At 72.7% G+C, this 55,730-nt stretch carries 49 protein-coding genes, 1 pseudogene and 1 riboswitch (1 of these 51 only partly in view); of the genes and pseudogenes, 20 read left to right on the forward strand and 30 right to left on the reverse strand.

Features of this window, described 5'->3' with window-relative positions; translation table 11 throughout:
• A protein-coding gene (locus ACFYYR_RS30175; RefSeq protein ID WP_388860580.1) for a TetR/AcrR family transcriptional regulator crosses the window boundary here: on the forward strand, window positions 1-277 show its 3' end. It extends 368 nt beyond the left edge of the window; only the last 277 of its 645 coding nucleotides appear in the window; its start codon lies off the left edge, out of view; the stop codon is at window positions 275-277.
• A gap of 107 nt (window positions 278-384) precedes the next feature.
• On the opposite strand, the gene ACFYYR_RS30180 is transcribed toward ACFYYR_RS30175, so the two are convergent.
• From ACFYYR_RS30180 to ACFYYR_RS30195, 4 genes are all read right to left on the reverse strand, one after another.
• Entirely contained in the window at window positions 385-708 is a 324-nt protein-coding gene (locus ACFYYR_RS30180) for a multidrug efflux SMR transporter (protein ID WP_351514601.1), read from the reverse strand.
• A gap of 298 nt (window positions 709-1,006) precedes the next feature.
• Window positions 1,007-2,032: a ribosome small subunit-dependent GTPase A gene (gene rsgA, locus ACFYYR_RS30185; RefSeq protein ID WP_388860583.1), complete on the reverse strand. Its 1,026-nt coding sequence runs from the start codon at window positions 2,030-2,032 to the stop codon at window positions 1,007-1,009.
• 12 nt (window positions 2,033-2,044) lie between these two features.
• Complete coding sequence (gene aroA, locus ACFYYR_RS30190) at window positions 2,045-3,400, reverse strand: 3-phosphoshikimate 1-carboxyvinyltransferase (protein ID WP_388860586.1); 1,356 nt, start codon at window positions 3,398-3,400, stop codon at window positions 2,045-2,047.
• A gap of 116 nt (window positions 3,401-3,516) precedes the next feature.
• The gene (locus ACFYYR_RS30195) at window positions 3,517-4,230 is read right to left on the reverse strand and encodes a M50 family metallopeptidase (RefSeq protein WP_388860589.1); all 714 of its coding nucleotides are present in this window, start codon (window positions 4,228-4,230) and stop codon (window positions 3,517-3,519) included.
• Window positions 4,231-4,283: 53 nt separating this feature from the next.
• Here ACFYYR_RS30195 and ACFYYR_RS30200 point away from each other — a divergent pair, with 53 nt between their 5' ends.
• From ACFYYR_RS30200 to def, 8 genes are all read left to right on the forward strand, one after another.
• Complete coding sequence (locus ACFYYR_RS30200; protein ID WP_388860592.1) at window positions 4,284-5,099, forward strand: SOS response-associated peptidase; 816 nt, start codon at window positions 4,284-4,286, stop codon at window positions 5,097-5,099.
• Between the two features lie 52 nt (window positions 5,100-5,151).
• Complete coding sequence (locus ACFYYR_RS30205; RefSeq protein ID WP_388860595.1) at window positions 5,152-5,781, forward strand: alpha/beta family hydrolase; 630 nt, start codon at window positions 5,152-5,154, stop codon at window positions 5,779-5,781.
• A gap of 366 nt (window positions 5,782-6,147) precedes the next feature.
• Window positions 6,148-6,816, forward strand: coding sequence for a sigma-70 family RNA polymerase sigma factor (locus ACFYYR_RS30210; RefSeq protein ID WP_351514567.1), 669 nt, complete (start codon window positions 6,148-6,150; stop codon window positions 6,814-6,816).
• The gene (rsrA, locus tag ACFYYR_RS30215) at window positions 6,813-7,178 is read left to right on the forward strand and encodes a mycothiol system anti-sigma-R factor (protein ID WP_388860598.1); all 366 of its coding nucleotides are present in this window, start codon (window positions 6,813-6,815) and stop codon (window positions 7,176-7,178) included. Before ACFYYR_RS30210 ends, rsrA begins: the two co-directional genes overlap by 4 nt.
• A 477-nt stretch (window positions 7,179-7,655) precedes the next feature.
• Window positions 7,656-9,194 carry an HD-GYP domain-containing protein gene (locus ACFYYR_RS30220; protein ID WP_388860601.1) on the forward strand — a complete coding sequence of 513 codons (1,539 nt, stop codon included), beginning with the start codon at window positions 7,656-7,658 and terminating at the stop codon, window positions 9,192-9,194.
• A 557-nt stretch (window positions 9,195-9,751) separates the two neighbouring features.
• Window positions 9,752-10,966, forward strand: a complete 1,215-nt coding sequence (locus tag ACFYYR_RS30225; RefSeq protein WP_388860604.1) for an HD-GYP domain-containing protein — start codon at window positions 9,752-9,754, stop codon at window positions 10,964-10,966.
• 456 nt (window positions 10,967-11,422) lie between these two features.
• Window positions 11,423-12,406, forward strand: a complete 984-nt coding sequence (locus ACFYYR_RS30230; protein ID WP_388860607.1) for a tetratricopeptide repeat protein — start codon at window positions 11,423-11,425, stop codon at window positions 12,404-12,406.
• Between the two features lie 96 nt (window positions 12,407-12,502).
• Window positions 12,503-13,150: a peptide deformylase gene (gene def / locus ACFYYR_RS30235; protein WP_388860610.1), complete on the forward strand. Its 648-nt coding sequence runs from the start codon at window positions 12,503-12,505 to the stop codon at window positions 13,148-13,150.
• Window positions 13,151-13,228: 78 nt separating this feature from the next.
• Here def and ACFYYR_RS30240 read toward each other — a convergent pair whose 3' ends face one another.
• From ACFYYR_RS30240 to ACFYYR_RS30250, 3 genes are all read right to left on the reverse strand, one after another.
• Window positions 13,229-15,127: a transglycosylase domain-containing protein gene (locus ACFYYR_RS30240; protein ID WP_388860613.1), complete on the reverse strand. Its 1,899-nt coding sequence runs from the start codon at window positions 15,125-15,127 to the stop codon at window positions 13,229-13,231.
• A 138-nt stretch (window positions 15,128-15,265) separates the two neighbouring features.
• On the reverse strand, window positions 15,266-16,309 hold the full coding sequence (locus ACFYYR_RS30245) for a ribonucleotide-diphosphate reductase subunit beta (RefSeq protein WP_388860616.1): 1,044 nt from the start codon (window positions 16,307-16,309) through the stop codon (window positions 15,266-15,268).
• A complete protein-coding gene (locus ACFYYR_RS30250; protein WP_388860619.1) occupies window positions 16,309-18,702 on the reverse strand; it encodes a ribonucleoside-diphosphate reductase subunit alpha in 2,394 nt (797 codons plus the stop codon). The genes ACFYYR_RS30245 and ACFYYR_RS30250 overlap by 1 nt, the downstream gene beginning before the upstream one ends.
• A 148-nt stretch (window positions 18,703-18,850) precedes the next feature.
• Window positions 18,851-18,982, reverse strand: a riboswitch (cobalamin riboswitch).
• 198 nt (window positions 18,983-19,180) lie between these two features.
• Here ACFYYR_RS30250 and ACFYYR_RS30255 point away from each other — a divergent pair.
• Window positions 19,181-19,558 carry a thioesterase family protein gene (locus ACFYYR_RS30255; protein ID WP_388860622.1) on the forward strand — a complete coding sequence of 126 codons (378 nt, stop codon included), beginning with the start codon at window positions 19,181-19,183 and terminating at the stop codon, window positions 19,556-19,558.
• Window positions 19,559-19,683: 125 nt separating this feature from the next.
• Here ACFYYR_RS30255 and mctP read toward each other — a convergent pair whose 3' ends face one another.
• The 3 genes from mctP to ACFYYR_RS30270 form a co-directional block, all read right to left on the reverse strand.
• The gene (gene mctP / locus ACFYYR_RS30260) at window positions 19,684-21,327 is read right to left on the reverse strand and encodes a monocarboxylate uptake permease MctP (RefSeq protein WP_388860625.1); all 1,644 of its coding nucleotides are present in this window, start codon (window positions 21,325-21,327) and stop codon (window positions 19,684-19,686) included.
• A complete protein-coding gene (locus ACFYYR_RS30265) occupies window positions 21,324-21,587 on the reverse strand; it encodes a DUF3311 domain-containing protein (protein ID WP_351514548.1) in 264 nt (87 codons plus the stop codon). The genes mctP and ACFYYR_RS30265 overlap by 4 nt, the downstream gene beginning before the upstream one ends.
• Before the next feature lie 233 nt (window positions 21,588-21,820).
• Window positions 21,821-22,582 carry a GntR family transcriptional regulator gene (locus ACFYYR_RS30270; RefSeq protein ID WP_388860731.1) on the reverse strand — a complete coding sequence of 254 codons (762 nt, stop codon included), beginning with the start codon at window positions 22,580-22,582 and terminating at the stop codon, window positions 21,821-21,823.
• A gap of 262 nt (window positions 22,583-22,844) precedes the next feature.
• Between ACFYYR_RS30270 and ACFYYR_RS30275 the strand changes: the two genes are divergently transcribed.
• From ACFYYR_RS30275 to ACFYYR_RS30285, 3 genes are all read left to right on the forward strand, one after another.
• Window positions 22,845-24,374 (forward strand): glycoside hydrolase family 3 protein, encoded by a 1,530-nt coding sequence (locus tag ACFYYR_RS30275; RefSeq protein WP_388860629.1) that lies wholly within the window; start codon window positions 22,845-22,847, stop codon window positions 24,372-24,374.
• 44 nt (window positions 24,375-24,418) lie between these two features.
• Window positions 24,419-25,489 (forward strand): SIS domain-containing protein, encoded by a 1,071-nt coding sequence (locus ACFYYR_RS30280; RefSeq protein WP_388860632.1) that lies wholly within the window; start codon window positions 24,419-24,421, stop codon window positions 25,487-25,489.
• A 378-nt stretch (window positions 25,490-25,867) separates the two neighbouring features.
• Complete coding sequence (locus ACFYYR_RS30285; RefSeq protein WP_388860635.1) at window positions 25,868-27,352, forward strand: sensor histidine kinase; 1,485 nt, start codon at window positions 25,868-25,870, stop codon at window positions 27,350-27,352.
• A gap of 221 nt (window positions 27,353-27,573) precedes the next feature.
• On the opposite strand, the gene ACFYYR_RS30290 is transcribed toward ACFYYR_RS30285, so the two are convergent.
• A complete protein-coding gene (locus ACFYYR_RS30290; RefSeq protein ID WP_003983230.1) occupies window positions 27,574-27,831 on the reverse strand; it encodes a WhiB family transcriptional regulator in 258 nt (85 codons plus the stop codon).
• A gap of 317 nt (window positions 27,832-28,148) precedes the next feature.
• Window positions 28,149-29,117 (reverse strand): diacylglycerol/lipid kinase family protein, encoded by a 969-nt coding sequence (locus ACFYYR_RS30295; protein WP_388860639.1) that lies wholly within the window; start codon window positions 29,115-29,117, stop codon window positions 28,149-28,151.
• A gap of 138 nt (window positions 29,118-29,255) precedes the next feature.
• On the opposite strand from ACFYYR_RS30295, the gene ACFYYR_RS30300 reads away from it, so the two are divergent.
• Entirely contained in the window at window positions 29,256-29,690 is a 435-nt protein-coding gene (locus ACFYYR_RS30300) for a hypothetical protein (RefSeq protein WP_388860642.1), read from the forward strand.
• 172 nt (window positions 29,691-29,862) lie between these two features.
• On the opposite strand, the gene ACFYYR_RS30305 is transcribed toward ACFYYR_RS30300, so the two are convergent.
• From ACFYYR_RS30305 to ACFYYR_RS30315, 3 genes are all read right to left on the reverse strand, one after another.
• Window positions 29,863-30,738: an RNA polymerase sigma factor SigF gene (locus ACFYYR_RS30305; RefSeq protein ID WP_388860734.1), complete on the reverse strand. Its 876-nt coding sequence runs from the start codon at window positions 30,736-30,738 to the stop codon at window positions 29,863-29,865.
• A gap of 101 nt (window positions 30,739-30,839) precedes the next feature.
• The gene (locus tag ACFYYR_RS30310; protein WP_351515369.1) at window positions 30,840-31,253 is read right to left on the reverse strand and encodes an anti-sigma regulatory factor; all 414 of its coding nucleotides are present in this window, start codon (window positions 31,251-31,253) and stop codon (window positions 30,840-30,842) included.
• 231 nt (window positions 31,254-31,484) lie between these two features.
• The gene (locus tag ACFYYR_RS30315; protein WP_388860645.1) at window positions 31,485-31,745 is read right to left on the reverse strand and encodes a UBP-type zinc finger domain-containing protein; all 261 of its coding nucleotides are present in this window, start codon (window positions 31,743-31,745) and stop codon (window positions 31,485-31,487) included.
• A 73-nt stretch (window positions 31,746-31,818) separates the two neighbouring features.
• On the opposite strand from ACFYYR_RS30315, the gene ACFYYR_RS30320 reads away from it, so the two are divergent.
• The gene (locus tag ACFYYR_RS30320; protein WP_388860648.1) at window positions 31,819-33,405 is read left to right on the forward strand and encodes a Na+/H+ antiporter; all 1,587 of its coding nucleotides are present in this window, start codon (window positions 31,819-31,821) and stop codon (window positions 33,403-33,405) included.
• Between the two features lie 70 nt (window positions 33,406-33,475).
• Here ACFYYR_RS30320 and ACFYYR_RS30325 read toward each other — a convergent pair whose 3' ends face one another.
• Window positions 33,476-34,393 (reverse strand): 1-aminocyclopropane-1-carboxylate deaminase/D-cysteine desulfhydrase, encoded by a 918-nt coding sequence (locus tag ACFYYR_RS30325; protein ID WP_388860652.1) that lies wholly within the window; start codon window positions 34,391-34,393, stop codon window positions 33,476-33,478.
• A gap of 133 nt (window positions 34,394-34,526) precedes the next feature.
• The gene (locus ACFYYR_RS30330) at window positions 34,527-34,760 is read right to left on the reverse strand and encodes a hypothetical protein (RefSeq protein ID WP_388860655.1); all 234 of its coding nucleotides are present in this window, start codon (window positions 34,758-34,760) and stop codon (window positions 34,527-34,529) included.
• A gap of 333 nt (window positions 34,761-35,093) precedes the next feature.
• On the opposite strand from ACFYYR_RS30330, the gene ACFYYR_RS30335 reads away from it, so the two are divergent.
• Complete coding sequence (locus ACFYYR_RS30335) at window positions 35,094-36,134, forward strand: family 2 encapsulin nanocompartment cargo protein polyprenyl transferase (protein WP_388860658.1); 1,041 nt, start codon at window positions 35,094-35,096, stop codon at window positions 36,132-36,134.
• A 211-nt stretch (window positions 36,135-36,345) separates the two neighbouring features.
• On the opposite strand, the gene ACFYYR_RS30340 is transcribed toward ACFYYR_RS30335, so the two are convergent.
• Together ACFYYR_RS30340 and sodN are read right to left on the reverse strand one after the other, a co-directional pair.
• The gene (locus tag ACFYYR_RS30340; RefSeq protein ID WP_388860661.1) at window positions 36,346-37,287 is read right to left on the reverse strand and encodes a beta-ketoacyl-ACP synthase III; all 942 of its coding nucleotides are present in this window, start codon (window positions 37,285-37,287) and stop codon (window positions 36,346-36,348) included.
• 305 nt (window positions 37,288-37,592) lie between these two features.
• Entirely contained in the window at window positions 37,593-37,988 is a 396-nt protein-coding gene (gene sodN, locus ACFYYR_RS30345) for a superoxide dismutase, Ni (protein ID WP_351515376.1), read from the reverse strand.
• A gap of 142 nt (window positions 37,989-38,130) precedes the next feature.
• Here sodN and sodX point away from each other — a divergent pair.
• A pseudogene (gene sodX / locus ACFYYR_RS30350) lies at window positions 38,131-38,457 on the forward strand (nickel-type superoxide dismutase maturation protease); the annotation flags it as partial.
• A 44-nt stretch (window positions 38,458-38,501) separates the two neighbouring features.
• Here sodX and ACFYYR_RS30355 read toward each other — a convergent pair.
• Window positions 38,502-39,179 (reverse strand): CGNR zinc finger domain-containing protein, encoded by a 678-nt coding sequence (locus tag ACFYYR_RS30355; RefSeq protein ID WP_388860665.1) that lies wholly within the window; start codon window positions 39,177-39,179, stop codon window positions 38,502-38,504.
• Window positions 39,180-39,279: 100 nt separating this feature from the next.
• On the opposite strand from ACFYYR_RS30355, the gene ACFYYR_RS30360 reads away from it, so the two are divergent.
• Window positions 39,280-40,059 (forward strand): class I SAM-dependent methyltransferase, encoded by a 780-nt coding sequence (locus tag ACFYYR_RS30360; protein WP_388860668.1) that lies wholly within the window; start codon window positions 39,280-39,282, stop codon window positions 40,057-40,059.
• 164 nt (window positions 40,060-40,223) lie between these two features.
• Here ACFYYR_RS30360 and ACFYYR_RS30365 read toward each other — a convergent pair whose 3' ends face one another.
• From ACFYYR_RS30365 to ACFYYR_RS30375, 3 genes are read right to left on the reverse strand one after another with little or no spacing between them, the layout of a single operon-like run.
• Entirely contained in the window at window positions 40,224-40,985 is a 762-nt protein-coding gene (locus tag ACFYYR_RS30365) for an amino acid ABC transporter ATP-binding protein (protein ID WP_388860671.1), read from the reverse strand.
• Window positions 40,982-41,947 (reverse strand): amino acid ABC transporter permease, encoded by a 966-nt coding sequence (locus tag ACFYYR_RS30370; RefSeq protein ID WP_388860674.1) that lies wholly within the window; start codon window positions 41,945-41,947, stop codon window positions 40,982-40,984. Before ACFYYR_RS30370 ends, ACFYYR_RS30365 begins: the two co-directional genes overlap by 4 nt.
• Window positions 41,948-41,978: 31 nt before the next feature.
• Complete coding sequence (locus ACFYYR_RS30375; RefSeq protein WP_388860677.1) at window positions 41,979-42,935, reverse strand: ABC transporter substrate-binding protein; 957 nt, start codon at window positions 42,933-42,935, stop codon at window positions 41,979-41,981.
• Window positions 42,936-43,446: 511 nt separating this feature from the next.
• Between ACFYYR_RS30375 and ACFYYR_RS30380 the strand changes: the two genes are divergently transcribed.
• Both ACFYYR_RS30380 and ACFYYR_RS30385 read left to right on the forward strand, forming a co-directional pair.
• Window positions 43,447-44,652: an NADP-dependent malic enzyme gene (locus tag ACFYYR_RS30380; protein WP_351515382.1), complete on the forward strand. Its 1,206-nt coding sequence runs from the start codon at window positions 43,447-43,449 to the stop codon at window positions 44,650-44,652.
• A gap of 323 nt (window positions 44,653-44,975) precedes the next feature.
• On the forward strand, window positions 44,976-45,938 hold the full coding sequence (locus ACFYYR_RS30385; RefSeq protein ID WP_388860680.1) for a zinc-binding dehydrogenase: 963 nt from the start codon (window positions 44,976-44,978) through the stop codon (window positions 45,936-45,938).
• A gap of 135 nt (window positions 45,939-46,073) precedes the next feature.
• Here the strand turns inward: ACFYYR_RS30385 and ACFYYR_RS30390 are convergent, their stop codons facing one another.
• From ACFYYR_RS30390 to ACFYYR_RS30420, 7 genes are all read right to left on the reverse strand, one after another.
• Entirely contained in the window at window positions 46,074-47,054 is a 981-nt protein-coding gene (locus ACFYYR_RS30390; protein WP_388860683.1) for a helix-turn-helix transcriptional regulator, read from the reverse strand.
• Between the two features lies 1 nt (window position 47,055).
• A complete protein-coding gene (locus ACFYYR_RS30395) occupies window positions 47,056-48,009 on the reverse strand; it encodes a DUF4097 domain-containing protein (protein ID WP_388860686.1) in 954 nt (317 codons plus the stop codon).
• A gap of 183 nt (window positions 48,010-48,192) precedes the next feature.
• Window positions 48,193-48,372 carry a DUF6104 family protein gene (locus tag ACFYYR_RS30400; protein ID WP_351515783.1) on the reverse strand — a complete coding sequence of 60 codons (180 nt, stop codon included), beginning with the start codon at window positions 48,370-48,372 and terminating at the stop codon, window positions 48,193-48,195.
• A 240-nt stretch (window positions 48,373-48,612) separates the two neighbouring features.
• Window positions 48,613-52,413 carry a multifunctional oxoglutarate decarboxylase/oxoglutarate dehydrogenase thiamine pyrophosphate-binding subunit/dihydrolipoyllysine-residue succinyltransferase subunit gene (locus ACFYYR_RS30405; RefSeq protein WP_388860690.1) on the reverse strand — a complete coding sequence of 1,267 codons (3,801 nt, stop codon included), beginning with the start codon at window positions 52,411-52,413 and terminating at the stop codon, window positions 48,613-48,615.
• A 344-nt stretch (window positions 52,414-52,757) separates the two neighbouring features.
• On the reverse strand, window positions 52,758-53,870 hold the full coding sequence (locus ACFYYR_RS30410) for an ATP-binding protein (protein WP_388860693.1): 1,113 nt from the start codon (window positions 53,868-53,870) through the stop codon (window positions 52,758-52,760).
• A complete protein-coding gene (locus ACFYYR_RS30415; protein WP_388860698.1) occupies window positions 53,867-54,616 on the reverse strand; it encodes a response regulator transcription factor in 750 nt (249 codons plus the stop codon). Before ACFYYR_RS30415 ends, ACFYYR_RS30410 begins: the two co-directional genes overlap by 4 nt.
• 85 nt (window positions 54,617-54,701) lie before the next feature.
• Complete coding sequence (locus ACFYYR_RS30420; protein ID WP_388860701.1) at window positions 54,702-55,415, reverse strand: spermidine synthase; 714 nt, start codon at window positions 55,413-55,415, stop codon at window positions 54,702-54,704.
• Between the last annotated feature and the right edge of the window lie 315 nt (window positions 55,416-55,730).

A 55,730-nucleotide genomic window follows, 5' to 3' on the forward strand; every position in this document is an offset into this window, starting at 1 on the left:
TGCCGGATCGCCCGCGTCGTACCTCCCGGCGCAGTGCCGCGCCGACGCCGGGCCGCCCACCCCGGTCGAGCTGCTGGCCCAGGTGCGCGACCGGGCGCTGGCCGTCCTGGAGGCGGGGCGGCCGAAGGAGGAGGCGGAGGAGCTGGCCCGGGAGTGCGAGGTCGCCGTCCGGCTGGCGCTGTCCTACGTGGTGGTTCCGGCGGGGGCGGAGGACCCCTCGCGGCTGGTCCGGGGGTGCTGCGCGGCGGGGGCCGCCGCCGCGCCGCGGACCGGCTGAGCCCGGGGCTCGTCGCCGGCCGGTCCCGGGCCGCTCGCCGCCGACCGGCGTCCGGGTGTCGCGGCCGTGCTGCCGGGAGCCGGGGGTCGGGCCGGCGGCGGGAGCCGTCAGTGCGCGGAGCCGGAGAGCTGGAGGCCGATCACGCCCACGATCACCAGCGAGATGGAGACGATCTTCAGCGTGGAGACCAGATCGCCGAGGAAGATCATGCCGTAGAGGGCCGTCCCGGCGGCGCCGATGCCCGTCCAGACCGCGTACGCCGGTCCGACGTCCAGCTTCTTGAGCGCCAGGGTCAGCAGGCCGAAGCTGCCGAGGGCGAAGGCGCAGAAGGCCACGGTCGGCCAGAGGCGGGTGAAGCCGTGCGAGAGCTTCAGGCACACCGCGAAGCCCGTCTCCAGCAACCCGGCCACCACGACCAGCAGCCACGCCATGTGTGTGCCTCCCGCGTCGGTGACCGCTTCGTCCGCCTCGGTGTGCTTGGTGCGATTATGCACGTACCCGGGGTGGTAACCGCCGAACGTCGGAGCGTCGAACGCCGCACGGAACCCGCCCCGGGCACCGGTGCCGGAGCCCGGGGCGCAAGGGCGGCGCGCCCGCACCGGACGAGCGGGCGCGGGCCGGGCGAGCGCGCCCGGATCGGACGAGCGGGTGCGGGCCGGACGTCGCGGACCGCGCCGGGGGCGCCGGGAGCCGGTTCACCGGACGTGCCGCGGGCCGTGTGCCGGGAGGTCAGTCCCCCTCGCGCCGCTCCCGGGTGGCCAGGAGCCGCCGCAGGGAGTGCAGCCGTGCCGGGTCCGCGTGCCCCTCGGCGGCCCACCCGTCCAGCGCGCAGTCCTTCTCGTCGTGACTGCAGGCGCGCGGACAGCCCTCGGTGCCCGGCACCAGGTCCGGGAACGCGTGGATCACGCGGGACGGATCGATGTGGTTCAGCCCGAAGGACCGCACGCCGGGAGTGTCGATCACCCAGCCGCCCTTCCCGCCGGTGGCCGCGTCCGCGGTCAGCGGCAGCGCGAGCGCCGAGGTGGTGGTGTGCCGGCCGCGGCCGGTCACCGCGTTGACCACGCCGGTGGCCCGCTGCCGGTCCGGCACCAGGGCGTTGACGAGGGTGGTCTTCCCGACCCCGGAGTGGCCGACGAAGGCCGTGATCCGGTCGGCCAGCCGCCCCCGGACCAGCTCCGCGGCGCCGCCGTCGGCCAGTTGCGCCCGGTTGGTCACCACGTAGGGCACGCCCAGCGTCTCGTACGTCTCCAGCAGCGGTCCGGCCGGCGAGAGGTCGGACTTGGTGAGCACCAGCAGCGGGTCCAGCCCCGCGTCAAAGGCCGCGACCAGGCAGCGGTCGATCAGCCGGGGCCGCGGCTCCGGGTCGGCCAGCGCCGTGACGATGGCGAGCTGGTCGGCGTTGGCCACCACCACCCGCTCGTACGGGTCGTCGTCGTCCGCCGTGCGCCGGAGCACCGAGGAGCGCTCCTCGACGCGCACGATCCGCGCGAGGGTGTCCTTGGCGCCGGACAGGTCACCGACGATCCCCACCCGGTCGCCCACGACCACGCCCTTGCGGCCCAGTTCGCGGGCCTTCATCGCGGTGATCGTGCGGCCCTCGACCAGGCAGGTCAGCCGTCCGCGGTCGACGGTCAGGACGAAGCCCTCGGCGGCGTCCTCGTGTTTGGGCCGGATATTGGTACGGGGGCGGTTGCCCTTGCGGTTCGGCCGGACCCGTACGTCGTCCTCGTCGGTGTGTTTGCCGTAGCGGCGCATCGCGGGGTGCTCTCACGCTCTCCGTGCGGGGGCCACGGCGGAGGTGCCGAGCATGCCCGACCACAGGTCCGGGAAGTCGGGGAGCGTCTTCGCGGTGGTCGCGACGTTCTCCACCCGGACCCCCTCGACGGCGAGTCCGATGATCGCGGCGGCGGTGGCCAGCCGGTGGTCGTCGTAGGTGTGGAAGACCCCGCCGTGCAGCGGGCGCGGGCGGATGCGCAGACCGTCCTCGGTCTCCGTGACGTCGCCGCCCAGGCCGTTGATCTCCTTGGTGAGCGCGGCCAGCCGGTCGGTCTCGTGGAGCCGCAGGTGCGCGACGCCGCGCAGCACGGACTCGGAGTCGGCCAGCGCCGCGACCGCGGCGATGCCGGGGGTGAGTTCGCCGACGTCGCCCAGGTCCACGTCGATGCCGTGGATACGGCCCGATCCGGTGAACGTCAGCCCCGCGTCGGTGAGTTCGCAGGAACCGCCCATCTCGGTGAAGATCTGCCGCAGCGCGTCACCGGGCTGGGTGGTGCGCTCCGGCCAGTCCGGGACGGTGACCCGGCCGCCGGTGACCAGGGCCGCGGCCAGGAACGGCTGGGCGTTGGACAGATCGGGCTCGACCACCAGGTCCCGGCCGAGCAGCGCGCTCGGCGCCACCCGCCAGACGTTCGGCTCGCCGCCGGCCTCGGGGGTGTCCACCCGGGCACCGGCGGACCGCAGCATGTCCACGGTCATCCGGATGTGGGGCAGGGACGGCAGGGCCGCGCCCACGTGCCGCACCTCCACGCCCTGGTTGAAGCGGGGCGCCGACAGCAGCAGCGCGCTGACGAACTGTGAGGACGAGGAGGCGTCGATCTCGACCGAGCCGCCGTCCAGTGCCCCGCCGCCGTGCACGGTCAGCGGCAGGGCGCCGCGCCCGTCGTCGTCGATCCGGGCGCCGAGGGCGCGCAGGGCGTCGATCACCCCGTGCAGCGGGCGCTCGTAGGAGCGGGGGTCACCGTCGAACCGGACGGGGCCGTCGGCGAGCGCCGCGACCGGCGGCAGGAAACGCATCACCGTTCCGGCGTTGCCGACGTCCACGGTGGCCGGGCCGTGCAGCCCGGCCGGGATGATCCGCCAGGCCTCGCCGCCGTCTCCGCCCGCGGTGGCGCTGGACACGGTCTCCTCGATGCCGACGCCCATGGCCCGCAGCGCCTCGGCCATCAGCAGGGTGTCGCGCGACCGCAGCGGGCGGCGCAGCCAGCCCGGTTCCGCGGCGAGCGCGGCCAGCACCAGGCCGCGGTTGGTGACCGATTTCGATCCGGGCACGGTGACGGTCGCGTCGACGGGGCCGGACGCGGACGGGGCGGGCCAGAGGGCGGTGTGCTCGGGGTTACCGGTCATGGGCCTCACTTTAGTGGTTCGGCTCGGGCACCGATCTTGATCAAAAGCGGAGAAACCCAGCCGAAAGTCAGCAGGGGTGGAGGGTAGTCGATGTCACGCCGCACAACCGCCGCCGCTCACATGCCGAGCAGCCAGCGTCCGCCGCCGATCAGCGAGCTCAGCGAGACCACGTGGAAGAGGAGGAGCCAGAGCACCGGCGGGACGTTCGTCAGCCGCGCCAGCTGGTCCGCGTCGGAGTCCGGGGCCCCGCCCCGCCGCCGCTTGCCCTGGAGCTCGAAGACCGGGCGCACGCCGCCGAGGAGCAGGAACCACACCACGCCGTAGGCGAACGCGGCCTGCACGGCGGGGCCGGTCAGCCAGGAGACGAGGAAGAAGGCGGCGCCGGCCACCAGGACCGTCAGCACGCCGTAGGCGTTGCGGATCATGACGAGCATGGCGGTCAGCAGCACGACCGCGCCCCAGAGCAGGGCGGTGATGTGTCCGGCGGCCAGCAGCCAGGCGCCGCCGAGGCCGATCAGGGACGGAGCGGTGTAGCCGGCCGCCGCGGTGAGGATCATGCCGATCCCGGTGGGCTTGCCGCGCGAGACGGTCAGTCCGGAGGTGTCCGAGTGCAGCCGTATGCCGTCCAGCCGGCGACCGCTGAGCAGCGCCACCAGACCGTGCCCGCCCTCGTGCGCGATGGTCACGGCGTTCCGGGAGAGCCGCCAGGCGGCGTGCGGCAGCACGGCCGCGAGGGCGACCGCCGCGGTCGCGGCCACCAGCCAGAGAGAGGGGTCCGGTTGGGAGCCCGTGACGCGATCCCAGAGATCGCCTATCGCTGTGCTGTTCATGAACGGGCGGCTCCCTTGCCGGAAGGTACGGACGTCGTGGCAGTGTGGCACTTATGTGCGGTCGATATTCAGCCAGCCGGAAGCCCGAGGACCTCGTCGGGGTGTTCGGCGTCGCGAAGTGGGATCCCGAAGAGACCCTCGCCCCCGACTGGAATGTCGCGCCCACGAAGGACGTCTACGCGGTGCTGGAGCGGCCGGACAAGGAGACCGGGGACCCGGCGCCGGTGCGGCAGTTGAGGATGCTGCGCTGGGGGCTCGTCCCGTCCTGGGCCCGGAACCCCGACGGGGGCGCGAAGATGATCAATGCCCGGGCGGAGACGGTGCACGAGAAGCCGTCCTTCCGCCGGGCCTTCACCTCGCGCCGCTGCCTGCTCCCCGCGGACGGCTACTACGAGTGGGTCACCGCGGCCGCCGAGCGCCGGCTGGAGGAGGAGGGGAAGAAGAAGCGCCCGCGCAAGCAGCCGTACTTCGTGACGCCCGCCGACGGTTCGGTGATGGCGATGGCCGGGCTGTACGAGTTCTGGCGGGACGGCACCCTGCCCCCCGAGCACCCGCGGGCCTGGTGGGTGACGTGCTCGGTGGTCACCACCGAGGCGGAGACCACACCCCTGGCCGGGGCCGCCGGCGACGGTCCGGGGTCGCTCGCCGAGATCCACCCCCGGATGCCGCTGGTGCTCCCCGAGGACCGCTGGTCCGCCTGGCTCGACCCGGCGCGCACGGACCCGGACGACCTGCGCTCCCTGCTGGCCCCGCCGCCGGCCGGCACCGTCCGGGCGTACCCGGTCTCCACCGATGTCAGCAATGTGCGCAACAACGGCCCGGAACTGCTGAAGGAGCTGGAGGCCCCCGAGGAGGAAACGCTCTTCTGAGCCCCCGGGGGTCTCCGGTTTCCCGGGGCGCACGGGCCAGGATGGACGGGTGATGGAGACCGAGACCGTACCCACTCCCGCGGGCGACGCCCGCATCACCTGGCACCGGGCGGCGCGGAAGGCGCGGCTGGTGCTGGCCCTCGGCCATGGCGCCGGCGGCGGGATCGAGGCCCGGGACCTGCGGGCGCTGGCCGCCGGGCTGCCCGCCCGCGGCGTCACCGTCGCGCTGGTCGAGCAGCCCTGGCGGGTCGCCGGCAAGCGGCTCGCCCCGGCGCCGAAGACCCTCGACACCGCCTGGACGGCCCTCTGGCCCGCGCTGGAGAAGCCGGGGCTGCCCGTGGTGGCGGGCGGCCGGAGCGCGGGGGCGCGGGTCGCCTGCCGCACGGCGCGCGGCCTCGGCGCGCGGGCCGTGCTGGCGCTGTCCTTCCCGCTGCACCCGCCCGGCCGGCCGGAGAAGTCCCGGGCGGAGGAGCTGACGGGCGCCGGGGTGCCCACCCTCGTCGTCCAGGGCGGACGGGACCCGTTCGGGCGCCCGGAGGAGTTTCCGGCGGGCACGGACATCGTCGAGGTGCCGTACGCCGATCACGGCTTCGCCGTACCGAAGAAGGCGGGGCCCGGCCAGGAGGAGACCCTGGAGGTCATCACCGGTGGGGCCGCCGCCTGGCTGGACCGGATCGCCTGACCGGCCGGGCCGTCCGCCGCGTCCCCGGACCGCCCGGGTCGGAGCCGGGGCGCGTCCCCGGACCGCCCCGGTGCTGACCCGGTTCCGTCCCGGGGCTGTGGCGTACCGCATGCCGGAACGCGGGAATGCGGCGGCGCCCGCCTGCGTTGTGGCGGGTGTCCGTTGATGCAGGCCTTCGTATGAGGAGAGGGAGTCCGCCGCATGGGTTCGATCCATTGCCCGGCCCGTCCGCAGAGCGCCGACACCGAGTGGTCGCGGGCGTTGCTGCCGCAGCCTGCTTCCCGTGGAGCGGCGGGTGACGCGGATCGTCGTCTATTCTCCGATTCGAGCGGGTCCGCATTCGGTTCCGCCGCGGCGTTGGAGGAGGTGGGTCCGGTCACTGGGACCGACGCAGGGACCGACGACGGCCAGGCACGGGAGACCCCGGCCGAGCGCAACGCGCGCTTCGAGCGGGACGCCCTCGGCTTCCTCGACCAGATGTACTCCGCCGCGCTGCGGATGACCCGCAATCCGGCGGATGCCGAGGACCTCGTGCAGGAGACGTATGCGAAGGCGTACGGCTCCTTCCACCAGTTCCGCGAGGGCACCAATCTCAAGGCCTGGCTGTACCGGATCCTCACGAACACCTTCATCAACTCCTACCGCAAGAAGCAGCGCGAGCCCCAGCGCAGTGCCGCCGAGGAAATCGAGGACTGGCAGCTCGCGCGCGCCGAGTCCCATATGTCCACGGGGCTGCGCTCCGCCGAGTCCCAGGCGCTCGACCACCTGCCGGACTCGGATGTGAAGGCGGCGCTCCAGGCCATCCCCGAGGAGTTCCGCATCGCGGTCTATCTCGCGGATGTCGAGGGGTTTGCGTACAAGGAGATCGCGGACATCATGGCTACACCCATCGGCACGGTGATGTCGCGGCTGCACCGCGGCCGTCGTCAGCTGCGCGGTCTGCTGGAGGACTACGCCCGTGAGCGCGGGCTGGTCCCCGCCGGCGCGGGCGCTGCGTCGACCGAGTCGCACGATCGGAAAGGCTCGGGATCATGAGCTGCGGAGATCCGCACGAGACGGACTGCTCCGAGGTACTCGACCACCTCTACGAGTTCCTCGACCGTGAGATGCCGGACGGCGAGTGCGCCAAGTTCGAGGTGCACATCGACGAATGCTCACCGTGCCTGGAGAAGTACGGCCTCGAGCAGGCCGTGAAGAAGCTCGTGAAGCGCTGCTGCGGCCATGACGACGTGCCGACCGACCTGCGCTCCAAGGTCATGGGCCGGATCGAGCTCATCCGGGCCGGCGAGGCCGTGCCCGAGCAGACCGTGCTGGAGCAGGCGGTCGCCGACCAGCAGGCAGCGCAGGCCGAGGCGGAGTCCTCCGCCGGGCCGGAGCGCACCTCCGAATCCGCCTGAGGTCCCGGCCGGACCGAGGCCCCGGCGGCCCGGGACCGGAGCCGCCGGTACGCGAGGCCAACCGAGTGCCCGAGCCCGCATCCCTCCGGGCCCGCTTCCGCGCGGCCCGTACGTGTGCGCGGGTGCGGGCGTACGGATTCCGACGGGGCCGGTTCGACGGGACCGGCTGTCGGCGGGACTGGTTTCGACGGGACTGCTTCGGCGTGGCCGGCCTCCCCGGGGGCCTGCCCGGCTCGCGGCAGGTGTCCACGGCCCGTGCGGAGCGGGTCCGCCGAGTGGCGGGCGCCCGTCCCCGCCACAGCCCCCGGACGAGGGGCCCTTCTGTCACCCGAAGGTGCGAATCCGCGCCCCCCGCACGGCCTAATACGTCGATGCGCCTGTCCTCGGCCCGGCGCGGGCTTATTCTCCCCATCCTGACGCAGCTTCGAAGACGCAGCGATCACGTCGAGCGCACGGGAACCATGGGAGAGGAGCACCATGCGAGCTGTGCCGCGCGGGGCGCGCGTGTACGTCCTGTGCGCCGTGCTCGCCGCGGTGGTGTGCGCCGCGCCCGCGTTACGCCCGGGCGCCGCTACGCCGTGGGACGCCGCCGCCCTGCTGGCCCTGCTCTGCGCCGCGTCCGAGCGGCTCGGCCGCCCGCGGACCGCGCCCCGGGGCGCCCCCGCCCGGGGACACGCCGCCCCGGCCGGCGCCGGGCCCTTCGTCCCGGTGCTCCTCGCCGGGGCCTTCCTGCTGCCGCCCGCGGCCGCCGCCCTGGTCGGCGTGCCCGGGGCGCTGCTGGGCCGGGTCGAGCAGCAGCCCGTCCGGCTCCGCCGGGTCTGGCACGCCGCCCGCGTCGCCCTCGCGACCTTCGCCGCCGGGCAGGTCTTCGGCGCCGGGCGGCTCACCGGCGACGGCCGGGAAGCGGTCGCCACCGCCGACTTCCCCGGTGTCCTGCTGCCCGCGGCCCTCGCCGTCCTCACGTTCTGCGCGCTGGCCGCCGCCCTCGACGGGGGAGTCCTGGTCGCCGCCGAGCGCTGTCCGCCCCGCACCGCCTGGCGCGGGCTGCTGCCGCGCTCGCTCGCCCCGCATCTGGTCCACGGGTCGGCCGGGCTGATGATGGCCGTCCTCTGGTGCAGTCCGTTCGGGCCGGTCACGTCGCTGCTGGTGCTGCTGCCGATGTACATCTCCTGCTGGGTCTTCGCCCAGTACCACCGGGAGCGCGCCGCCCACCACGCCACCATCCGCGCCCTGGTCCAGGCGGTCGACATCAAGGACCGCTACACCCGCGGCCACAGCGAGCGCGTCGGCCGCGCCTCGGCGATGATCGCCCGGGAGCTGGGCATGGACGGGGGCCGGGTCGAGACCCTGCGCATCGCGGGCATCCTGCACGACGTCGGCAAGCTCGGTGTCCCCACCCGGCTGCTCCGCAAGGACGGCCCGCTCACCCCCGAGGAGCGCCGCGTCATCGAACTCCATCCCGAGTACGGGCACGAGATGGTCCGCGGCATCGGCTTCCTCGGGGAGGCCCGGGTGGCGATCCTGCACCACCACGAGCGGCTGGACGGGCGCGGCTACCCCTACGGGCTGTCCGGCCGGCAGATCCCGGAGTTCGCCCGGGTGGTGGCGGTCGCCGACGCCTTCGACGCGATGACCTCCACCCGCTCCTACCGGCGGGCCCGGCCGGTGGCGGCGGCGGTGGCCGAACTCCGCCGGTGCGCGGGCTCGCACTTCGACCCCCGGATGGTCCGGGCGCTGGTCCGGGCGCTCGACCGGCACGGCTGGCACCCGAACGTCACCGCGGACAGCGAGCACCATGCGGACCTCAGCGGAAACGTCCCCGCACCGGCCCCGGACACCGCCAGGGACACCGCCCCGGAGACGGCAACGGAGACGGCAGCGGGCACGGCGGTCGAGGAGCGGCCGGCCCGGAAGCCCGGTCCGCACTCCCGGGAGTCCGGGCCGGTGCCGGTCCCGGACGACCGGCCCGCGGCCGGCACCGCCGGGCACCGCCGCCCCCGCGGCGGCCGGCGATGAGCGGCCGTCCGGGGGCGGGGGACGACTCCCGGCACGGCGCTCGGGGCGCCGCGCGGCCCGCCGGCGGCGGGTCCGCAGCGGGTGGGGACCCGGCCGCTGCGGAGCCCGGGGAGCGGACCGAGGCACCGGACCGGCAGGACCACCCGCCGTCACCCTCCGGAGCCATACCCCGGCCCGGTACGGAGCCGGACACGGAGCCCGGCACAGAGCTCCGTGCAGCGAGCGGCACGGAGCCCGGGGCCTCGGGCGGCACGGAGCGCGGCGCAGGGGGCGGCGCGGAGCGCGGTACGGGGCCCGGCGCCCCGGGTGGCGTGGAGCGCGGTACAGAGCCGCGCAGGGAGCGCGGCGCGGAGCCCGGCGCACCAGGCGCCACGGAACCCGTCACGGAGTCCGAAACGGAGCCCGGCGCAGCGTACGGGCGCCCGGAGTGGGCCGAAGGGCTCCGGGTGCCCCGGCAGGCGCCCGGCGAGCGGAGTGCGCCCGGCCGTCCGTCCCTGCGCCGTTCGTCCGTACGCCGTCCGTCCCTATGCCGGGCACCCGTCCGCGCCTCCTGGGCCGTGTCCGCCGTCCGGGCCGCCGCGGGCGGACTCGGCGCCGCGGGCTTCGGCTGGACGCTGTGGCACGGCCTCGCCGAGCCGGCCACCGCACTCGCCTTCGGCGTCCTCATCACCGTCGGTGAGCTGGTGCGCCGGGAGACCCGGGGCGGCCGGGAAGCCGCCCCGCTCGGCGCGGCCGGAGCCCTCGCCTACGCGCTGCTCGGTGAGGTCGGCGGGCACTCCTCCGGCCACGGCGCCCTCCAGGTGGTCACCGTCGTCGGTGCCGCCGCACTCGCCGGGGCCGCGCCGCACGTGGCCCGCGGCCGGAACCGGGTCCTCGACCACCTCACCCGCCGCGTCCTCACCGCGGGCTTCGCGGCGACCTGCTTCCAGCCTCTCTACAACTCCGGTGTCCTGGACGCCTGGACGGGGCGCGGCCCGTCCTACGCGCTGCTCCTGCTGTTCCTGCTCGGCCTCACCGCGCTGTGCGACGCGGTGCTCACCGCCGCGCTCGCCCGGGCCCGCACCGGCTGGCCGTACGGTCCGCTGCTCCGGGACGAGCTGCGGGCCCTGCTCGGCATCGGTTCGGCGATCTGCGCGACCGGGGTGGTGATGGCGCTGGCCGCGGCCGTGGCCGGGCTCTGGGCGCTGCCCGTGTTCAGCGTGCCGCTGCTGCTCACCCAGTTCGCCTTCCGCCGGTACGCGGCGGTCAAGGCCACCTACCGGCAGACGATCGCCTCCCTCGCCCGGGCCACCGAGATCGCCGGCTGCACCCCCGGGGGCCACGCCCGCCGGGTCGCCTCGCTGAGCCGGGCCGTCGGCCGTGAGCTCGGTCTCACCGAACCCGGCCTGACCGTGCTGGAGTACGCGGCGCTGATGCACGACATCGGCCGGCTCTCGCTCGTCGACCCGGCTCCGTCGGGCGCCACGGAATCCCTGCCCCCCGAGGAACGCCGCCGGATCGCGCTGCTCGGCGGCGCGGTGGTGCGGCAGACCGGGGTGGACCCCGAGGTCGCGCTGATCGTCGAGCGGCAGGCCGATCCGTACCGTGAACAGCCGCTCCCCGCCCGCATCGTCCGCACCGTCAACGCCTACGACGACCTGGCGGGCGGCGGCGGGCCGGCCGGCCCGCTGGCCGCCCTGGAACGGCTCCGGCTGGCGACCGCCCGCGACCACGAGCCGGGGGTCGTGGAGGCGCTCGCCCGGGTGCTCGCGCGGGGCGGCCGGCCGGCGTGAAGCCGCCGGGCGGAGGGCCGCGGCGGCCGGTGTCCGGGACCCGGCCGGCTCCCCGCCGTGAACGGCCGGATCCGCTGCGTGAGCAGGGGTCTTGTCCGGTACCGGAACCCACGGGTAATGAGCGCGGGCGCAGATGGGCATGGTTGGATGCGGAGAGAGGGGGTTCGGGGGTCGCCACCGTGGCAAGGAGCAGTGGTGAGCGTCGGGATCCGGGCTGAGATGACGGCCGATCTGTGGCAGGTTGTCCTCAGGGAGCCGACGCGGAATCCGCGGGCCACCCCGTGGTCGTCATGGAATCGATCAGGAGTAGGAGACCGGTGCCCGACGAGGCAGCGGAGACGGTGACCGGACCACGGTGACCGAGGGGGACGTCGTGCGGGCGCCAGGACGCCCCGGCCGTGACCGGCCGGCGCCGGCACGGCGCAGGACACGGAGCTGAAGCGGCAGGCGGGAATCGTGAGGATCTTCGGCAAGGTACGGCATCGGCCCTCCGCCTCGTGGCGGCAGGCGACCGACCGCGCTTTCACGCTGATCGGCGACGGCCGGTACGAGGACGCAGGCGCCCTGCTCACCCGGGCCGCTGACCTGGAACCCTGGCTCTCCGAGTCGTGGTTCAACCTCGCCCTGCTCCACAAGTTCCGGCACGACTGGGAGCAGGCGCGCGCCGCCGGGCTGCGCGCCGTCGCCCTCCTGGACCGGGAGACCGGCGCCCCGGACTGGTGGAACGTGGGCATCGCGGCCACCGCCCTGCAGGACTGGCCGCTGGCCCGGCGCGCCTGGCAGGCCTACGGGCTGAAGGTGCCGGGCGAGGGCGCCCCCGCCGACGAGCCGGTCGGCATGGAGCTGGGCAGCGCGGCCGTGCGGCTCTCCCCCGAGGGAGAGGCCGAGGTGGTCTGGGGCCGCCGGCTCGACCCGGCACGGATAGAGGTGCAGAGCATCCCGCTGCCGTCCTCCGGGCGGCGCTGGGGCGAGGTCGTGCTGCACGACGGCGTCCCGCACGGCGAGCGGGTCACCTCGGCCGGACCCTCCTACCCGGTGTTCGACGAGATCGAGCTGTGGGCCCCGTCGCCGGTGCCCACCTGGGTGGTGCTGCTGGAGGCGGCCACCGAGTCGGACCGGGACGCCCTGGAGCGGCTGGCCGCCGACGCCGGATTCGCCGCCGAGGACTGGTCCTCCTCCGTGCGGCTGCTCTGCCGCACCTGTTCGGAGAGCCGGATGCCCAGCGACGAGGGCGACGGCGAGCCGCACCTCGACCCGCACGACCACAGTGAGCCCGGTCACCCCGGCCCGCTGGGGCACCGGACCTCGGGCGACCTGTGGGTGCCCGAGCGGGAGTGCGGAATCGCCGCCCCGTCGGGACTCGTCCACGGGCTGCTCGACGGCTGGGTCGCCGACAGCCCGGACACCCGGGAGTGGCGGGATCTCGAAGAGGTCTGCTGACGCCTTCCCCGGGGCCGTACCCTGTATCAGGCCCTGCTACCGGGGTTCAGGCCCTGCTACCGGGGCGATCAGGCGTGAGGAAGGCGTACGGCGGAGATGGCGCAGCAGGACAGCGGGCAGCAGGTGGCCGAGGAGCAGGAGAACACCTCGGAGTTCCTCGACGACACGGTGGACGCCGAGGCACGTGAGCAGGCCCACCGCGAGCGCGGCACCGCCCGCCCGATCACCGTCGTCGGCAACCCGGTGCTGCACCGGCGCTGCCAGGACGTGACCGAGTTCGACGACAAGCTGGCCGAGCTGGTCGACGACATGTTCGCTAGCCAGCGGGCCGCCGAGGGCGTGGGCCTCGCCGCCAACCAGATCGGCGTCGACCTGCGGGTGTTCGTCTACGACTGCCAGGACGACGAGGGTGTCCGGCACGTGGGCGCGATCTGCAACCCGGTGATCGAGGACGTGCCCGCCGAGCGCCGGGTGCTGGACGACTCCAACGAGGGCTGCCTGTCGGTCCCCACCGCCTACGCCGAGCTGGCCCGGCCCGACTACGCGGTCTGCCGCGGTCAGGACCTGCAGGGCAAGCCGGTGGCCGTGGCGGGCACCGGGTACTTCGCCCGCTGCCTCCAGCACGAGACCGACCACCTCGACGGCTACCTGTACATCGACCGGCTCTCGAAGCGGGAGCGCAAGGCGGCCCTGCGCCAGATGGAAGAGGGCACGCCGCGCTACGAGACGGTGCCCAACGACTGAGCGCGCACGAGCGGAAGGGCCGGCTCCCCCAGGGGGAGCCGGCCCTTCCGGCGTCGGTGCGGGCCCGGCCCGGTGCCGCTACGCGACGTCGTTGGCGTAGTCGGTCCAGATGCGCTGCGGGAAGACGTTGCCCCGCTCCGATTCCGGACCGCCGACGCCCGACAGCGGCAGCAGCGGCCCGCCATCCGGCTTCGCCCGGAACAGGGTGACGGCGGTGGTCAGGTCGTCGGCGTGGCCGATGTACCAGGCGGACCTCATCCGGTCGTTCTCCCCGGTCCGGCCCGCCGCGACGGCGTCGAGGTCCCGGGCCTTCACCGGGTCGAGGGTGGTCCAGGCGACGGCGCCCAGTGCGGCGGCGACGCTCTTGGCCACCTCCGGGTCCATGACCCGCGGCGCCGCGGGCCGTTCGAAGCCGCCGACCTTCCGGCCGTGCCGGGTGACCTGGGTGACCGAGTAGGGCTCGGCCCGGCTGCCGCCGTTGAAGAAGGTGCCGTACGCGCCCGCCATACGGATCGCGCTGGGCGTCGAGGTGCCGAGCGGGAACGTCGGTTCCAGCCGCGCCATGCTGTCGATCCGCAGCCCGGTGGAGACCGCCGTGTCCCGCACCTTCTCCAGGCCGATCTTCCGCCCGGCCGCGACGAACGGCGGGTTCTCCGAGGCCACCAGCGGGCCGGCCAGACCGGACGACGACACGGGCGCGAGTCCCTTCCGGGCGAGGTCGCCGGAGTGCTGCTCCTCCTGGAGGGCCGCCGCCATCACGAACGGTTTGAAGGCCGAGCCGACCGGGACCCCCGAGGTGTCGGCGTTGTTGCTGAAGTGCCGGGTGGCGTCGGTGCCCCCGTAGACCGCGACGACCGCTCCGTCCCCCGGCCGGACGGACGCGGCCCCCACCTGCACATGGCGGTCTTCCTCGCGCCGGCGCGGGTCGAAGCTCTGCCGGCGCTCCCGCTGCACGGCCTGCTCCAGCTGCCGCACCCGGTTCCGGTCGAAGGTGGTGCGGATGCGGTAACCGCCGCGGGCGAGGTCCTGGTCGGTGAGGTCGGTGCGCTGCTTGATGTACTTGTTGGCGATGTCGATCAGGTAACCGGTCTGTCCCGCCTGGCTGGTGGGCTTGGACGGCTTCCGCGGCTCGGGGAACGTCCGGTACCGGGCCCGTTCCGCCTTGCTCATCGCCCCCGTGGCGACCTGCCGGTCCAGAATCCACTCCCAGCGGGCCTCGGCCCGCGCGTGGTTGGCCCGGCTCAGCCCCGGGTCGTATTCCTCGGAGCCCTTCAGCAGGGCGGCCAGCATCGCGCCCTGGCTCGGGTTCAGCCGGTCGGCGCTGACGCCGTAGTAGGTGCGCGCCGCGGCTTCGATGCCGTACGAACCACGGCCGAACCAGCTGGTGTTGAGGTACCCCTGGAGGATCTCCTGCTTGGTGCGGTGGTTCGACAGCTTCAGCGAGATGCAGAACTCGCGGAGTTTGCGGGTGACCGTCTGGTCCTGGGAGAGGTAGGTGTTCTTCACATACTGCTGGGTGATGGTGGACCCACCCTGGGTCTCCTCGCCGCTGACCATGTTGACGATCGCCCGCGCGGCGCCCTGGACCGAGACACCGGGGTCGGAGTAGAAGCTCGCGTTCTCGGCCGAGATCACGGCATGCTCCACCGCGTCCGGCACCTTGTCGAGCTCGACGTTCTGCCGGTTGACCGCGCCGACGCTGACCATCTGGCTGCCGTCGGCCCAGTAGTAGACGGTGCCTTCCTGGCGGGCGGCGGCGTTCTCGTCCGGGATGTCGACGCTCGCGTACACGACGGCGAACAGCCCGGCCAGGGCCGCCACCGAGAGCAGCGCGGCGCTCAGCCACTGGCGCCAGGAGGGCAGCCAGCGCCGCCATCCGCTGCGGCCCCGGCGCGGGTAGTCGACGACGCGGTGGAGACGGTCGGACGGGGGCCGCTCGGTGCGGTCCTCCGCACCTTTCGGACGGCGCCACTTCATGGGGTGCATTCCTCCCTCGGCGAAGAGGTCTTCACCGAGGGAGATGTGACGCACGGGGCAGGGGTTGCCCTGTGACCGGAATATTCCGTTCGGATTCCGGACCGGGCAACCCCTGGGGCGCCGGGTGGCGCGCGCCGGTCAGAAGTCGTCGTCGAAGGCGACCGAACCCTCGACCGCCACCTGGTAGGCGGAGACGCGGCGCTCGAAGAAGTTGGTCAGCTCCTGGACGTTCTGCAGCTCCATGAAGGAGAACGGGTTCTCCGAGCCGTAGCGGACCGGCAGCCCGAGCCGGCGCAGCCGCTGGTCGGCCACGCACTGCAGGTACTCGCGCATGGACGCGGTGTTCATCCCGGGCAGGCCGTCGCCGCACAGGTCGCGGGCGAACTGCAGCTCGGCCTCCACGGCCTCCTCCAGCATCGCCGTGACCTGCTTGCCCATCTCCTCGTCGAAGAGGTCGGGCTCCTCCTCGCGGACGGTGTCCACGACCGAGAAGGCGAAGTCCATGTGCATGGACTCGTCACGGAACACCCAGTTCGTCCCGGTCGCCAGGCCGTGCAGCAGACCGCGCGAGCGGAACCAGTAGACGTACGCGAAGGCGCCGTAGAAGAACAGCCCCTCGATGCAGGCCGCGAAGCAGATCAGGTTGAGCAGGAAGCGGCGGCGGTCCTCCTTGCTCTCCAGCCGGTCGATCTTCTCGACCGAGTCCATCCAGCGGAAGCAGAACTGCGCCTTCTCCCGGATGGACGGGATGTTCTCCACCGCGGCGAAGGCGGCGGCCCGGTCGTCCGGGTCGGGGAGGTAGGTGTCCAGCAGCGTCAGATAGAACTGGACGTGGACGGCCTCCTCGAAGAGCTGCCGGGAGAGGTAGAGCCGCGCCTCGGGCGAGTTGATGTGCTTGTAGAGCGTCAGCACCAGGTTGTTGGCGACGATCGAGTCCCCGGTCGCGAAGAACGCGACCAGCCGCCCGATCATGTGCTGCTCACCCGGGGAGAGCTTGGCCAGGTCGGCCACGTCCGAGTGGAGGTCGACCTCCTCCACGGTCCAGGTGTTCTTGATCGCGTCGCGGTAGCGCTCGTAGAAGTCCGGGTAGCGCATCGGACGCAGGGTCAGTTCGAAGCCCGGGTCGAGCAGGTTCTTCTCGGCGGTGGAGTCCGCCGCGATCTCGGTGGTGTGGGTGGACATTACTGGCAGGCCTCGCAGGACTCGGGGTTTTCCAGGGAGCAGGCGACGGCGTCCGCCGCTTCGGCCGTCTGCTGGACGGGGATCGGCGCGGCAGCCGCTCCGCTGCCGCCCGCGGCGCGCGCGATCCGGGTCGCCGGGCGCGAGCGCAGGTAGTACGTGGTCTTCAGGCCCTTCTTCCAGGCGTAGGCGTACATCGAGCTGAGCTTGCCGATGGTCGGGGAGGCCATGAAGAGGTTCAGCGACTGGCTCTGGTCGAGGTAGGGCGTACGGGCCGCCGCCATGTCGATCAGCGCGCGCTGCGGGATCTCCCAGGCCGTCCGGTAGAGCGACCGGATCTCCTGCGGGATCCAGTTGAGCTCCTGCACCGAGCCGTTGGACTCCCGCAGCGCCTCCCGGGTCTGGGCGTCCCACACGCCCAGCTCCTTCAGCTCCTCCACCAGGTAGGAGTTGACCTGGAGGAACTCGCCGGACAGCGTCTCGCGCTTGAAGAGGTTGGAGACCTGCGGCTCGATGCACTCGTACACGCCCGCGATCGAGGCGATGGTGGCCGTCGGCGCGATGGCGAGCAGCAGGGAGTTGCGCATGCCGGTGGCCGCGACCCGGGCGCGCAGCGCCGCCCAGCGCTCCGGCAGGCTCGGCTCCACCCCGAAGTGGTCGGGGTGCAGCACGCCGCGCGAGGCGCGCGTGGCGGACCACGCCGGGTGCGGGCCGTGCCGCTCGGCGAGGTCGCAGGAGGCCTCGTAGGCCGCCAGCATGATGCGCTCGGCGATCAGCGTGGAGAGCCGGGACGCCTCGGGGGAGTCGAAGGGCAGCTTCAGCCGGAAGAAGACGTCCTGGAGGCCCATCACGCCCAGGCCCACCGGCCGCCACCGCTCGTTCGACGCCGCGGCCTGCTCGGTCGGGTAGAAGTTGATGTCCACCACGCGGTCGAGGAAGGTCACGGCGGTGCGCACGGTGGCGTCCAGCCGCTCCCAGTCCATCTCCCCGTCCGCGCCCAGGTGGGCGCCCAGGTTCACCGAGCCGAGGTTGCAGACGGCGGTCTCCCCGTCGTCGGTGACCTCGAGGATCTCGGTGCACAGGTTCGAGGAGTGGATGACCCGGCCGGGCTCCGCGGTCTGGTTGGCGGCGCGGTTGGCGGCATCCTTGAAGGTCATCCAGCCGTTGCCGGTCTGCGCGAGGGTGCGCATCATCCGGGCGTACAGCTGGCGGGCCGGGACCGCGCGCTGCGCCAGCCCGGCGGCCTCCGCGGCCCGGTAGGCGGCGTCGAACTCGTCGCCCCACAGGTCGACGAGCTGCGGCACGTCGGAGGGGGAGAAGAGCGACCAGTCGGCGTCGGCCTCGACCCGGCGCATGAACTCGTCCGGGATCCAGTGGGCCAGGTTGAGGTTGTGGGTGCGGCGCGCCTCCTCACCGGTGTTGTCGCGCAGCTCCAGGAACTCCTCCAGGTCCGCGTGCCAGGTCTCCAGGTAGACGCAGGCCGCACCCTTGCGCCGGCCGCCCTGGTTGACCGCGGCGACCGAGGAGTCGAGGGTGCGCAGGAACGGCACGATGCCGTTGGAGTGCCCGTTGGTGCCCCGGATCAGGGAGCCGCGGGAGCGGACCCGGCTGTACGGCAGGCCGATGCCGCCCGCGTGCTTCGAGAGCCGGGCGACCTGGTGGTAGCGGTCGTAGATGGAGTCGAGCTCGTCGAGCGGGGAGTCCAGCAGGTAGCAGGAGGACATCTGCGGGTGCCGGGTGCCGGAGTTGAAGAGCGTGGGGGAGCTGGGCAGGTAGTCCAGCCGGCTCATCAGCCGGTAGAGCGCGGCGACCTCGTCGACGGCGCGGTCCGAACCGTCCTCCGCCAGCCCGCAGGCCACCCGGAGCATGAAGTGCTGGGGCGTCTCGATGACCTGGCGGGTCATCGGGTGGCGCAGCAGGTAGCGGCTGTGCAGCGTGCGCAGTCCGAAGTAGCCGAAGCGGTCGTCGGCGCCGTCGGCCAGCGCGACCTCGACGAGCGTGTCGAGCCGGGAGGCGTGGGCGCGGACGAACTCCGCGGTCCGGTCGGCGATCAGACCCTCGCGGTGACCGGTGGCGACCGAGGCGGAGAAGGAGACCGCGCCCTGGCTCGCGGCCTCGTCGGCGACCGCCCGGGTGAGCAGGCGCGCGGCGAGCCGGGAGTACTCCGGGTCCTCGGCGATCAGGCCGGCGGCCGCCTCGGTCGCCAGCTCCCGCAACTCGGCCTCGTCGGAGCCCGCGTGGCGGCCGCGGAGCGCGGCGGCGGCGACCCGGCCCGGGTCGGTCGCGGGCAGATCGGCGGTGAGGTCGGTCAGGGTACGCAGCAGCGCGGTGCCGGGGCCGTCGGCCTCCGTCACCGGTGCGGCGGCTGAAGCCGGATCGGCGGGCGCGATGGTCACGTGGTGCTCTCCCTCGCTCGGCTGGGGCCGCACGGACGGACACGACGGGCGCCGAACGGGCACACCTCACCCCGAACAGGGCAGCGCACCGCGCAGCGTCCACCGGCCCAACCCGCGAGGCCCGGACGATTTCGTCGCCCGGTTCGGTCGATCCGGGCAGGCTGACGGCAGGTCTTCGGACTTGGAAGTGTGCATTTCCAGCGCATTCATACCGTTGCGGGACAGTTCCGGATTCACACCGGATTCCCCTGCGACGACAGCGAGCAAGAGCATACATCTTGTGTCGCGGTCCGCACGCAACACCACATCTTGTGTCAGGGGTTCGGGTGGTGCGCTTTGCAGGGGAACAGATGTGGTAACGGCGCCGAGGCCCTGGGGGACGGGGCAGCGCGTCCCGCGGGCCGTCCGGATTCCCATTCGGGATCGCTCGCGGATCACCCGCCGGGGTCACCCCGGCGCGTCGGTTAGCCTGTCCGGCATGACGTTGAGGACCGGCGCGCGGGGTTCCGCGGAACGCACCGTCAGCGAGGCCGACACCGCTGCGGAGTTCGGCAGCGGCGACCTCCCGGTCCTCGGGACCCCGGGCCTGCTGGCCCTGCTGGAGGCCGCCACCGTCGACGCGCTCGCGGGCGCGCTGGAGCCCGGCCGCACCTCGGTCGGCACCCGGGTCCAGGTCGACCACCTCAAGGCCTCACCGGTGGGGACGACCGTGACCGCCACGGCGGAAGTCACCTACCTCGACGGCCGGTTGGTGCGGTTCACCGTGGCCGCCCAGGACGGAGCCGGCCGGCTGCTGGCCACCGGTGAGATCACCCGGGTGATCGTCGACCGCGACCGGTTCCTGGCCCGTCTCTGAGGCCCGGCGTCCGCCGACGCCGTCCGCTGCCCGGCCCCGCTCGCGGCGCTCCCGGACACGCCGACGGGCCGCCGCCCCCGTGTGGGAGGCGACGGCCCGCAGGCTCTCGTGACCGGCCGGCCGGGTCAGTGCCCGCCCGGCGCGCCCGCGGTGGCCGGCGGCAGTTCGGTCTCCACGCCCGGTTCGCCCGCGTCCGCGGTGTAGTCGGCCGCGGTGGTCTCGTCGATGCCGTCGGGCGCCTTCACCGCCCGCAGCACGACGGTGAGCACCACCGTGACGAGGGCGTTGAGGACGAACGCGGTGAGGCCGATGTAACCGATCTCACCGATCCCCGGGATGGCGTCCGCGCTGCCGCCGAAGTGCTTCTGTGCCGGATTGGTCGGACTCGGCACCCCGTACGCCGCGAGGGTGCCGTAGATCATGCCGACCGCCCAGCCGCCCAGCAGCGCCCAGCGGTGGAACCACCGGGTGAACAGGCCGCCCACCAGGGCCGGGAACGTCTGGAGGATCCAGATGCCGCCCAGCAGCTGGAAGTTGATGGCCACGGTCTTGTCCATGGTGAGGACGAAGACCAGCGCGCCGACCTTCACCAGCAGCGAGGCGAGCTTGGAGACCTTGGTCTCCTGCGCGGGCGTCGCGTCCGGCTTGAGGAAGTCCTTGTAGATGTTCCTCGTGAAGAGGTTGGCGGCGGCGATGGACATGATGGCCGCCGGAACCAGCGCGCCGATCCCGATCGCCGCGAAGGCCACGCCCGCGAACCAGGCCGGGAACATGTTCTCGAACAGCTGCGGAATGGCCAGCTGGCCGTTCTTGACCTCGATCCCCGCGGCGATCGCCATGAAGCCGAGGAACGCCAGCAGCCCCAGCATCAGCGAGTACAGCGGCAGGATCGTGGTGTTGCGGCGGATCACCTCACGGCTCCGGCTGGAGAGCGTCGCCGTGATCGAGTGCGGGTACATGAACAGCGCCAGAGCCGAGCCGAGCGCCAGCGTCGCGTAGGTCCACTGCGCGGGCTCCCCGGTCACCACCGATCCGCGCGGCTTGTCCGTCACCGGATTGGTCTGGGTGAACGCCTCGCCGGCCTTGGCGAAGATCGAGTCGAAGCCGCCGAGCTTGATCGGGATGTAGATGATCGCCACGGCGATCACGATGTAGATCAGCGTGTCCTTGACGAAGGCGATCAGCGCCGGCGCCCGCAGCCCCGAGGAGTAGGTGTACGCGGCCAGCACGCCGAAGGCGATCAGCAGCGGCAGGTCCTTGATGAACCAGTGGGTCGACTCGCCGCCGCCCACGCCCATCACGTCCAGCACCGCCTGAATGCCCACCAGCTGCAGCGCGATGTACGGCATCGTGGCGAGGATGCCGGTCACGGCGACGGCCAGCGACAGCCCCTTGGAGCCGAACCGGCCGCGGACGAAGTCCGAGGTGGTGACGTAGCCGTGCTTGTGCGACACCGACCACAGCCGCGGCAGGAAGGTGAAGATCAGCGGGTACACCAGGATCGTGTACGGCACCGCGAAGAAGCCCGCGGCGCCCGCCGCGTAGATCGCCGCCGGCACCGCGACGAAGGTGTACGCCGTGTAGAGGTCGCCGCCCAGCAGGAACCAGGTGATCCAGGTGCCGAAGCTGCGGCCGCCCAGGCCCCACTCGTCGAGGCTGTCGGCGTTGTCCGCCCGCCGCCAGCGCGCCGCCAGGAAGCCCATGGCCGTGACGGCCACGAAGAAGAAGATGAAGACGCCGAGGGCGACGCCGTTCACGCCGTCGTTCATTCCGGCGCACCTCCCTTGCGGGCCCGCTGCTCACGCCGGACCAGGACGTAGGCGAGCGAGGTGAGACCGGTGGACGCGAACACCCAGAACAGCTGGTACCAGTAGAAGAAGGGGATACCGATCACCGTCGGTTCGACCCGCGCGTACGAGCCGACCCACAGCATGGCGACGAACGGTGCGATCAGGCACAGTGCCACGACCACGCGCGGCGGCGTGATCACCGGCCTGGTGCCCTCGCTTCTCGGTGGCTGTTCCGACATGCCGCGGCTCCGTCCCTTGTCAGCGATCACTGCAGTGCGCAGGAAATCTAAGCGAGCGCGCGGCCCGGCGTCAGCCCCTGTCCGCATCTCGGTACGGACACACTTGGCGGAGCCGCAGGTCAGGGCGGGTGCGGCGCGTTCCCGGGAAGATCCCCGGGGGGCGCGCCGGAGGGCCGGGATCCGCCGGAGGGCCGGTCTCCGGTGGCGGGCCGGGCCCGGGCGCCGGGCCGGCCTCAGACCTCGGGCCGCTGCAGCCGCGCCACGAACTTGTAGCGGTCGCCGCGGTACACCGAGCGCACCCACTCCACCGGCTCGCCGTCGGTGTCCCGCGAGTGGCGCGACAGCATCAGCATCGGCAGCCCGACGTCGGTGCCGAGCAGCCCCGCCTCGCGCGGATTGGCCAGCGAGGTCTCGATGGTCTCCTCGGCCTCCGCGAGGCGCACGTCGTAGACCTCCGCCAGCGCCGTGTAGAGGGAGCTGTACTTCACCAGGCTGCGGCGCAGCGCGGGGAAGCGTTTCGCCGACAGGTGCGTGGTCTCGATCGCCATCGGCTCGCCGCTCGCCAGCCGCAGCCGCTCGATGCGCAGCACCCGGCCGCCGGGCGCTATGTCCAGCAGCCCGGCCAGCCGGTCGTCGGCCGTCACATAGCCGATGTCCAGCAGCTGGGACGTCGGTTCGAGGCCCTGCGCCTTCATGTCCTCGGTGTACGAGGTGAGTTGCAGCGCCTGCGACACCTTCGGCTTGGCGACGAAGGTCCCCTTCCCCTGGATCCGCTCCAGCCGCCCCTCGACGACGAGCTCCTGCAGCGCCTGGCGCACCGTGGTGCGGGAGGTGTCGAACTCCGTGGCGAGGGTGCGCTCCGGCGGCACCGGCGTACCGGGCGGCAGGGTCTCCGTCATCTCCAGCAAGTGCCGCTTCAGCCGGTAGTACTTGGGCACGCGAGCGGTGCGGTTCGCGCTCGCCGCCCCGCCGCCGTCGGCCCGTTCGCTCTCCATGGCCAGCCTTCCCGACTCACGTCCTGCTGCCGTCACCGGCTCCTCCGTCCGTCGCGGACATCGTGGCACGGTCCGGGCGCGCCGGGGCACGGCTCCCGCCCAGGTGTCGCCTCGGTAACGGACCCGGCCGCGGCTGAGGGGCGCCATTGACACCCCGATTGGTCCAGGCCAAGCTGGTCGGTCAGTGGTCTAAACCATTAGCCCCAACCGTTCGAGACCATGTCCCGGAGCCGACGCTGCAGTGAAGGGATGGCGCTTCTCCATGGCGACGCTCACCCGCAGGGCCGACACCCTCACCCGGGACGCCCTGGCCGTGCTCCAGCCCGGGTTCACCGGCACCACCGCCCCCGACTGGCTGCTGCGCCGGCTCGGCGAAGGTCTCACCTCGGTGGGTCTGTTCGGCCGCAACATCGCCGGCCCGGAACAGCTCGCGGCCCTCACCGCACGGCTGCGCGCCGAACGCGGCGACCTGCTCGTCGCCGTCGACGAGGAGGGCGGGGACGTCACCCGGCTGGAGGTCCGCACCGGATCCTCCTTCCCCGGCAACCTCGCCCTCGGCGCGGTCGACTCCCCGGAGCTGACCCGTGCCGTCGCCCGGGAGCTGGGCCGCCGGCTCGCCGCCTGCGGGGTCAACCTCAACTGGGCACCGTCGGCCGACGTCAACTCCGACCCGGACAACCCGGTGATCGGCGTCCGCTCCTTCGGCTCCGACCCGGAGCTCGTCGCCCGGCACACCGCCGCCTACGTCGAGGGGCTCCAGTCGGCCGGGGTCGGCGCCTGCGCCAAGCACTTCCCCGGGCACGGCGACACGGCCACCGACTCCCACCACGACCTGCCGACCGTCGGCGCCGGCCTCGCGACACTGCACGCCCGCGAACTGGTCCCGTTCCGCGCCGCCCTGCGCGCCGGTGCCCGCGCCGTGATGAGCGCCCACATCGTGCTGCCCGCGCTCGATCCGCACCGTCCCGCCACCCTCAGCCCGTCCGTCCTCGGCGGGCTGCTGCGGGCCCCCGTCGCCGAGGGCGGCCTCGGCTTCGAGGGGCTGATCGTCACCGACGGCATGGAGATGCGGGCCGTCTCCGACCGCTACGGCATCGAGCGCGGCAGTGTCCTCGCGCTGGCGGCCGGCGCCGACGCCGTCTGCGTCGGCGGCGGACGGGCGGACGAGGGCACCGTGCTGCGGCTGCGGGACGCCCTGGTCGCCGCCGTCCGCGCCGGCGAGCTCCCCGAGGAGCGGCTGGCCGAGGCGGCCGGCCGGGTCCGGGCGCTCGCCGCCCGGCCGCCGGGGGCGCCGGAGGCGCCCGCGGCCGACCCCGGTGCCGGCCTGGCCGCGGCCCGGCGCGCGCTGCGGGTCACCCCGCGCGCCGGCCACACTCCCCTGACCGCCCCGCCGTTCGTCGCGGCGTTCACCCCCGTCGCCAACATCGCGGTGGGGGACGAGACCCCGTGGGGCATCGCGGCGGAACTGGCCCGGCTGCTGCCGGGCACCGAGACCGGCACCTACGGCCGGGAGGCCGCGGACGGGGGCGGAATGCCGGAGATGATCGGAGATGTGCTGGAACGGGCGGGTGACCGTAGGATCATCGCCGTGGTCCGCGATGTTCACCGGCACCCCTGGATGGCCGCCGCGCTGGACGCCCTGCTCGCCGTCCGGCCCGCCACGGTCGTCGTCGAGATGGGCGTGCCCCAGGCGCCGCCCGCCGGAGCGCTGCACATCGCCACGCACGGAGCCGCCCGCGTCTGCGGGCGGGCCGCCGCGGAGGTCATCTCCGGCCGGACGGCCGGAAGCTGACGGCCGTGGCACCGGAACGACCGAACCAACGGGAGGCACCCAGCATGTCCGCCACCACTCCGGACCGGCCCGCCGGGCAGCCGGGCAGCATCATGTCCGGCGAGATGGCCGAACAGCCGGAGGTCCTGCGCCGGATCCTCGACGAGGGGGCGCCGAGGATCCGGGAGATCGCCGAACAGGTGGCGGCCCGTAACCCCCGCTTCGTGCTGCTCACCGCCCGCGGCACCTCCGACAACGCCGCGCTCTACGCCAAGTACCTGCTGGAGGTGCTGCTCGGCAAGCCCTGCGGCCTGACCTCGATGTCCACCACCACGGCGTACGGGGCGACCCCGGACCTCACCGATGTGCTGGTGATCACCGTCAGCCAGTCGGGCGGCTCCCCGGACCTGGTGGCCTCCACCGAGGCGGCCCGGGCGGCCGGGGCGATCACCCTCGCGGTGACCAACAACGCCGGCTCACCGCTCGCCGCGGTCTCGGAGTTCCACATCGACGTCCTCGCGGGCCCCGAGAAGGCGCTGCCGGCGACCAAGACGTACACCGCCGAGCTGCTGGCGCTCTACCTCTTCGTCGAGGGGCTGCGCGGCGGCGACGGCTCCGCCGCCAAGGTCCTTCCGGAGCTGGCCCGGCAGATCCTCGCCCGCCAGGACGAGGTCAGGGCGCTGGCCGCCCGGTACCGCTTCGCCGGGCGCATGGTGCTCACCTCCCGCGGCTACGGCTACCCGACCGCCAAGGAGGCCGCGCTGAAGCTGATGGAGACCAGCTACATCCCGGCGCTCTCCTACTCCGGCGCCGACCTGCTGCACGGCCCGCTGGCCATGGTCGACAACATCTCGCCGGTGATCGCGATCGTCACCGAGGGGAAGGGCGGCGAGGCCCTGCAGCCGGTGCTCGACCGGCTCCGCGGCCGGGGCGCCGACCTGGTCGTCATCGGCAGCCGGGCCGAGGTGGACCGGGCGTCCGCCGGCTTCGCGCTGCCCACCTCCGGCGTGGCCGAGGAGGTCCAGCCGATCCTGGAGATCCTGCCGCTCCAGATGCTGGCGTACGAGGTCACCATCGCCCGCGGACAGGACCCGGACGCGCCGCGCGCTCTGGCCAAGGTCACCGAGACCCACTGAGTCGCCGGGAAAGGGGCCGCCGGGAAGGGACCGCAGAGGAGGGGCCGCAGGGAAGGGCCGCCGGGGAGGCCGGACAACACTTCGGGCCACGGCGCCGGGACAGGACCCTCAACCTGTCCGGCACCGCAGCCCGGAGCTGGTGCCGGCCCACCGTCGTGCGGAGTGTGCGGTTCCCGCGGACGGCCGGCCGACCGGAGGCCACGGAGCAGTCAGGGCAGAGAGCGCCGTGTGCCTCTGTTCCGTCCTCCTGTGCGGGGAGGGCGGAGGCTTTACTTTCTCATTGTGGACTAGACCACTAACATCTGTCCATGCATCGGCAGAGCGTTCACCCATGCTGCAATGAACTCTGCCACAGGTAGGCTCACATTCGTGCCCTCCATGAACGACCTTGTACGTCAGCACACGGCCCTCGACGAGTCCGACCTCGAGTGGCTGCACCTGCTGGTCTCGGAGTGGCAGCTGCTCTCCGACCTCTCCTTCGCCGACCTGGTGCTGTGGGTGCCCACCCGGGACGGCGCCCGCTATGTCTCCGTCGCCCAGATGCGGCCGAACACCGGCCCCACCTCCTACCAGGACGACATGGTCGGGCACCTGGTCCCGCGCGGCCGCCGCCCGATGCTCGACGCCGCGCTCGACGAGGGCCGGATCGTGCGGGAGGGCGACCCCGAGTGGCGCGAGGAGGTCCCGGTCCGGGTCGAGTCCATCCCGGTCCGGCGCGAGGGCCGGGTCCTGGGTGTCATCGCCCGGAACACCAACCTGCTGACCGTGCGCACCCCCAGCCGCCTCGAACTCACCTATCTGCAGAGCGCCTCCGACCTGGCCCAGATGATCGCCGCGGGATCGTTTCCCTTCCCCGGCCAGCAGGTCGACATGGACGCCTCGCCACGCGTCGGCGACGGCCTCATCCGGCTCGACGCCGACGGCGTCGTGCAGTACGCCAGCCCCAACGCGCTCTCCGCCTACCACCGGCTCGGCCTCGCCGCCGACCTGGTGGGACACCACCTCGGCCGGACGACGGCCGAACTCGCCCCGTCCCGCGGCCCGGTCGACGAGGCCCTCGTCAAGCTCGCCAGCGGCTGGGCGCCCCGGGAGACCGAGGTCGAGAGCAACGGCGGCGTGATCCAGCTGCGCGCCATCCCGCTCAAGCCCAAGGGCCCCCGGATCGGTTCGCTGGTGCTGCTGCGCGACGTCACCGAACTGCGCCGCCGCGAGCGGGAGCTGATCACCAAGGACGCCACCATCCGGGAGATCCACCACCGGGTGAAGAACAACCTGCAGACCGTGGCCGCGCTGCTGCGGCTCCAGGCCCGCCGGATCGGTTCGGCGGAGGGCCGCGAAGCCCTGGGGGAGGCGGTCCGCCGGGTCGGCTCGATCGCGATCGTGCACGAGACCCTCTCCCAGACCCTCGACGAGCGGGTCGAGTTCGACGAGATCGCCGACCGGGTGCTCGCCATGGTGGCGGAGATCTCCCCGGGCCGGGTCACCGGCCGCCGGACCGGGCGCTTCGGGATCCTGGACGCCGAGGTGGCCACCCCGCTCTCCATGGTCCTCACCGAAGTGCTGCAGAACGCGCTGGAGCACGGCTTCGGCACCACGGCCGCGCCGGGCGGGGAGCAGGGGACGGTCGAGGTGTCCGCGGTGCGCGGCGGCACCCGGACCGAGGGCCGGCTGCTGGTCACGGTGCAGGACGACGGCCGGGGCCTGCCCGAGGACTTCGACGCCGGCCGGACCGGCAACCTGGGCCTGCAGATCGTCCGGACCCTGGTCGAGGGGGAGTTGGGCGGAACGTTCGACATGCTGCCCGCCCCGGAGCGCGGCACCCGGGTGGTGCTGGACATCCCCGTACGCGCCGAGAAGCACTGACCGCGGAACGCCTCTCGGCTCCGGTCGGCACCCCGCCCGCACAGCAGTGAGCCCCGCACAGCAGTGAGCCCCGGACCGATCGGTCCGGGGCTCACTGCTCACGGTGCGTGGGCACCCCCAGAAGCTGCTCCGGGGGAGCGGCTGGGGTACTGCGCGCTGCGGCTCGGGGGCGGGAGGTGCGCACTCGCTGTACGCGCCGCCCGGGCACGGGGGTGTTCGGGTCAGGCGCTGGCGTTGCGCGCCCGGTTGCGAGCGGCGCGGCGCTTCATCGCGCGGCGCTCGTCCTCGCTGAGGCCACCCCACACGCCGGAGTCCTGGCCGGACTCCAGCGCCCACTGCAGGCACTGCTCCATGACGGGGCAGCGACGGCAGACGGCCTTGGCTTCCTCGATCTGCAGCAGCGCAGGACCGGTGTTGCCGATGGGGAAGAAGAGCTCGGGGTCTTCCTCGCGGCAAACGGCGCGGTGACGCCAGTCCATGGCTGCTCCATCTCCTTGTATTACCAGCAGGTTGCTTGTGAATGTGAACGCTTTCACGAATCCCCCCACAAGGGAAGGGGCCTGCTTCCAGTTGCCTGGTGCGGTCCCAGCGAAATGAGGAGGGGTTCCGGCTCTCAAGGGGGCCTTCCTGCGGGCCGTCCCGATCGCCATGAAGAGACTCGCAAACCTCGGCGGCGGATACAACCCCTTCTGGAAAGTTTTTTTTGATTCCTTGGTGTCGTCTGGGTCACAGCCGTACTTCCAGTGGGTGGAAGCTGGCCTAAACGTTCGAGTGGAAGGACTTTTGCCCGTTCCGCTCACACAATCACACGCAGTGCACGGCGTACGCCTGTGAACGTCACGCTCGAACGCAGTCCCAGATGGTCGCCGTCCATCTGAAAGGGTGCCGGCGCCTGCGAATGCAAGGTGAAGTCCGTCAGGTCGTGCAGCGACACCGCGTGCTTCCCGCTCGGCCCCCGGTCGGGCGACGAGGTCAGCAGCTGCGTGGCGTACCGGGCCATCCCGGCGGCCGACAGCGTGCTCAGCCCGAGCACGTCGAGCGCGGTGTCGAAGGAGGCGCGCGGCGAGGCGTAGATCGGGCGATTGCCCAGGTAGGTCCAGGGAGCGGTGTTGCAGATTATCGAGAGCAGCAGGTTCTCGACCGGGGCGTGGCCCGGGCGCTCCAGGGTGATCGTGCTCTGCCGGCGGCGCTGCTCGGTGAGGAACTGCCGCATCAGCTGCCGTACGTACAGCGCGTGGGTCGAGCGCTTGCCCAGCTCGCGCTGCTGTTCGACCCGCCCGACGACGCCCGCGTCGAAGCCGAAGCCCGCGCAGAAGGTGAACCAGCGGGCGGGCACGCCCTCGTCCGCGGTGCCCGGGGTGCCGGCCGCGTGGCCCAGGCCCACGGTTCGCTCGCTGTGGTCACGCAGTGCGTCCAGCAGGGCGCCGGTCGCCTCCACGGCGTCGTTCGGCAGGCCGAGCGCACGGGCGAAGACATTGGTCGAACCCCCGGGGACGACACCCAGCCGCGGCAGCGCGTCGGGGTCCGGGCCGCGGTGCAGCAGCCCGTTGACGACCTCGTTGACGGTTCCGTCCCCGCCGAGCGCGACGACCAGCTCCGTCTCGCCGCCCTCGGCCGCCTGGCGGGCCACGTCGCGGGCGTGGCCCCGGTGCTCGGTCGTCACGACCTCCAGCTTGAGGTCGCTCGCGAGGGCGTGGATGAGGACGTCGCGCGTGCGGGCACTGGTGGTGGTTGCTGCCGGATTGACCACGAGAAGCGCGCGCATGCGCAGCAGACTACCCACCCTCCGGTACCGGGCCCAGCCGGGTGCCCGCCCGCCGGACGGCGCCGTGTGCCGGACGGGCCCCGGGGGCCGCGCGACCGGCCCCGCGGTGCTCCGTGGGCCGGGAGCTACCCTGCTGGGGTGAGCAAGCAGACCCAGGCCCCCGAAGACACCGGCCCCGCCGGCCCCCGCCCCACCCGGCTCACCGTCGCCGCCGCGCTGGCGGGGGCGGAGGGTGCGGCGCTCGCCGTGTTCGGGGCGTATCTGCTCGTCATGGGCCTGCTCGGGAGCCCCGAGAGCCCGACCCAGGCCGAGACGGGCGGGCTGACGCTGCTCGCCCTGGCGGCGCTGCCGCTGGCGGCCGCCCGTGGACTGCTGCTCCGCCGCCGCTGGAGCCGGGGACCGGCGCTGATCACCCAGATCATGGCCGTGCCGGTCGCCTGGACGCTGATCAGCACCGGCGGGGTGCTCATCGCGGTGGGGTCGGCCCTCGGCGCCGTGGCGCTGGCCGTGCTGGCGCTCCTGGTCAACCCGACGGCGACCGAGGCGCTGGGCATCGCACCGCGCGACGCCTGAGCGGGGCGCGGCGGCGACTGCCGTGACGCTGGCTCCGGCGGCCGGGCTGCGGCGGTGACGGTCGTGACGCCTCGCCGGCAGTGCTGCGGCGGTGGTGGTGCCGAGCCCCGTGGGGTGCCCCGGGGGCGACCGGGGAGCGGCTTGCCGGAGGCCGGTGCGGCCCCCGGCGCCGTCATTCCTCGACGAGCAGCTTGTCCCGCAGCTGGGCGAGGGTGCGGGCCAGCAGCCGGGAGACGTGCATCTGGGAGATGCCGACCTCCTGCGCGATCTGCGACTGGGTCATGTTCCCGAAGAACCGGAGCAGCAGGATCTTCTTCTCCCGCGGCGGCAGCTCCTCGAGCAGCGGCTTGAGGGACTCCCGGTACTCCACGCCCTCCAGGGCGTCGTCCTCCGCGCCCAGGGTGTCCGCGACGGCCGGGGACTCGTCGTCGGTGTCCGGCACGTCGAGGGAGAGCGTGCTGTAGGCGTTGGCCGATTCCAGCCCCTCCAGCACCTCCTCCTCCGAGATGCTCAGATGCTCCGCCAGCTCATGGACGGTGGGTGACCGGCCGTGCCGCTGGGACAGCTCGGCGGTGGCGGTGGTCAGCGAGAGGCGCAGCTCCTGGAGCCGGCGCGGGACGCGCACCGCCCAGCCCTTGTCGCGGAAGTGCCGCTTGATCTCCCCGACGACCGTCGGCGTCGCGTACGTGGAGAACTCCACCCCGCGGTCCGGGTCGAACCGGTCCACCGACTTGATCAGACCGATGGTGGCGACCTGGGTCAGGTCGTCCAGCGGCTCGCCCCGGTTGCGGAAGCGGCGGGCCAGGTGCTCCACCAGCGGCAGGTGCATCCGGACCAGGTGGTTGCGCAGCTCGGCGCGCTCGGGAGAGCCGTCGGGCAGGCCCCGCAGCTTGATGAACAGGGCACGGGCACCGCTGCGGTCGTGCGGGTCGGGCAACTGCCCGTGCTCGTGCTCGTACGCGTGCTCCGGTTCGTGCTCGCGTCGTTCACCGTGGCGCTGCTCGCCCTGGTGCTGCTCGTCCTGGCGCTGATGCTGATGCTGGTCCATGTGGTCCGCCCACTCTGCCTGCTGCTGCTCGGGGATGGCCGTACCGGGCACCACCCGTGCGACGCGCCTCTCGTCCGGCACCGGCCTGCCCGTCCCGTCCGTCACGGCTGTCCGGGGCCCGCGCCGCGCTTCTTGTGCAGACTGATGCTGACCGTGCGGTCCTCCGCGACCGACGAGTCGACTTCACCGGCGAGTGCGGAGAGCACCGTCCAGGCGAAGGTGTCGCGCTCCGGCGCGCGGCCGTCCGTGGTGGGCGCGGAGACGGTCACCCGCAGCGCATCGCCGACCAGACGGAAGACGCAGCTCAGCACGCTTCCCGGTACGGCCTGCTGCAGCAGGATCGCGCACGCCTCGTCGACCGCGATGCGCAGATCCTCGATCTCGTCGAGGGTGAAGTCCAAGCGGGCTGCCAGGCCGGCCGTGGCCGTACGCAGCACCGACAGGTAGGCACCCGCAGCGGGCAGCCGGACTTCCACGAAGTCCTGGGTCCCGGGCTCGCCTGCGATCTGGGACACCCTCACCTCCAAGGTGACACAAGCTGGTTGAGCTTTCCGAGCACCGGCACGGCGGCCCGCCGGGAGGCGGGACCGGGCCGACGCGGCACATGGTTCAGCTGCGACGCTATCGCGATCCGGGGGAAGAGGTCCCATGGACCGGGGAGCATCACTTATTGTAAGCCCCTGGGTACGCACAGTGGCTAGAGGTCTGCGCTCCCAATTCGAAGGGATGCCCGTCCGGTTGGCCGCTCAAGCGATCCGCTGATCCACGAAACACCACCGCCAGCTCTCGCCGGGCTCGAACGAGCGCATCACCGGATGTCCGGTGTCCTCGAAGTGCTGCGAGGCGTGCCGGAGCGGCGACGAGTCACAGCATCCCACGTGACCGCATTCCAGGCACAGACGCAAGTGCACGGGATGGGTGCCCGCGGCCCGGCACTCCAGACAGGTGTCGGACTGGGGCGACGGCTCGGGGTGCGGCAGTTCCTGAAGATGCGGGCACTCACTCATGATGGCCAGGTTAGATCGAGCCGAGGCGTGACGCGGCGGGTGCCGCACGCCTGAGACCGGGTGGAGCGGGCGGATGGCGGCATTTCCTCTGCTGGTGCTGGTGGCGGCCGGCGCCGCGATCGCGGGGCTGGCCCGCCGGACCCCGGTGCCCCCGCCGCTGGTGCTGGTGACCGCGGGCCTGCTCGCGAGCTTCCTGCCGGGCATCCCCGACTACACCCTGGACCCGGACATCGTGCTGCCGCTGGTGCTGCCGCCGCTGCTGCACCTGGCGGCGCTGGACAGCTCCTATCTGGGGCTGCGGGCCCATGTCCGGCCGGTGGCGCTGCTGTCGGTCGGATACGTACTGTTCGCGACCGCCGCCGTCGGCTGGGTCGCGTACACCGTCGTCCCCGGGATGCCGCTGACCGTCGCCCTGGTGCTGGGCGCCGTGGTCGCCCCGCCGGACGCGGTGGCCGCGACCGCCGTGGCCCGCAGGATCGGCCTTCCGCACCGGATCGTCACCATCCTCAAGGGCGAGTCGCTGTTCAACGACGCGACCGCGATCACCGCCTACCGGGTCGCCCTGGCGGCGGCCGTCGGGGAGGGGCTGACCTGGGGCGAGGGGCTGGCGGAGTTCGCGCTCGCCGCGGGCGGCGGCGTGGGCATCGGACTGCTGCTGATGGTGCCGCTGCACTGGCTGCGGACCCGGCTGCGGGACCCGCTGCTGCTCAACACCCTCTCGCTGCTGACGCCGTTCTTCGCGTACGGGGTGGCGGAGTCGGTCCACGCCTCGGGCGTGCTCGCCGTCGTGGTCGTCGGCCTCTACTTCGGGCACCGGGCCTGGCAGGTCGGCTTCGCGACCCGGCTCCAGGAGGCGGCGGTCTGGAAGATGATCGCCTTCATCCTGGAGTCGTCGGTCTTCCTGGTCATCGGGCTCCAGCTGACCGTCGTCCTGCGCGGCCTCGGCGGCTACGCCCCCGGGGAGGCCGCCTGGTACGCCGTCGTGGTCTTCGTGGCGGTCGTCGCCTCCCGCTTCCTCTGGGTGTACCCGGCGACCTATCTGCCGCTGCTGCGCGGGCCCGGCGACCGGCCGCCGTGGACCCATGCCTTCGCGGTGTCCTGGGCGGGGATGCGCGGGGTGGTCTCGCTCGCGATCGCGTTCTCGGTCCCGGAGACCGTGCACGGCGGCGGCGCCTTCCCGGCCCGCAGTCTGCTGCTGTTCCTGGCCTTCACCACCGTGATCGGGACGCTGGTGGTGCAGGGCGTGACGCTGCCGCCCCTGATCCGGCGGCTGAAGCTGCCCAGCCACGACCCGCAGGAGCTCCTGCTGGCCGAGGCGGAGGCGCAGAACGCGGCGTCCGAGGCGGCCCAGCGGCGGCTCGACGAACTGCTCGCCGACCCGCGCAACGCCCTGCCGCGCCCCCTGGAGGAGCGGCTGCGCACCGTGCTGGAGCGACGCCGCAACGCGGTGTGGGAGCGGCTCGGCGGGGTCAACGACCTGACCGGGGAGTCGGTCGACGAGACCTACCGCCGGCTCTCCCGCGAGGTGATCGCGGCCGAGCGGGACGTCTTCGTGCGCATGCGGGACGAGGGGCGGCTCGACGACGAGATGCTCCGGCTGCTGCTGCGCCGGCTGGACCTGGAGGAGGCGGCGGCGCACGGGGAGGAGCTCGCGGGGTAGGCCTCGCGCCGCGAGGGGCCTCCGTGCGCCGTTCCCGGAGGTCCGACCGTCAGCCCCGGAGGTCCGGCCGTCAGTCCCGCAGGGAGAGGTCCGGGCCGGTGACCACGGCTGCGACCGTCGTCCCCGGCGGGAACGCGCCCTCCTCGGCCAGGGCGGTGAGCCCGTAGAGCATCTTGGCCACGTACAGCCGCTCCAGCGTCGGACCGTGCCGGTCCGTGAAGTCGTCGGCGAACGCGTGCAGTTCGGGGGTGAGCCTGGCGTAGCCGCCGAAGTGGAAGCGCTCCTCGACCGTCCAGTGTCCGGTGCGTCCGCCGAAGGCCGCGTGCTGCAGCCGCTCGGTCTCGCGGTCGAGGAAGCCGCCCTTGAGGGCGGGGAAGCCGACGGCCCGCTGCTCCGGGGCGAGCCCGGCGGCCAGTCCGGCCAGGGTGCCGCCGGTTCCGCACGCCACGGCGACGACGTCCGCGGCGCCCCGCAGCTCCCGCCCGAGCGCGGTGCAGCCGCGCACCGCCGCCGTGTTGCTGCCGCCCTCGGGGACCGGGTGGAAGTCGCCGAAGCGTTCGCGCAGCTCGGCGGCCATGGCCGGCTCCGCCTTGCGCCGGTAGGCGGCGCGGTCGACGAAGTGCAGCTCCATGCCGTCGGCGGCGCAGCGGGCCAGGGAGGGGTTGAGCGGGCGGTCGGCCAGCTCGCCGCCCCGTACGACCCCGATCGTCCGCAGGCCGAGCAGGCGTCCGGCGGCGGCGGTGGCGCGCAGGTGGTTGGAGTAGGCGCCGCCGAAGGTGAGCAGCGCGTTCTGCCCCTGCTCGGCCGCGGCGCGCAGGTTGGGGACCAGCTTGCGCCATTTGTTGCCGGGTATGTCGGGGTGGATGAGGTCGTCCCGCTTGAGCAGGAGCCGGATGCCCCGGCGGGTGAAGCGCGCGTCGTCCACCGGCTCCAGCGGCGAGGGCAGCCGCGGACGCAGCAGGTCGGGATCGGGGGCCGGGGAACTCACCGGCCCATTGTCACCTGCGGTGATGCCGGGGCCTCGGCCGGGCGGGGGCGGCGGCCCATTCCCGTGCGCGCCGACCGGCCGCCCCGCGGCCCGCCTAGCGGACCGGGTGCGGCCGGCTCCGTGGGTGTCCCGCTCAGCTCCGCAGGAAGTCCTCGCCATGGGCCTGGGCGTGGTTCTCCACGGCGTCCAGCGCCTTCTGGGTACCCTCCGGGGTGCCCGTGCCGTGCCGCTCCGCGTAGTACGCCTCGCCCAGCCTCTTCACCAGGTCTTGGCCCGCGCGCTGGGCCTGTACGTCGTCGATCTTCTGCTTGCTCTGATGGAGCCCGCGCTGCGCCTGTTCCTTGGCGCGGTCCAGGAACCCTGACATGAGCTGCCTCCTGCGATCGATGCGGATGGGCGGATGCCGTCGCCCCGTCACCGGACGAGGTCCGCCCGGTGGACCGGAATCCCTGCGGCGGAAGGCATGAAAGGTCTGGATTGATATGGAATGCCTGCTCTCAGGGTAACCGACACCCGTTCCGCCGCCTCTCGTCGACGGTCCGGAGGGGGCACGGAGCGCCGGGAGCGGCGCGGGCGTCCGGATGTGTCCGGGCGCCGTGATCTATTCCCACTCATTCGAGTAATGGTGGGCTGCCGACGGCGGCTGCCAGGATGAACGGGCAGGTGGGAGACCTGCGTTGGCGCATCGAGGGGTGGGGCGATGGACACGTTCACGCAGAGCCGGGAGTGCCGCGAGGCCACGGATCTTCTCGAGCGGTCGCGCAAGGCCGTGAACCCGGCGCTGCGGGCCGCGGTGGACTCGCTGCCGGCCTCGATGCGGCGCATCGCCGCCTACCACTTCGGCTGGCAGGACGCCGGGGGCACCGCGACCGCGGGGAACGCGGGCAAGGCCATCCGGCCGGCCCTGGTGCTGGCCGCCGCCGGGGCCCTGGGCGGCCAGGCCGAGCAGGCGGTGCGCGCCGCGGCCGCGGTGGAGCTGGTGCACAACTTCACGCTGCTCCACGACGACGTCATCGACCGGGACCCGACCCGCCGCCACCGGCCCACGGCCTGGACCGTCTTCGGGATCCCGGACGCCATCCTCGCCGGGGACGCCCTGCACTCCCTGGCGCTGCGGATCCTCACCCAGGATCCCCACCCCGCCGCCACACAGGCGGCCGGCCGGCTCGCCGCCTGCGTGGTCGAGCTGTGCGACGGCCAGCACGCCGACTGCGCCTTCGAGCAGCGGGCGGAGGTCGGGCTCGACGAGAGCCTGGCCATGGCCGAGGCCAAGACCGGGGCGCTGCTCGGCTGCGCCTGTGCGCTCGGCGCGCTCTACGCCGGCGCCGGGGAGGGCGCCGTCGCGGCCATGGACGCCTTCGGGCGGGAGGCGGGGCTGGCGTTCCAGCTGATCGACGATCTGATCGGCATCTGGGGCGATCCGGCGGACACGGGCAAGCCGGTGGGGGCCGACATCGCGGCCCGGAAGAAGTCGCTCCCCGTGGTCGCCGCGCTGGCGTCGGGCACCCCCGCCGCGGCCGAACTCGCCCGGGTGTACGCGATGGAGGGCCCGCTGGACGCCGGTGCGCTGCGGCGGGCGGCGGACGCCGTGGAGCGTGCGGGAGGGCGGGACTGGGCGCAGAGCGAGGCCTGCGTCCGGATGGCCTCGGCCGTGGACCAGCTGGCCCGGGCGGTGCCGGATCTCGCGCACGCCGGTGACCTGCTGGCGCTCGCGGAGTTCGTGACCCGCCGCAGCCGCTGAGCGGGGGACCGGGGCCCGCTGTCCCCGTCCGTCCGGGGGCGGGGAGCCGGCCTCCGCCCTCTGGAAAGACCGCAAGCCCCGCAAGCCCCGCAAGCCCCGCAAGCCCCGCAAGCCCGGCAAGCTTGGCAAGCTTGGCAAGCCCAGGAAGTCCGGAAGCCCAGGAAGTCGGGAAACCCTGGAAGGCCGGGCCGGGGCGGCTCCGCGGACCCGCTCAGGGGCAGCGGATGACCTGGCCCGCGTACGAGAGGTTGCCGCCGAAGCCGAAGAGCAGCACCGGGGCGCCGGAGCGCACCTCACCGCGTTCCACCAGCTTCGACAGCGCCAGCGGGATGCTCGCGGCGGAGGTGTTGCCGGACTCGACGACATCCCGCGCGATCACCGCGTTGACCGCGCCCAGCTTCCGGGCGACCGGTTCGATGATCCGCAGGTTGGCCTGGTGGAGGACGACCCCCGCGAGGTCCTCCGGCTCGACGCCGGCCCGCTCGCAGACCCGGCGGGCGATCGGCGGCAGCTGGGTGGTGGCCCAGCGGTAGACGGCCTGGCCCTCCTGGGAGAAGCGGCTCGGCGTGCCCTCGATGCGTACGGCGTTGCCCATCTCCGGAACCGATCCCCAGACCACCGGGCCGATCCCCGGCTCCTCCGCGGCGGTGACCACGGCGGCACCGGCGCCGTCGCCGACCAGGACACAGGTCGACCGGTCCGTCCAGTCGGCGACGTCGGTGAACTTCTCGACGCCGATCACCAGGGCGCGGGTCGCCGAGCCGGCGCGGATGGCGTGGTCGGCGGTGGCGAGGGCGTGGGTGAAGCCGGCGCAGACGACGTTGAGGTCCATCACGGCGGGGGAGGCCAGGCCGAGCCGGGCGGCGACGCGGGCGGCGGTGTTCGGGCTGCGGTCGACGGCCGTGCAGGTGGCGACGAGGACGAGATCGATGTCCGCCGGCGCCAGGCCGCTGTGGGCCAGGGCCTTGCCGGCGGCGGTGGCGGCCATGTCGTCCACCGACTCCTCGGGCCCGGCGACATGGCGGGTGCGGATCCCGACCCGGCTGCGGATCCAGGCGTCGCTGGTGTCCACCATGGCGGCCAGCTCGTCGTTGGTCAGCACCGTGGCGGGCTGGTGGTGACCGAGAGCCAGTACGCGAGACCCGGTGGTCATGGGGCGTTCTCCCTGTTGCGCGGTGCGGGTGTGCTCCCAGTCTTGGGCCGACTCACCAGTAGGGCAGAGCGGGTTCCGCCAACGTTCCGCCGAGAGTTCTGGCACGACCCGCACAACCGGCACGGATCCGGGGCCGCCCGCCCCTGGTGCGCGGGCCCGGGGCCGGGCCCCGGGAGTGGGTCCGGAAGGCCCGGGAGAAACCGGGAAGGGCCCGGCCGCCGATGGCGGTCGGGCCCTTCCGGGATGTGCTGTCGGCCGGGCGTGACCGGGGGAACGCTGTCCCCGGCCGGTCCGGCCCGCCGTGATCAGGCCTTCTTGGTCTCCCAGAAGATCTTGTCGATCTCGGCGATGAGGTCCAGCAGCTTCTGGCCCGTCGCCGGGTCGGTGGAGCCCTTGGCGGTGCTCCCGGCCTTCAGCGCGTCGTTGACGAGCTGGTGCAGCTGCGGGTACTTCTCGAAGTGCGGGGGCTTGAAGTAGTCGCTCCACAGCACCGAGATGTGGTGCTTGGCGAGCTCAGCGCGCTCCTCCTTGATGGCAAGGGCCCGAGTGCGGAAGGCCGCGTCCTCGTTGGCCTGGTACTTCTCCTGGATCGCCTTGACGGACTCTGCCTCGATGCGGGCCTGAGCCGGGTCGTAGACGCCGCAGGGCAGGTCGCAGTGGGCGCTGACCTGAATCTTGGGGGCGAACAGGCGGGAGAGCATAGAGCTGTCCTTCCTCGTGATCGTCTTCTCAGGTGGGACATTACTCCGTGCGGGAGGCGTTTTCTCGGGCGCCCCAGGGGGCCTAGGACGAAAGTCCGGTGTCAGGCTGGTAAGCGTGGAGCGACGGACCGGGAGGTGCCGGATGCCGGAGGGTGGCCGGTTGCAGGGGTACGAACACGAGCCGGAGCGCGGCCGGCAGCCCCGGGGGGCCCTGCCGTACGGGCTCGCCGAGGTGGTCGGACCCTCCATGGTGCCGACCCTGCACCCCGGCGATCAGCTGGTGGTCCAGTACGGCGCCGAGGTGCGCCCGGGGGACGTCATCGTCCTGCGGCACCCGATGCAGCAGGACCTGATGATCGTGAAGCGGGCCGTGGAACGCCGCGCGGGCGGCTGGTGGGTGCTGGGCGACAACCCGTTCGTGGAGAACGACAGCCGGGAGTTCGGCGCCGTCCCCGAGGACCTGGTGCTGGCCCGCGCCCGGGTGCGGCTGCGGCCGCCGCGCGCGCTGAAGGGTCAGCGGTCGCCGGCGGCGCTGCTGTCCTGGGCGGCCTCGGCCGTCCGGCCGCTGGGGCCGGTGCGCTCGGTGCGCCCGGGCCGGTCCGAGCGCTCCGAGCCGCGTTCGGACCGCTCGCCCTCGAGGCGTTTGCGGGCCCGGTAGGCGGCCACGTTGGCACGGGTCGCGCAGCGGTCCGAGCAGTACCGCCGGGAGCGGTTGGTCGAGGTGTCGAGGTACGCCCGGCGGCAGGGCGGGGCCTGGCAGATGCCGAGCCGGTCGACGCCCAGCTCGGTGAGGTGGAAGGCGAGACCCATCGCCGCCGTCGCCGCGTAGCCGGCGGTCGCGTTCGCCGGGTGGTCCGCGATGTGCAGGTGCCAGTCGGGGCGGCCGTCGGCGTCCCGCAGCTCGTGGCCCGAGATCTGCGGGCTGACCGGGAACTCCATCAGCAGCGCGTTGAGCAGGTCGACCGCCCGTACCTCGTCGCCCTCGTCGGCCGCTTCGAAGACCGCCCGGAGCCGGGCCCGGACGCCGCGGAGCCGGGTGACGTCCGCCTCCGTCGTCCGCCGGGCCGCCTGGGCGGCCGGGCCGAAGAGCTCCCGCACCGCTTCGACCGAGGTCAGCTCGTCGGTGCCGTGGACCGGGTCCTCGCTGTTGACCAGGCGCACGGCGTAGTCCGAGTAATAGGCCAGTTCCACTTGTAGTCCTTACCGGGGGCGGTCTAGGGTCGGTGGCGCTCGGAGTAACGACCGAGTCTGCTTCGAGGGTATTACTGGTCGGACGGTTCGGAGGATCGGTATGACGGAGACGGTGGCCGCACGCGCGGACTGGACAGCCTGGCAGACCAGTTGGGACCGCCAGCAGGAGTGGTACCTCCCGGACCGCGAGGAACGCTTCCGGGTGATGCTCGACATGGTCGAGGCGCTGGTGGGCCCCGAGCCGAGGGTGCTCGACCTCGCCTGCGGCACCGGGAGCATCTCGGCCCGGCTGCTGCGCCGCTTCCCCGGGGCGGTCAGCACCGGCGTCGATCTCGACCCGGCGCTGCTGACCATCGCCCGCGGCTCCTTCGAGGGCGAGTCCCGGGCCGAGTTCGTGACCGCGGACCTGACGGACCCGGAGTGGACGAGCCGGCTGCCGCACCGGCAGTACGACGCGGTGCTGACCGCCACGGCGCTGCACTGGCTGACGAGCGACCAACTGCGGACCCTCTACGGGCAGCTCGCCGGGGTGCTCCGGGACGGCGGGGTCTTCGTCAACGCCGATCACATGCCCGACGCGTCGACGCCCCGGATCAACGAGGCCGAGCGGGTCTTCCGGCACGCGCGGCAGGAGCGGGAGAAGGCCGCGGGCGCCCAGGACTGGGAGGGCTGGTGGCGCGAGGTGGCGGCCGATCCGGTCCTCGCGGGCCCGGCGGCCGAGCGCTTCCGGATCTTCGGCAACCCGTCCGACGGCGACCACGCCGACGGCGAGGTGCAGTCGGCCGCGGCGCACGCCGAGGCACTGCGGGTGGCGGGCTTCGCCGAGGCGCGGACCGTGTGGTGCTCGCCGTCGGACGCGGCGGTGCTGGCGCTGAAGTAGCCCGTGCCCGTCGCGGCGGGGCCGCTCCGACGCGACGGCTCCGGGAGCCCGCGGGGCCTCGACGCCGGAATCCCGGGCCGGACGTGATCGTCCGGCCCGGGATTCCGCCGTTTCCGGCCCGGCTCCCCGCGGTCGGTTTCCCGTGGCGGGCGCCGGCCGTACCGCTAGAGCACCTTGGAGAGGAACCCCTTGGTGCGCTCGTGCTGCGGGTTGGTCAGCACGTCCCGCGGGTGGCCGGACTCGACCACCACACCGTCGTCCATGAAGACCAGCGCGTCGCCCACCTCGCGGGCGAAGCCCATCTCGTGGGTGACGACGATCATCGTCATGCCGTCCTCGGCGAGTCCGCGCATGACGTCCAGGACGTCGCCGACCAGCTCCGGGTCGAGGGCCGAGGTCGGCTCGTCGAAGAGCATCAGCTTCGGCTCCATGGCCAGGGCGCGGGCGATCGCCACCCGCTGCTGCTGGCCGCCGGAGAGCTGGGACGGGTAGTTCCGCGCCTTGTCGGCCAGCCCGACCCGGTCCAGCAGCCGCTGGGCCCGCTCCCGGGCCACGGCCTTGGTCTCGCCCTTGACCTGGACGGGCGCCTCCATGACGTTCTCCAGCGCCGTCATGTGCGGGAAGAGGTTGAACCGCTGGAACACCATGCCGATGTCCCGGCGCCGGAGAGCGACCTCGCTGTCCTTGAGCTCGTAGAGCTTGTCGCCCTTCTGCCGGTAGCCGACCAGCTCGCCGTCGACGTAGAGCCGCCCGGCGTTGATCTTCTCCAGATGGTTGATGCACCGCAGGAAGGTGGACTTGCCTGAGCCCGACGGCCCGATGAGGCAGAACACCTCGCGCGGGGCGACCTCCAGGTCGATGCCCTTGAGGATGTGGGCCGCGCCGAAGGACTTGTGGACACCCTCGGCCTTCACCATCGCGTTCATCCGACGGCACCTCCACGGTTGCTGAAGGAGGTCAGATTGACCTTGATTCGCTGGAACGGGGTCAGCGGCAGACTGCGCAGCGACCCCTTGGCGTAGTGACGCTCCAGGTAGTACTGGCCTACGCTGAACACACTGGTCATCACCAGGTACCAGAACGAGGCGACCAGGAGGAGCTCGAACGTCGCGAACGTCGTCGAGCCGATGTTCTGGGCAGCGCGCAGCAGGTCGACATACGACACGACCGTCACCAGTGACGACGTCTTGAGCAGGTTGATGAACTCATTGCCGGTCGGCGGGACGATCACGCGCATCGCCTGCGGCAGGACGACGCGGCGCATTGTCTTCGTCCCGGTCATGCCGAGGGCGTGTGCCGCCTCGGTCTGCCCCTCGTCCACGGACTGGATGCCCGCACGCACGATCTCCGCCATATAGGCGCCTTCGTTCAGCCCGAGCCCGAGGAGAGCGACCATGAACGGCGTCATGACGTCGGTCATCTCGTCCTTGTAGAAGCCGAGATTGAGGATCGGGAAGATGAGCGCGAGGTTGAACCAGATCAGCAACTGCACCAGGACCGGGGTGCCGCGGAAGAACCAGATGTACAGCCAGGCGACGCTGCCGGTCACCGGGTTCTTCGACAGCCGCATCACGGCGAAGACCAGCCCCAGCACCAGGCCGATGATCATGGAGAGAACGCTGATCAGCAGGGTGCGGCCGGCGCCCGCCAGGATGCGGTCGTCGAACAGGTAGTCCCCGACCGTCGCCCAGCGGATGTTGCCCTGGGAGAACGAGTACACCAGCAGGGCGAGCAGGCCCAGCACGACCACGGCGCTGACCCAGCGCCCGTAGTGCCGCACCGGGATCGCCCGGATGTCCTCCGGCGGAACGGAGGCGGTCTCCTTGGAGACCTGGGGCCCGTCGGGCGGGGTGCCGCCGTCGGACTCCTTCTTGAACTTGTCACTCACGGGGGTTGCCCTTCGAATGGAACGCGTGGGGTCAGGAACCGGCGTTGACGGCCGCCTTCTCCACGGCGCTGTCGGTTACGTCCCACTTCTCGAGGGCCTTCTTGTACGAGCCGTCGGCGATGCTCTTGTCCAGAGCCGCCTTGAGTGCGTCCCGCAGCTGGGTGTTCTTCTTGCTCACCGCGATGCCGAACGGACCGGCCTCGGTCTGGTCACCGGTGACCTCGAAGTCCTTGCCGCCGCCCGCCGTCTTCGCGATGTACGACGCGACAGGGAAGTCGTTGAGGTCGGCCACGGCGCCCCCGGACTTGACGCGCGTCTGGGCCTCGGCGTCGCTGTCGAAGGACTCGATCGTGAGCTTGCCCTTCTTGTCCTTGGCGCACTTCTTGGCCTGCTTCTGGAAGGTGGTCTCGTAGATCGTGCCGCGCTGGACGGCCACCTTCTGGCCGCACAGGTCATCCAGTGACTTGATGCCCTTCGGGTTGCCCTTCTTCACGAGCAGCGAGACGCCCGAGTTGAAGTAGTCCACGAAGTCCACGCCCGGGCCGGCCTTCTTGCCCTTGTCGTCGATGCCCTGCTGGCGCTCCTTGGTGTCGCTCATCGAGGACATGATGATGTCCGAGCGGCCGGAGTTCAGGCCGGTGATCAGCCCGTCGAAGGTTCCGCTGGTGAACTGGAACTGGACGCCCAGCTGCTTGCCGAGGGCTTCGGCGACCGCGGGGTCGACGCCGACGATCTTGCCGCCCTCCTCGAACTCCATCGGGGCGTAGGTGGCGTCGGTGCCGACTTTGATGACCTTGGACTTCTGGATGTCCTGGGGCAGCTCGGAGAAGAGGGGCGCCTGAGAGCCCTGGCTGCTCCCGCCCTCCTTGGCGCCTTCCGTCTGGTCACCGCACCCGGTGAGCAGCAGGGCTCCGGTGACCGCGATCGCGCCGGCGGCGGCCATCCGGGACCTGCGGGCGGCCGAGCGACGCGTGTAGCTTGCGGTCATGGCTGGGTCCTCCTGCATGTGAAGGGATCCGGCGGCCGGGAACGTTTTTTCGGGACCGGCCACCGTGTGTGATGCGCGCATCTTGCCATCCGGACGGCCCCGAACAGGGCGCCAGTCATGTCAAAATCGGATAACGGGTGACCCTCCCCGACCGCCGGACCGTCCCGACAACCGGGACGTGTGGGACATGGCGCGGAGAAGTACCGGGCGTCATGTCCGGATTGACGCTGTTCATGGGCGTGTGTTCACAGTTTTACCGCTATCACAGTAAACGTGGATGTCTGGCGCGGCGCTGCAATGGAAGTCACTCGTCCATCACTCCGCGCGTCCGGTAGAAAAGACCCTTACACCCCTCACCCGGGGCTCAGGGCGCGTGTGCGGCGCGCCCGGCGTCCGTACTACTCCCTGTGCGGCGGGCCATCCGCCAAGCAGGGCATCGGACGCGGTGCCCGCCCGTCCCGCAACCTGGGGCGGTTTACCCTCAAACAGAATCGACAAAGGGGTCAACAAAGTGGCAGCGGAGATCGTGAATCCTCGCAGTGACGGAGAGACGGACGGCGAAGGGCTCTTCGATCCGGCCTTCGCACTGCACCGGGGCGGCAAGATGGCCGTCCAGTCCACCGTGCCGGTGCGCGACAGGGACGACCTGTCCCTCGCCTACACGCCGGGCGTCGCCAAGGTGTGCAGCGCCATCGCCGAGCAGCCGGAGCTCGTCCACGACTACACCTGGAAGTCCCAGGTCGTGGCCGTGGTGACGGACGGCAGCGCGGTGCTGGGGCTCGGCGACATCGGGCCGGAGGCGTCGCTTCCGGTGATGGAGGGCAAGGCCATCCTCTTCAAGCAGTTCGGTGGCGTGGACGCGGTTCCCATCGCCCTGGACTGCCGGGACAGCGACGAGATCGTCGACACCGTCGTCCGGCTCGCCCCGTCCTTCGGCGGAGTGAACCTGGAGGACATCTCCGCGCCGCGCTGTTTCGAGATCGAGCGCAAGCTCCAGGAGCGGCTGGACATCCCCGTCTTCCACGACGACCAGCACGGCACGGCGGTGGTCACCCTCGCCGCGCTGCGCAACGCCGCCAAGCTCACCGACCGCTCGCTCGGCCAGCTGCGCGCGGTGATCTCGGGTGCGGGCGCGGCCGGTGTCGCCATCGCCAAGATCCTGGTCGAGGCCGGCATCGGCGATGTCGCGGTGTGCGACCGCAAGGGCATCGTGAGCCAGGACCGTTCGGACCTCACCGACGTCAAGCGGGAGCTGGCGGGCTTCACCAACAAGGCCGGGCTCTCCGGTTCCCTGGAGACCGCGCTCGACGGCGCGGACGTCTTCATCGGCGTCTCCGGCGGCACGGTCCCGGAGTCCGCGGTCGCGACGATGGCGAAGGACTCGCTGATCTTCGCCATGGCCAACCCGAACCCGGAGATCCACCCGGAGGTCGCGGCCCGCTACGCGGCCGTGGTCGCCACCGGGCGCAGCGACTTCCCGAACCAGATCAACAATGTGCTCGCCTTCCCGGGCATCTTCGCGGGCGCCCTGCAGGTGCGGGCCTCGCAGATCACCGAGGGCATGAAGCTGGCCGCCGCGGAGGCGCTGGCCGCCGTCGTGGCCGACGAGCTGAGCGCGGACAAGGTGATCCCGTCGCCGTTCGACGAGCGGGTCGCGCCGGCCGTGACCGCTGCCGTCGCGGCGGCCGCCCGGGCCGAGGGCGTCGCCCGCCGGTAGTCACCGCATGTTCCGCGTCCGCCGGTGCCTCCGGCGGACCCGGGCGGGCCGCGGCGCACGTACGGTGCGCCGCGGCCCGCGGTCGTTTCCGAAGGTGGTGGCCGTGCGGGCCTGTGCGGTGCCGCCCCGTCACCTCCTCGGCTGCCCGGGCCCGTCGGCCGACGGCCCGTCCGTGCGTCGGCCGCTCCTCGTGCGCCGTTCTCCGCCCGGTGCCCGATGCCCCCCATGCCCGGAGCTCGTCCGGCGTCCGGGCCGCCGTTCGGAGCAACGTCACACCGGTCCGTGGTTCCGCCCCGTCCCGCCCGCGGCCTAGGGTCAAGGTCATGTTCGCCGCCTACGCCGCTCGCATCGACCGTGACCAGCCGCTCAACGGCCTCGTGCTGGGGGACCGCCCCGCGCCGGAGGCCCGCCCCGGCTGGACGACCGTCAACGTCAAGGCCGCCTCGCTCAACCACCACGACCTCTGGTCGCTGCGGGGCGTCGGTCTCGGGGAGGAGTCCCTGCCGATGATCCTCGGGTGTGACGCCGCGGGGACCGACGAGCACGGGAACGAGGTGGTCATCCACTCCGTGATCGGACAGACCGGCCACGGCGTGGGACCGGACGAGCCGCGCTCCATCCTCACCGAGCGCTACCAGGGCACGTTCGCCGAACAGGTCACCGTCCCGGCCTGGAACGTCCTGCCCAAGCCGAAGGAGCTGTCCTTCGAGGAGGCCGCCTGTCTGCCGACGGCCTGGCTGACCGCGTACCGGATGCTGTTCACCAACGCGGCCGTCCGGCCCGGCGACTCGGTCCTGGTCCAGGGCGCGGGCGGCGGGGTGGCCACGGCCGCGATCGTCCTCGGCCGGGCCGCCGGACTCCGGGTCTACGCCACCAGCCGGGACGAGGCCAAGCGCAAGCGCGCCGTCGAACTGGGCGCGGTCGAGGCCTTCGAGCCCGGCGCGCGGCTGCCGCAGCGGGTGGACGCGGTGATCGAGACGGTGGGCGCCGCGACCTGGTCCCACTCCGTCAAGTCCCTGCGGCCGGGCGGCACGCTGGTCATCTCCGGCGCCACCTCCGGGCCCAGCCCGAAGTCCGCCGAGCTCAACCGGATCTTCTTCCTGGAGCTGAAGGTCGTGGGCTCCACCATGGGCGACAAGGGCGAGCTGGAGGACCTGCTCAGCTTCTGCGCGGCGACCGGCGTACGGCCCGTCATCGACAGCGTGCTGCCGCTGGACCGGGCCCGCGAGGGCTTCGAGAAGATGGCCGGCGGAGACCTCTTCGGCAAGGTCGTTCTGACGGTGTGACACCACGCGCCTCCGGGCCGTGCGGCGGCGCCGCCCGGTGCGACACCCCGGGCGGCGCCCGGTGCGGAACGCACCACGGACCCGGCCGGGCGGGGCGGATCCCTCCTCCCCGTCCGGCGGCCGGGTGCCCGGGGGTCACTCCGTGGGCTGCCGGTCCTCCGGGCCGTGCAGCAGCGCCGCCAGGTGCGCCGCCGCCGTGGACAGATGGCGCCGGGCCTCCCGCAACTGGTCCTCGCTGACGCCGTGGTCGCGGGCGAGGTCACGCACCTCGTCCCGGAAGCGGTCCAGGAGACGCTCCAGGTCACGGGCCGGGTCGGCGGACGGCGCGGCCGGATCCTCGGCCCACTGAGGGGTACGGCCGGCCGGCTCGGGCCGGATGTACGGGGGCCAGGCGGTGACCCGCTCGGCCAGTCCGCCGAGCGTCCCGACCTGACGGCTCAGTTCCGTCATGCCCTCGCGCAGCGCGCCCTGCCAGTCGCCGGTCCGGGCGTGCGACTGCACCTGGTCCTGGACCTGACGCGCGATCCGCCGGACCTCCTCGTGCGCCTGCGCCCGCGCGTCCTTGGCCTGCTCGCGGGCCCGTTGGGCGTCCTGCTGCGCCCGTCGGCTCTCCTCCCGGGCCCGGCGGGCCTGTTCCTTCCACTCGTCCTTGGCCCGGCGCATGTCCTCCTTGGCCTGCCGCCAGGCGTCGCTGTCCTCCCGGGGAGCCTCGTGACTCCGTCCGGACGTCCGGGCGTCGCGGGCGGCGGCGCGCATCTCCCGGCGGAGGTCGCCGGCCGACGCGCTGACGTCCTGCCGGATCTCGGCGGCGAGTTCGGCCACCGAATCGCGGATCTCCAGCTCCAGCTCGGCGAGTTCCCCCTGCCGGCCGGCGAGTTCCGCGCGCCCGGCGTCGGTGATCGAGTACACCTTGCGGCCGCCCTCGGTGGTGTGGGTGACCAGGCCCTCGGCCTCCAGCTTCGCCAGGCGGGGGTACACGGTGCCGGCGGACGGCGCGTACAGCCCCTGGAAGCGCTCCTCCAGCAGACGGATCACCTCGTAGCCGTGGCGCGGCGCCTCGTCGAGCAGCTTGAGGAGGTAGAGCCGCAGCCGGCCGTGGGCGAAGACGGGGGGCATGTCAGAGCACCTTCTTGTCGGTGGGGCGTGCGGGTGCGGCCGTGCCGTCGGGGCCCGCGGGCGCGGTGCCGTCGTCGAGGCGCGGGCCGCCGGCACCGTCGGGCGCTCCGGCGTCCTCCGCGGCCGGCCGGCGCAGCAGGGCGATGGCGCCCGAGACGGTCGTGGCGGTGAGGGTACCGGTACCGGCGCCGAGGGTTCCGGTGATGCGCTTGGCGCCCCACTGGCCGGTGACCCGCAGATCGTCGAACGCGTTGGAGAGCGCGCCGCTGGTGGTGTTGGCGGTGACCGTCGCGTCGGCGGGGTGCGGCAGCCGGATCGCCACCTCCCCGGAGACGGTCGTCAGACGGATGTCCGGGCCCGTGCCGACGGGGGCGAGGTCCAGCGCGAGGTTGCCGCTGACCGTCTCCGCCTTCACCGAGGTGCCGGAGCCGTCGAGCACGGTCATGTCGCCGGAGACCGACTGGAAGTGCAGGTCACCGGTGACCGACTGGGCCTCCAGCCGGCCGCTGACCGTCTCCGCCCGGACGGGGCCGGTGAGCCCGACGAGGGTGCTGTCACCGGAGACGCTCCGCAGCTCCGTAGGCCCGGCGACGCCGGAGACGAACGCCGCCGCGCCGACCACCCCCACCTCGACACCGGCACCGGCCGGAACGGTGACCGACACGACGGCGTGCCGGTTCCAGCTCCTGCGGTCGAGCCAGTTCCTGCGGTCGAGCCAGGCGAAGAGACCCTTCCGGGCCAGGTCGTCGTAGGTGACCGTCAGGACGCTCCCCTTCCGGGTGACGGTGAGCGGCGGCCCGTTCAGCTCCGAGATCTCCAGCCGGGCGGGCTCCCCGCTGTCCGTGCCGACGACATTGACCGTGCCGCCCACGATGCGCACGGTGACGGCGCTGACGGGCTCGTCGAGGGCGAGCGTGCGCGGCGCGTCGATGGACCACTCGGAACGGGCTGACATCCCTGACCTCCTCCGGGCGGAACGCGACGCAACATATCGCGTCCCTTTCCTGAACACGATATATCGCGGATTGGGGAAGTCAAGGGAGTCCGGGACGCGTAAGTCGCGATACGGGGCCCGCACCGGACGGTCGCGATACGGCGCCGGGCCCGGCCCCTGTGTCAGGGCGGGGCCGGCTGCGGCCTACTCGTCGTCCTCGTCGTCCAGCCGGGCGAGCCAGGTGGCCAGCCGCTCCACCGGGACCTCGAAGTCCGGGTTCAGGTCGACGAATTCGCGCAGCCGCTCGGCGACCCAGGCGAAGGAGACCTCCTCCTCGCCCCGCCGGCTCTCCAGCTCCTCGATACCGCGGTCGGTGAAGTACACAGTGCTGCTCCAGGTCGGTGAGTGCTTGCGCCCCAGGTTATGCGGGCGCCGAGGGGCCCGGCCGGAGTGGGCCCGGGCGGGGGCGTGCGGGGGTGCGGCAGTGCGGAACGGCCGCCCCGGGGACGGCCCGGACCTCGGACGGCCGGACCGGGGGAGCCCGAGCCGGTCACGCCGGAGGGCCCGGCACCGCGCATCCGCGGTGCCGGGCCCTCCGTGCCGTGGCGTACTGCCGGCCGTGGGTCAGATGTCGAAGACCTCGTCGACCAGGGCCTGCTGCTCCGCCTGGTGGCGCTTGGCCGAACCGACGGCCGGGGAGGAGGAGTGCGGCCGGGAGACCCGGACCAGACGCTCCTTGTGCGGCACATCGGCGCCGACCGCCAGATCGAGGTGGTCGATCAGGTTGAGCGCGATGAACGGCCAGGCACCCTGGTTCGCCGGCTCCTCCTGGGCCCAGACGAACTTCTCCGCGCCCGGGAACTTCGCCATCTCCTCCTGGAGCTCCTTGCCCGGCAGCGGGTAGAGCCGCTCCAGCCGGACGATGGCGGTGTCCGTCGCGCCGCGCTTCTCCCGCTCCGCCGCGATGTCGTAGTACACCTTGCCGGAGGTGAAGACGACCTTGCGGACGGCGGCCGGGTCGACGGTGTCGTCGCCGATCACCGGGCGGAAGCCGCCGGTGGTGAACTCCTCGGCCTTCGACGCCGCCGCCTTGAGCCGGAGCATCGACTTCGGGGTGAAGACGACCAGCGGCTTGTGGTGCGGGTTGTGGACCTGCCAGCGCAGCAGGTGGAAGTAGTTCGACGGCAGCGTCGGCATCGCGACCGTCATGCTGTTCTGCGCGCAGACCTGGAGGAAGCGCTCGATCCGGGCCGAGGAGTGGTCCGGGCCCTGGCCCTCGTAGCCGTGCGGCAGCAGCAGGGTGACGCCGGAGGTCTGGGCCCACTTCTGCTCGGCCGAGGAGATGAACTCGTCCACGACGGTCTGGGCGCCGTTGACGAAGTCACCGAACTGCGCCTCCCAGAGCACCAGGGCCTCCGGGCGGGCCAGCGAGTAGCCGTACTCGAAGCCCATCGCCGCGTACTCGCTGAGCAGCGAGTCGTAGACGTTGTACCGGGCCTGGTCCTCGGACAGGTACAGCAGCGGGGTGTAGTCGTCGCCGGTCTCCCGGTCGACGAGCACCGCGTGCCGCTGGCCGAAGGTGCCGCGGCGGGAGTCCTGGCCGGACAGCCGGACCGGGGTGCCCTCCATCAGCAGCGAGCCGATGGCCAGGGTCTCGCCCATCGCCCAGTCGATCGTGCCGTCCTCGACCATCGCCGCGCGGCGCTGCAGCTGCGGCAGCAGCCGCGGGTGCACGGTGATCCGCTCGGGGATGGTGACCTGGGACTCGGCGATCCGCTTGACGACCTCCTGGGAGATCCCGGTGGTCACGGCGACCGGGAACTCCGGCTGGGCCTCGGGGATCTCCGCCGGAGCCGGGGCCGACGTGGCCTCCCGGACCTCGGTGAAGACCTTCTCCAGCTGGCCCTGGTAGTCCTGGAGCGCCTGCTCGGCCTCCTCCAGCGTGATGTCGCCCCGGCCGATCAGGGACTCGGTGTAGAGCTTGCGCACCGAGCGCTTCTTGTCGATCAGGTCGTACATCAGCGGCTGGGTGAAGGACGGGTTGTCCATCTCGTTGTGACCGCGGCGGCGGTAGCAGACGAGGTCGATCACGACGTCCTTGTTGAACGCCTGGCGGAACTCGAAGGCCAGCCGCGCGACGCGGACCACGGCCTCCGGGTCGTCGCCGTTGACGTGGAAGATCGGCGCCTCGATCATCCGCGCCACGTCGGTGCAGTACATCGACGAGCGGGACGCGGCCGGGGCGGCGGTGAAGCCGACCTGGTTGTTGATCACGATGTGCACGGTGCCGCCGGTGCGGTAGCCGCGCAGCTGCGACATGTTCAGCGTCTCCGCGACCACGCCCTGGCCCGCGAAGGCCGCGTCGCCGTGGAGCTGGATCGGCAGGACGGTGAAGTCCGTGCCGGCCTTGCCGATGATGTCCTGCTTGGCGCGGGCGACACCCTCGACGACCGGGTCCACGGCCTCCAGGTGGGAGGGGTTGGCGGTGAGCGAGACCTTGATCTGCTCGCCGTCCAGACCGGTGAAGGTGCCCTCGGCGCCCAGGTGGTACTTCACGTCGCCGGAGCCGTGCATCGACTTCGGGTCGAGGTTGCCCTCGAACTCCCGGAAGATCTGCGCGTACGACTTGCCCACGATGTTGGCGAGGACGTTCAGCCGGCCGCGGTGGGCCATGCCGATGACGGCCTCGTCCAGCCGGGACTCCGCCGCCGAGTCGATCACCGCGTCGAGCAGCGGGATGACGGACTCGCCGCCCTCCAGCGAGAAGCGCTTCTGGCCGACGTACTTCGTCTGCAGGAAGGTCTCGAAGGCCTCCGCGGCGTTCAGCCGGCGCAGGATCCGCAGCTGCTCCTCGCGCTCCGGCTTGGTGTGCGGGCGCTCCACGCGGTCCTGGATCCACTTGCGCTGCTTCGGGTCCTGGATGTGCATGAACTCGATGCCGGTGGTGCGGCAGTACGAGTCGCGCAGCACACCGAGGATGTCCCGCAGCTTGAGCATGGACTTGCCGGCGAAGCCGCCGACCGCGAACTCGCGCTCCAGGTCCCACAGGGTGAGGCCGTGCTCGACGATGTCCAGGTCGGGGTGCTTGCGCTGCTTGTACTCCAGCGGGTCGGTGTCGGCCATGACGTGGCCGCGGACCCGGTAGGAGTGGATCAGGTCGAAGACCCGCGCGGCCTTGGTGACGTCGTCGTCGTGGGTGACGTCGATGTCCCGCATCCAGCGGACCGGCTCGTACGGGATCCGCAGCGACTTGAAGATCTCGTCGAAGAAGTCGTTCTCGCCGAGCAGCAGCTGGTTCATGATCCGCAGGAACTCGCCGGAGGCGGCGCCCTGGATCACCCGGTGGTCGTACGTGCTGGTCAGCGTCATGACCTTGGCGACGCCCAGCTTGTTCAGGGTGTCCTGCGAGGTGCCCTGGAACTCGGCCGGGTAGTCCATGGAGCCGACGCCGATGATGAGGCCCTGGCCGGGCATCAGCCGCGGCACGGAGTGCACGGTGCCGATGCCGCCGGGGTTGGTCAGCGACGCGGTGACCCCGGTGAAGTCCTCCATCGTCAGCTTGTTGTTCCGGGCCCGGCGGACGATGTCCTCGTACGCCTGCCAGAACTCGAAGAAGTTGAGCGTCTCGGCCTTCTTGATCGCCGCGACGACGAGCTGACGGTCACCGTTCGGCTTCACCAGGTCGATGGCGAGGCCGAGGTTGACGTGCTCGGGCTTGACCAGCGTCGGCTTGCCGTCCTTCTCCGCGAAGGAGTGGTTCATCGACGGCATCGCCTTCAGCGCCTGCACCATGGCGTAGCCGATGAGGTGCGTGAAGGACACCTTGCCGCCGCGGGCGCGCTTGAGGTGGTTGTTGATGACGATGCGGTTGTCGAACAGCAGCTTCACCGGGACCGCGCGGACGGACGTGGCCGTCGGCAGCTCCAGGGAGGCGTTCATGTTCTTCGCGACGGCCGCGGAGGGGCCGCGGAGCGGCACGAACTCGGCTCCGGACGGCGCCGGGGCGGCGGCCTTGGCGGCGGGCTTCGCGTCGGCGGCCTTGGCGGCCGGCTTGGCGTCCGCGGGCTTGGCCGGCGCGGCGGGCTTCGCCTCGGCGGGCTTGGCGGCGGGCTTCGCCGCCGGGGGAGCGGCCGGCGCGGCCGCGTCCTTGGCTGCGGGGGCGGCGGCCTCCGGCTTCGGCGCCGGGACCGGGGCCCCGGGCTTCGCCTGCGGCGGCGCGGCCACCGCGGAACCGGTGTCCTGACCGGGCTTGTAGTCGGCGAAGAAGTCCCACCAGGCTCGGTCGACCGAGTTCGGGTCCTGGAGGTACTGCTGGTAGATCTCGTCGACGAGCCACTCGTTGGGACCGAAGGCGGCCGCGGGGTTCTTCCCCTGCCCGTCTTCGTCTGTCGAGATGCTCGAGGTATTGGGGGACTGTGGCGACACGGCGGCAACCGCCCTCTTCCGCTTCCTAAGGTGGTGGACAGCGGAAATAAAGGCTACGCCCCTCCGGCCCGTGGTTGCAGGCCGGGCCGGTCAGTCGTCGCGCAAGTCACACTGATCGGCGGGTTTCGGCGCATGTTTTGGCGGGAAACACCGTGGGTTCGTGCCCGAACGGGTACGCCTGATCACCCGGCGCGGGCAACGGGCCCGGACGGGGTGCTTCCGCGGAGCCGCACCCGGGCCCCGGCCACGTCCTCCGTGGCGGGTCCGCCGGGCGGGTCCGTCGGTGCGGATGTCCCGGGGCCGGTGATCGGCCCCGCTTCCTCCACTTCCCGTTCGACCCTACGTCAACCCTGTGTCGTCGCGTTGCCCGGCAGAGTGACCCGGATCCGGCAGCCGCGCGGGGATTCGGCCACCCCGATGCTGCCGCCGTGCAGGTCCACCGCCCAGCGCGCGATGGCCAGGCCCAGCCCCGTACCGCCGTCGCTGCCCGGCCCGTGCGGGGTGGAGACGCTGCCCCGGTTGAAGCGCTCGAAGATCCGGTGCCGCTCGGACGCCGGGATGCCGGGGCCCTCGTCCAGGACCTCCAGGACCAGGCTGCCCGGCCCCTCGGAGCCGCGCCGGGCCCGCAGGGTGACCCGGCCGTGCGGCGGGCTGTGCTTGACGGCGTTGTCGACCAGATTGGCCACCACCTGGTGCAGCCGCTCCGCGTCCGCGTGCGCGGTCAGCTCGGGCGGCGTGACGTCCAGGTGCAGGTGGACGTCGGCCCGGGCCTGCTTCTGGCCCCGGGCGGCGGCGGCCATGCTGGCCTCCTTCAGCACGCCCGAGAGGTACGGCCACACCTCGAAGCGCCGGGTCCGCAGCGGGACGACGCCGTTGTCCAGCCGGGACAGGTCCAGCAGGGTCTCCACCAGCCGCCCCAGGCGCTCCGTCTGGCGCAGCGCGGTGCGCATCGTCTCCGGATCGGCCTCGGACACCCCGTCGACGACGTTCTCCAGCACCGCCCGCAGGCCCGCTATGGGGGTGCGCAGCTCGTGCGAGACGTTGGCGACCAGCTCCTTGCGGTGCCGGTCCACTGCCTCCAGGTCGGCGGCCATGTGGTTGAAGGTCTCCGCCAGGTCGCCCAGCTCGTCCCGGCGCCCCTCGCGGACCCGCCGGGTGTAGTCGCCGTTGGCCATCGCCCGGGCGACCGTCTTCATCTCGTCCAGCGGCGAGGTCAGGCCGTGCGCCACGAACTGCGTGATCAGCATCGTGGCGATGATCGAGAAGATGGTGACGATCCGGAGCTCGGTCGCCGTGTGGATGGAGACGAAGACCAGCAGGGTGGTGATGGTCACCGAGGCGATGACCAGCGCTCCCAGTGCGGCCTTGACCGAGCGGTACGGGTCCAGCGGCCGCAGCGCCTCCCACAGCCGGTGCACCGGGCCGGGCCGCGTCGGGTCCGGCGGGCGCCTGTTCACGGCGCCGGGGCGGCCGGGGTCTCGAGCGCGTAGCCCACACCGTGCACGGTGCGGATGCGCTCCGCGCCGATCTTGCGCCGCAGCGCCTTGATGTGGCTGTCGACGGTTCTGGTGCCGGAGGCGTCCGCCCAGTCCCACACCTCGGCCAGCAGCTGCTCCCGGGAGAGCACCGCGCGCGGCGTGTTGGCCAGGCACACCAGCAGGTCGAACTCGGTCGGGGTGAGGTGCACGTCCTCGCCCCGGACCCGCACCCGGCGCTGCGCGTGGTCGATCTCCAGCTCGCCGAAGCGCAGGATCCCGGTCCGCGGGGTGGTCGCGGCCTGCGTGGCCCGCTCCACCCGGCGCAGCAGGACGTGCACCCGGGCGGCCAGCTCCCGCATGGAGAAAGGCTTCGTCATGTAGTCGTCCGCGCCGACCCCGAGGCCCACCAGCATGTCGGTCTCGTCGTCCCGGGCGGTGAGCATGAGCACCGGCACCGGCCGTGCCGCCTGCACCCGGCGGCACACCTCCAGCCCGTCGAAGCCGGGCAGCATCACGTCGAGGACCAGCAGATCGGGCTGCCAGGCCTCGGCGGTGTCCACGGCGGCGGGGCCGTCCATGGCCGTCTGCACCTGGAATCCCTCGGCGCGCAGCCGGACCGCGATGGCGTCCACGATGGTCGCATCATCCTCGACCACGAGGATGCGGCGCTGGGCGCCCGGAGTGGGCGCCGCGCCGCCGAGCGCGCCGTTGTGTGTCTGCTCCATCGTCCCTGCCCCTGCGAGGTTTCCCCGTGCCGTACCGGCCCCGGTCGCTGCTTGGAGCAGGGTACGGGCAGCGTGCGTTCCTCGGCTACGCAGGGCGAATCGCGAGGTGGACGGCGTCGGGGACGCCTCGGGCAACCGGGATCTCTTCGGTCCGTACATCCACGAACCCGGCATTGCGCAACGCGTCCTCGAACGCCGCGGAGGGCTGCGCCGACCACACCGCGAGCACCCCGCCCGGCGTCAGGCGCTCCCGGCAGGCCGCCAGGCCCGCCGGCCCGTAGAGACCGCCGTTGTCCTCGGTGACCGTCCAGTCGGGCCCGTTGTCGATGTCCAGGCACAGCGCGTCGTACCGGTCGGCGGGCCCGTCGGTGCCGTGCACATGGCCGACGAGGTCGGCGCGGAGGATCTCGGTGCGCGGGTCCGCGAGCGCCGGCGCGGAGATCCGCGCCAGCGGCCCCGCGCGGTGCCAGTCGATCACCGCCGGCTCGCGCTCGACGACCCGGATGCGCCCCCAGCGGGGCTCCTCGGCGGCCCTGACCAGGGAGAATCCCACCCCGAGGCCTCCGATGAGCACCGTGGGCGACGGGCGGTCGTCGGGCAGCGCGGCCAGCGCGGCGTCGATCAGCAGCCGTTCGGAGCGTCCGTCGGAGGTGTCCATCAGGAAGCAGCCGTTGGCGATGATCTCGAAGTGGCCGCCGCGGCGCCGCAGCACCACCTCGCCGTACGGACCCTCCCGGCGGTCGACCGTGACCGGCCCGGAGTCGCCCTCGGTCGGTGTCGTCGGGATCGGCAGGGGCATGGCTGACGGATTCCTCTCGCTGCGGGCCGGTCGGCACCGGGCCTCCCGGACCGGCGGGCCGGCCCGCCGCCCGGACCCGCCCGGCGCCGCGCACGCCGCCGGGTCACCCGGATGCACCCATCAGCGTAGCGAGCGGCCCGGTGGCGTCGGGGGCGGACGGTTTTCGCCGCGGCCCGGTTGCCCGGAGTGAGGTATCTCATAGACGTGAGGTGCGGGGGCTTCGACCGGGAGCGGACGAGCCCGGCGGATGCGAGCACCCCGGCCGGCCCGGACGCGGCCCGGACGGGGCGCCGGCTGCTGTGCCGGGCGCCCGCG

It is taken from the genome of Streptomyces sp. NPDC001922, assembly GCF_042891165.1.
Taxonomy (GTDB): Bacteria; Actinomycetota; Actinomycetes; order Streptomycetales; family Streptomycetaceae; genus Streptomyces.

What these genes read in the sequence shown, in the direction of transcription:
- ACFYYR_RS30180 (WP_351514601.1), bottom strand. Translation starts at nt 708, where the DNA reads ATGGCGTGGCTGCTGGTCGTGGTGGCCGGGTTGCTGGAGACGGGCTTC.
- rsgA (WP_388860583.1), bottom strand. Translation starts at nt 2,032, where the DNA reads ATGCGCCGCTACGGCAAACACACCGACGAGGACGACGTACGGGTCCGG.
- aroA (WP_388860586.1), bottom strand. Translation starts at nt 3,400, where the DNA reads ATGACCGGTAACCCCGAGCACACCGCCCTCTGGCCCGCCCCGTCCGCG.
- ACFYYR_RS30195 (WP_388860589.1), bottom strand. Translation starts at nt 4,230, where the DNA reads ATGAACAGCACAGCGATAGGCGATCTCTGGGATCGCGTCACGGGCTCC.
- ACFYYR_RS30200 (WP_388860592.1), top strand. Translation starts at nt 4,284, where the DNA reads ATGTGCGGTCGATATTCAGCCAGCCGGAAGCCCGAGGACCTCGTCGGG.
- ACFYYR_RS30205 (WP_388860595.1), top strand. Translation starts at nt 5,152, where the DNA reads ATGGAGACCGAGACCGTACCCACTCCCGCGGGCGACGCCCGCATCACC.
- rsrA (WP_388860598.1), top strand. Translation starts at nt 6,813, where the DNA reads ATGAGCTGCGGAGATCCGCACGAGACGGACTGCTCCGAGGTACTCGAC.
- ACFYYR_RS30220 (WP_388860601.1), top strand. Translation starts at nt 7,656, where the DNA reads ATGCGAGCTGTGCCGCGCGGGGCGCGCGTGTACGTCCTGTGCGCCGTG.
- def (WP_388860610.1), top strand. Translation starts at nt 12,503, where the DNA reads ATGGCGCAGCAGGACAGCGGGCAGCAGGTGGCCGAGGAGCAGGAGAAC.
- ACFYYR_RS30240 (WP_388860613.1), bottom strand. Translation starts at nt 15,127, where the DNA reads ATGAAGTGGCGCCGTCCGAAAGGTGCGGAGGACCGCACCGAGCGGCCC.
- ACFYYR_RS30245 (WP_388860616.1), bottom strand. Translation starts at nt 16,309, where the DNA reads ATGTCCACCCACACCACCGAGATCGCGGCGGACTCCACCGCCGAGAAG.
- ACFYYR_RS30255 (WP_388860622.1), top strand. Translation starts at nt 19,181, where the DNA reads ATGACGTTGAGGACCGGCGCGCGGGGTTCCGCGGAACGCACCGTCAGC.
- mctP (WP_388860625.1), bottom strand. Translation starts at nt 21,327, where the DNA reads ATGAACGACGGCGTGAACGGCGTCGCCCTCGGCGTCTTCATCTTCTTC.
- ACFYYR_RS30265 (WP_351514548.1), bottom strand. Translation starts at nt 21,587, where the DNA reads ATGTCGGAACAGCCACCGAGAAGCGAGGGCACCAGGCCGGTGATCACG.
- ACFYYR_RS30270 (WP_388860731.1), bottom strand. Translation starts at nt 22,582, where the DNA reads ATGGAGAGCGAACGGGCCGACGGCGGCGGGGCGGCGAGCGCGAACCGC.
- ACFYYR_RS30275 (WP_388860629.1), top strand. Translation starts at nt 22,845, where the DNA reads ATGGCGACGCTCACCCGCAGGGCCGACACCCTCACCCGGGACGCCCTG.
- ACFYYR_RS30280 (WP_388860632.1), top strand. Translation starts at nt 24,419, where the DNA reads ATGTCCGCCACCACTCCGGACCGGCCCGCCGGGCAGCCGGGCAGCATC.
- ACFYYR_RS30285 (WP_388860635.1), top strand. Translation starts at nt 25,868, where the DNA reads ATGAACGACCTTGTACGTCAGCACACGGCCCTCGACGAGTCCGACCTC.
- ACFYYR_RS30290 (WP_003983230.1), bottom strand. Translation starts at nt 27,831, where the DNA reads ATGGACTGGCGTCACCGCGCCGTTTGCCGCGAGGAAGACCCCGAGCTC.
- ACFYYR_RS30295 (WP_388860639.1), bottom strand. Translation starts at nt 29,117, where the DNA reads ATGCGCGCGCTTCTCGTGGTCAATCCGGCAGCAACCACCACCAGTGCC.
- ACFYYR_RS30305 (WP_388860734.1), bottom strand. Translation starts at nt 30,738, where the DNA reads ATGGACCAGCATCAGCATCAGCGCCAGGACGAGCAGCACCAGGGCGAG.
- ACFYYR_RS30315 (WP_388860645.1), bottom strand. Translation starts at nt 31,745, where the DNA reads ATGAGTGAGTGCCCGCATCTTCAGGAACTGCCGCACCCCGAGCCGTCG.
- ACFYYR_RS30320 (WP_388860648.1), top strand. Translation starts at nt 31,819, where the DNA reads ATGGCGGCATTTCCTCTGCTGGTGCTGGTGGCGGCCGGCGCCGCGATC.
- ACFYYR_RS30330 (WP_388860655.1), bottom strand. Translation starts at nt 34,760, where the DNA reads ATGTCAGGGTTCCTGGACCGCGCCAAGGAACAGGCGCAGCGCGGGCTC.
- ACFYYR_RS30335 (WP_388860658.1), top strand. Translation starts at nt 35,094, where the DNA reads ATGGACACGTTCACGCAGAGCCGGGAGTGCCGCGAGGCCACGGATCTT.
- ACFYYR_RS30340 (WP_388860661.1), bottom strand. Translation starts at nt 37,287, where the DNA reads ATGACCACCGGGTCTCGCGTACTGGCTCTCGGTCACCACCAGCCCGCC.
- sodN (WP_351515376.1), bottom strand. Translation starts at nt 37,988, where the DNA reads ATGCTCTCCCGCCTGTTCGCCCCCAAGATTCAGGTCAGCGCCCACTGC.
- ACFYYR_RS30360 (WP_388860668.1), top strand. Translation starts at nt 39,280, where the DNA reads ATGACGGAGACGGTGGCCGCACGCGCGGACTGGACAGCCTGGCAGACC.
- ACFYYR_RS30365 (WP_388860671.1), bottom strand. Translation starts at nt 40,985, where the DNA reads ATGAACGCGATGGTGAAGGCCGAGGGTGTCCACAAGTCCTTCGGCGCG.
- ACFYYR_RS30375 (WP_388860677.1), bottom strand. Translation starts at nt 42,935, where the DNA reads ATGACCGCAAGCTACACGCGTCGCTCGGCCGCCCGCAGGTCCCGGATG.
- ACFYYR_RS30385 (WP_388860680.1), top strand. Translation starts at nt 44,976, where the DNA reads ATGTTCGCCGCCTACGCCGCTCGCATCGACCGTGACCAGCCGCTCAAC.
- ACFYYR_RS30390 (WP_388860683.1), bottom strand. Translation starts at nt 47,054, where the DNA reads ATGCCCCCCGTCTTCGCCCACGGCCGGCTGCGGCTCTACCTCCTCAAG.
- ACFYYR_RS30395 (WP_388860686.1), bottom strand. Translation starts at nt 48,009, where the DNA reads ATGTCAGCCCGTTCCGAGTGGTCCATCGACGCGCCGCGCACGCTCGCC.
- ACFYYR_RS30415 (WP_388860698.1), bottom strand. Translation starts at nt 54,616, where the DNA reads ATGGAGCAGACACACAACGGCGCGCTCGGCGGCGCGGCGCCCACTCCG.
- ACFYYR_RS30420 (WP_388860701.1), bottom strand. Translation starts at nt 55,415, where the DNA reads ATGCCCCTGCCGATCCCGACGACACCGACCGAGGGCGACTCCGGGCCG.